Origin of the sequence: Blautia sp. MCC270 (assembly GCF_018785605.1) — a bacterium.
In the GTDB taxonomy this organism is placed as follows: domain Bacteria; phylum Bacillota; class Clostridia; order Lachnospirales; family Lachnospiraceae; genus Blautia_A; species Blautia_A fusiformis.
The window spans coordinates 1-53,545 of record NZ_WQQD01000014.1 but is presented as its reverse complement, the minus strand read 5'-3'; the positions used below and the strand labels follow the sequence as shown (position 1 = coordinate 53,545).

General features: G+C 44.2%; 40 protein-coding genes and 1 riboswitch. Of the genes, 2 read left to right on the top strand and 38 right to left on the bottom strand.

What is annotated here, in order from left to right; translation table 11 throughout:
• From GPK58_RS04895 to GPK58_RS04885, 3 genes are all read right to left on the bottom strand, one after another.
• On the bottom strand, nt 1–143 hold a 143-nt coding region (locus GPK58_RS04895; protein WP_192925833.1), incomplete at its 3' end, for a transposase.
• A gap of 307 nt (nt 144–450) precedes the next feature.
• Nucleotides 451–1,383: a serine hydrolase domain-containing protein gene (locus tag GPK58_RS04890; protein WP_165858209.1), complete on the bottom strand. Its 933-nt coding sequence runs from the start codon at nt 1,381–1,383 to the stop codon at nt 451–453.
• Nucleotides 1,384–1,388: 5 nt separating this feature from the next.
• Complete coding sequence (locus GPK58_RS04885; protein WP_173776170.1) at nt 1,389–2,735, bottom strand: APC family permease; 1,347 nt, start codon at nt 2,733–2,735, stop codon at nt 1,389–1,391.
• A 259-nt stretch (nt 2,736–2,994) separates the two neighbouring features.
• On the opposite strand from GPK58_RS04885, the gene GPK58_RS04880 reads away from it, so the two are divergent.
• On the top strand, nt 2,995–3,831 hold the full coding sequence (locus tag GPK58_RS04880) for a MurR/RpiR family transcriptional regulator (RefSeq protein WP_015526598.1): 837 nt from the start codon (nt 2,995–2,997) through the stop codon (nt 3,829–3,831).
• A 21-nt stretch (nt 3,832–3,852) separates the two neighbouring features.
• A complete protein-coding gene (locus GPK58_RS04875; protein ID WP_015526597.1) occupies nt 3,853–4,800 on the top strand; it encodes a serine hydrolase domain-containing protein in 948 nt (315 codons plus the stop codon).
• A gap of 153 nt (nt 4,801–4,953) precedes the next feature.
• On the opposite strand, the gene GPK58_RS04870 is transcribed toward GPK58_RS04875, so the two are convergent.
• From GPK58_RS04870 to GPK58_RS04700, 35 genes are all read right to left on the bottom strand, one after another.
• Nucleotides 4,954–6,012: an ABC transporter ATP-binding protein gene (locus GPK58_RS04870; protein WP_215638305.1), complete on the bottom strand. Its 1,059-nt coding sequence runs from the start codon at nt 6,010–6,012 to the stop codon at nt 4,954–4,956.
• A complete protein-coding gene (cysW, locus tag GPK58_RS04865; protein ID WP_215638304.1) occupies nt 6,002–6,838 on the bottom strand; it encodes a sulfate ABC transporter permease subunit CysW in 837 nt (278 codons plus the stop codon). The genes GPK58_RS04870 and cysW overlap by 11 nt, the downstream gene beginning before the upstream one ends.
• A complete protein-coding gene (gene cysT, locus GPK58_RS04860; RefSeq protein WP_059086488.1) occupies nt 6,838–7,677 on the bottom strand; it encodes a sulfate ABC transporter permease subunit CysT in 840 nt (279 codons plus the stop codon). The genes cysW and cysT overlap by 1 nt, the downstream gene beginning before the upstream one ends.
• A 151-nt stretch (nt 7,678–7,828) precedes the next feature.
• Nucleotides 7,829–8,854, bottom strand: a complete 1,026-nt coding sequence (locus GPK58_RS04855) for a sulfate ABC transporter substrate-binding protein (protein WP_252195772.1) — start codon at nt 8,852–8,854, stop codon at nt 7,829–7,831.
• Between the two features lie 256 nt (nt 8,855–9,110).
• Nucleotides 9,111–10,295 carry a LacI family DNA-binding transcriptional regulator gene (locus GPK58_RS04850; RefSeq protein WP_252195771.1) on the bottom strand — a complete coding sequence of 395 codons (1,185 nt, stop codon included), beginning with the start codon at nt 10,293–10,295 and terminating at the stop codon, nt 9,111–9,113.
• Between the two features lie 236 nt (nt 10,296–10,531).
• The gene (locus GPK58_RS04845; protein ID WP_215638303.1) at nt 10,532–10,942 is read right to left on the bottom strand and encodes a HEPN domain-containing protein; all 411 of its coding nucleotides are present in this window, start codon (nt 10,940–10,942) and stop codon (nt 10,532–10,534) included.
• The gene (locus GPK58_RS04840) at nt 10,929–11,270 is read right to left on the bottom strand and encodes a nucleotidyltransferase domain-containing protein (protein ID WP_015526591.1); all 342 of its coding nucleotides are present in this window, start codon (nt 11,268–11,270) and stop codon (nt 10,929–10,931) included. Before GPK58_RS04840 ends, GPK58_RS04845 begins: the two co-directional genes overlap by 14 nt.
• A gap of 244 nt (nt 11,271–11,514) precedes the next feature.
• The gene (locus tag GPK58_RS04835; protein WP_215638302.1) at nt 11,515–14,739 is read right to left on the bottom strand and encodes a leucine-rich repeat protein; all 3,225 of its coding nucleotides are present in this window, start codon (nt 14,737–14,739) and stop codon (nt 11,515–11,517) included.
• 531 nt (nt 14,740–15,270) lie between these two features.
• Complete coding sequence (locus GPK58_RS04830; RefSeq protein ID WP_215638301.1) at nt 15,271–16,077, bottom strand: hypothetical protein; 807 nt, start codon at nt 16,075–16,077, stop codon at nt 15,271–15,273.
• 2 nt (nt 16,078–16,079) lie between these two features.
• Nucleotides 16,080–16,622 carry a helix-turn-helix domain-containing protein gene (locus GPK58_RS04825; protein WP_015526587.1) on the bottom strand — a complete coding sequence of 181 codons (543 nt, stop codon included), beginning with the start codon at nt 16,620–16,622 and terminating at the stop codon, nt 16,080–16,082.
• 208 nt (nt 16,623–16,830) lie between these two features.
• A complete protein-coding gene (locus GPK58_RS04820) occupies nt 16,831–18,129 on the bottom strand; it encodes a leucine-rich repeat protein (RefSeq protein WP_215638300.1) in 1,299 nt (432 codons plus the stop codon).
• 95 nt (nt 18,130–18,224) lie between these two features.
• Nucleotides 18,225–19,547 carry an alpha-L-fucosidase gene (locus GPK58_RS04815; RefSeq protein WP_215638299.1) on the bottom strand — a complete coding sequence of 441 codons (1,323 nt, stop codon included), beginning with the start codon at nt 19,545–19,547 and terminating at the stop codon, nt 18,225–18,227.
• 67 nt (nt 19,548–19,614) lie between these two features.
• Nucleotides 19,615–21,081 carry an alpha-L-fucosidase gene (locus tag GPK58_RS04810; RefSeq protein ID WP_161209732.1) on the bottom strand — a complete coding sequence of 489 codons (1,467 nt, stop codon included), beginning with the start codon at nt 21,079–21,081 and terminating at the stop codon, nt 19,615–19,617.
• A 182-nt stretch (nt 21,082–21,263) separates the two neighbouring features.
• Nucleotides 21,264–21,977: a lysophospholipid acyltransferase family protein gene (locus tag GPK58_RS04805; protein WP_021651689.1), complete on the bottom strand. Its 714-nt coding sequence runs from the start codon at nt 21,975–21,977 to the stop codon at nt 21,264–21,266.
• Nucleotides 21,978–22,000: 23 nt separating this feature from the next.
• Nucleotides 22,001–22,630, bottom strand: a complete 630-nt coding sequence (locus GPK58_RS04800) for a hypothetical protein (RefSeq protein ID WP_021651690.1) — start codon at nt 22,628–22,630, stop codon at nt 22,001–22,003.
• A 15-nt stretch (nt 22,631–22,645) separates the two neighbouring features.
• Complete coding sequence (gyrA, locus tag GPK58_RS04795; protein ID WP_178818381.1) at nt 22,646–25,198, bottom strand: DNA gyrase subunit A; 2,553 nt, start codon at nt 25,196–25,198, stop codon at nt 22,646–22,648.
• A gap of 14 nt (nt 25,199–25,212) precedes the next feature.
• Nucleotides 25,213–27,138, bottom strand: a complete 1,926-nt coding sequence (gene gyrB / locus GPK58_RS04790) for a DNA topoisomerase (ATP-hydrolyzing) subunit B (protein ID WP_215638298.1) — start codon at nt 27,136–27,138, stop codon at nt 25,213–25,215.
• Nucleotides 27,139–27,624: 486 nt separating this feature from the next.
• Entirely contained in the window at nt 27,625–28,488 is an 864-nt protein-coding gene (gene rsmI / locus GPK58_RS04785) for a 16S rRNA (cytidine(1402)-2'-O)-methyltransferase (RefSeq protein WP_044962018.1), read from the bottom strand.
• An 862-nt stretch (nt 28,489–29,350) separates the two neighbouring features.
• Entirely contained in the window at nt 29,351–30,091 is a 741-nt protein-coding gene (locus GPK58_RS04780) for a tRNA1(Val) (adenine(37)-N6)-methyltransferase (RefSeq protein ID WP_059086497.1), read from the bottom strand.
• Nucleotides 30,081–30,974 carry a PSP1 domain-containing protein gene (locus tag GPK58_RS04775; RefSeq protein WP_021651243.1) on the bottom strand — a complete coding sequence of 298 codons (894 nt, stop codon included), beginning with the start codon at nt 30,972–30,974 and terminating at the stop codon, nt 30,081–30,083. The genes GPK58_RS04780 and GPK58_RS04775 overlap by 11 nt, the downstream gene beginning before the upstream one ends.
• 1 nt (nt 30,975) lies before the next feature.
• Entirely contained in the window at nt 30,976–31,965 is a 990-nt protein-coding gene (gene holB / locus GPK58_RS04770; protein ID WP_015526578.1) for a DNA polymerase III subunit delta', read from the bottom strand.
• Between the two features lie 101 nt (nt 31,966–32,066).
• Nucleotides 32,067–32,654, bottom strand: a complete 588-nt coding sequence (locus GPK58_RS04765) for a guanylate kinase (protein WP_015526577.1) — start codon at nt 32,652–32,654, stop codon at nt 32,067–32,069.
• A gap of 76 nt (nt 32,655–32,730) precedes the next feature.
• Nucleotides 32,731–34,170, bottom strand: coding sequence for an aminotransferase class I/II-fold pyridoxal phosphate-dependent enzyme (locus GPK58_RS04760; protein WP_015526576.1), 1,440 nt, complete (start codon nt 34,168–34,170; stop codon nt 32,731–32,733).
• Between the two features lie 66 nt (nt 34,171–34,236).
• Nucleotides 34,237–34,773: a Uma2 family endonuclease gene (locus GPK58_RS04755; protein ID WP_022426158.1), complete on the bottom strand. Its 537-nt coding sequence runs from the start codon at nt 34,771–34,773 to the stop codon at nt 34,237–34,239.
• Nucleotides 34,774–34,873: 100 nt separating this feature from the next.
• Nucleotides 34,874–35,563 (bottom strand): response regulator transcription factor, encoded by a 690-nt coding sequence (locus GPK58_RS04750; RefSeq protein WP_015526575.1) that lies wholly within the window; start codon nt 35,561–35,563, stop codon nt 34,874–34,876.
• The gene (locus GPK58_RS04745; RefSeq protein ID WP_114001972.1) at nt 35,556–36,713 is read right to left on the bottom strand and encodes a sensor histidine kinase; all 1,158 of its coding nucleotides are present in this window, start codon (nt 36,711–36,713) and stop codon (nt 35,556–35,558) included. Before GPK58_RS04745 ends, GPK58_RS04750 begins: the two co-directional genes overlap by 8 nt.
• Nucleotides 36,714–37,187: 474 nt before the next feature.
• The gene (gene metK, locus GPK58_RS04740; protein ID WP_015526574.1) at nt 37,188–38,375 is read right to left on the bottom strand and encodes a methionine adenosyltransferase; all 1,188 of its coding nucleotides are present in this window, start codon (nt 38,373–38,375) and stop codon (nt 37,188–37,190) included.
• An 86-nt stretch (nt 38,376–38,461) separates the two neighbouring features.
• A riboswitch (SAM riboswitch) is annotated at nt 38,462–38,563 on the bottom strand.
• A 187-nt stretch (nt 38,564–38,750) separates the two neighbouring features.
• Nucleotides 38,751–40,337 (bottom strand): pilin N-terminal domain-containing protein, encoded by a 1,587-nt coding sequence (locus tag GPK58_RS04735; RefSeq protein ID WP_215638297.1) that lies wholly within the window; start codon nt 40,335–40,337, stop codon nt 38,751–38,753.
• A complete protein-coding gene (locus GPK58_RS04730; protein ID WP_215638296.1) occupies nt 40,327–41,244 on the bottom strand; it encodes a class C sortase in 918 nt (305 codons plus the stop codon). Before GPK58_RS04730 ends, GPK58_RS04735 begins: the two co-directional genes overlap by 11 nt.
• Nucleotides 41,245–41,247: 3 nt before the next feature.
• Entirely contained in the window at nt 41,248–42,108 is an 861-nt protein-coding gene (locus GPK58_RS04725; protein ID WP_227752307.1) for a class C sortase, read from the bottom strand.
• Between the two features lie 141 nt (nt 42,109–42,249).
• The gene (locus tag GPK58_RS04720) at nt 42,250–43,704 is read right to left on the bottom strand and encodes a SpaH/EbpB family LPXTG-anchored major pilin (RefSeq protein WP_215638295.1); all 1,455 of its coding nucleotides are present in this window, start codon (nt 43,702–43,704) and stop codon (nt 42,250–42,252) included.
• Nucleotides 43,705–43,772: 68 nt separating this feature from the next.
• A complete protein-coding gene (locus GPK58_RS04715) occupies nt 43,773–49,814 on the bottom strand; it encodes a SpaA isopeptide-forming pilin-related protein (protein WP_215638294.1) in 6,042 nt (2,013 codons plus the stop codon).
• Between the two features lie 364 nt (nt 49,815–50,178).
• Nucleotides 50,179–51,096 carry a helix-turn-helix transcriptional regulator gene (locus GPK58_RS04710; RefSeq protein ID WP_330627203.1) on the bottom strand — a complete coding sequence of 306 codons (918 nt, stop codon included), beginning with the start codon at nt 51,094–51,096 and terminating at the stop codon, nt 50,179–50,181.
• 723 nt (nt 51,097–51,819) lie between these two features.
• Nucleotides 51,820–51,999, bottom strand: coding sequence for a hypothetical protein (locus tag GPK58_RS04705; RefSeq protein ID WP_215638292.1), 180 nt, complete (start codon nt 51,997–51,999; stop codon nt 51,820–51,822).
• Nucleotides 52,000–52,023: 24 nt separating this feature from the next.
• Complete coding sequence (locus tag GPK58_RS04700) at nt 52,024–52,935, bottom strand: Rpn family recombination-promoting nuclease/putative transposase (RefSeq protein WP_215638291.1); 912 nt, start codon at nt 52,933–52,935, stop codon at nt 52,024–52,026.
• Between the last annotated feature and the right edge of the window lie 610 nt (nt 52,936–53,545).

Below are 53,545 nucleotides of genomic sequence, written 5' to 3'. Positions count from 1 at the left end.
TTTGCAGCATACTCTGTGAGCAGCTCCTTCAGCCGGACGTCCACACCATTAATTAATACTTTTCGTCTATACTTTGGACAACATACTACATAGTATTTACAGGAATAGACGACATTGTTGTTTGATTTATATGTTGTGTTCATATTTGTATTATACTATAGTTCATTAGTTAATACAATTACTATTTTGTCCATATTCCATTACTTGCATAAATTCGATGGACGCGTCTTATATCCCCATAGTTGAAGCAGGGGGTTTTACGACGCATTGGATAAAATACTATATTCCAAAACGACACAAAAAAATCGCCGAACCCCAGTAAAATCAAAAGGTACAGCGATTTTTTTGTTTAGCAACTGTCAAAGACAGGAGTATAAAACGGTTTCTGACCAATGTCAAGCCAGAAAGATTTAAGCCCTCTTACACTGTCTGATTTGCCAGACAGAATTCTTATAATTCCGGAACCACTGTAGTCCATAGATGATTTCCTATTTTCTGGAAATCCCCCTCCAGAGACATTACAGTTACTACTGCATCCTTGTCAGGAAACGCCAGACAGAACTGACCATAATTTCCATCGGATCGATAGGAACCGGCTTCCGGATTCATTACAAACTGATATCCATATCCAAAACCGGAATAAAGATTTCCCGGACTTCCTGCCACTGAATTATCCACCAAATTGGACGTTGCCATCTTCATATACGACTCTGGCACCAGCTGTTTTCCATTATAATTTCCCTTGTGAAGAATCATCTGTCCATACCGGGTAAACTCATCAATATTCACATAAAGTCCATTAGCCGCATGCACATGCCCTTTCGGACACAAAGTCCAGTCTGGATTTCCAATTCCCAGCGGCTCAAAAAAGCGATTTCTCAAATATTCCAGAAGATTAACTCCCGCACGTTTTTCAATCGCGCAGCTGATCATATAAGTATTAAAATTGCTGTACAGCCATTCTGTTCCCGGTTTTTTTATCACTTTCGCATTCTCGAAGAAATATCGGATCCAGTCCGGAGTTGTGTAACGCTCCGGCCAGTCACAGAAAAACAGAGAGCTTTCCAAACCTGTAGTCATTGTCAGCATATTTTCCAGCGTTACATCCCCCAGATATCCTTCCGGATTCTCCGGTGCATATTCTGGAAAAATATCCACAATCTTCTCATCAAGTCGAATCAGCCCTTCATCAAGTGCGATTCCTGCCGCACAGGACACAACACCCTTGCAGGCAGACCAGGTGTTAAGGCGTGTCTTGACAGGCATTCTTTTATATTCTGCCGTTAACTGTCCTTCACGCCATATCTGCGCATACATAACATTGAGATTTTCTTTTAAAGTTTTGATAGCAAATTCATTGATCAGGTTCTGGTCTTTATTCATAAACATTAATCCTCCCACACACTTGTTTCCATCTTTACATCAGGACTTACACTTCTAAACCATCCGTAAGCCATGCATACTACAATGGCTATCAGACTGATGATTACTACCGGAAGTTTCAGGCTTCTGCAAGAATTGATAAAAATGCAGATATATGCAAACAGGCTCAAACAGCAGAGGAAATAATATTTTCCGTTAGAAATATGCATTGGTGATTTTTCCCATGCTTCTGCATGTTTTTTCGGAAGCTGGAAATAAGCATAAATCTGCAGAAATGCCAATGCTGATGCCAGAAGCATAATATTATTTACAACATCACTGATAGAAAAGTCCAGTAACACAGGTAATATTCCCATAAGATAAGTAAATGTCATCAGTTTCCAGTAAGCCCCTCTTCTGTTCTGAGCTGCCCATGATTTCGGAAGCCATCCATCTTTACAGGACTGTGCAACCGGAATACAGTTATTGGAAATTGTTGAATTAATGGATGAAGACAGTGCAAGTACCGGACCACCAATCATAAATACTGTGAAAAGTGCCGGATTTAAAATATTTTTTGCAACCAGGGTAAGCGGCTGTCCGGCTACCTGATCCAGAGGAAGCACACCACTTGCTACAATTGCAACACCGCCATATATAACCATCAGTGTCGGAATACAGTACAGAAGTGCCTTTGGAATATCTTTATGTGCCTCTTTTGCCTGTTTACCATAATTCATAATGCAGGAATATCCGTTTGTTGAATATACATACAGCATGATTGCGGAAAAGAATCCGGATGGACCATTGGAGAAAAAGTCTGGTGCTGTAAACTCAAACACCGGATTTTTCAGCTGGAGGCATCCCAGAACAATAAACAGACCAAGTGCAACAAACAGCAGGGTAACCAGAATTTTCTGTACCTTCGCCATTACATCCACACCACACAGATTGATGGCAAAGAACACACTCAGGGCTGCAATTCCAAACCATTTCGCATTAATCTGCGGCCACAGGGAATTTGCATACATACCAATTGCCACACCATAAGTCGCCAGATTGATCGTCTGTGGCAAAAATCCTACTGCATACATACCGGCAACTCGTTTGCCGGCCATATCTCCTACCAGAGAATAAAATCCTCCTCCAAGTTTCAGTGTAGATGTAATCCATGGAATTGGTGCAATCATCATAAATCCCCAGATACATGCAGCTACATATGCCAACCATGCTGACTGACCAGTCAAAAGAATTGCCGGTCCGATCAGTGTCAGAACACCCGATCCAATCGCCTGTCCTACACCGATTGTATAAAGATCACTTCGTTTCAGGTAACCTGTTTTTTCTTTTATTTCCTTTACTGTTGACGACATAAAAGCCCCCCTTTTTTATTGACTTTAATATTAATAGTGCAATTAATTCTTTTTCTGACGTCATATGAATTATTTAATGCTATATTAACATCTAGGTTTCAAGATTTCTATTGACAATATTATTAAAAATACACACTTTAATTTGTGCATTATTTACATCTTTTTTATGTTAAGAAGAATTTTTTACTCCATTATATTGTAATCAAACTTTACACCTGTTATAATTTATTATACTAATCGTACAGTACAGGAGGTTTTCATGAAAATAGAACAGTTGATCCGTGAAAAAGTATCTTTCCTTTCTGCCGGTCAGAAGAAAGTTGCCGAATATATATTACAACACCTTGATTCATTCAGTTATTCCACCCTTGCGAAACTCAGCAAGGAAATTTCCGTAAGCGAAACCACTATCATACGCCTTGCCTATTCCCTGGGATTTGAAAGTTTTTCTGAAATGCAGCGTACTGTACAGAATGATATTCTTTCCGTTCCTACGGTTATAAAAGACGATTCACTGCTGGATAGCGGAAATTTTTATCAAAACATCATTGCCAATGAACTCCATTCCATGGAAAGCTGGGCATCTCATCTGAATCAGGAAGATATGGATCAGATTGTTACCCATCTGAGCAATGCCAAAAAACGCCTCATTGTTGGTGCACGCTCTTCCTACAGTGCCGCTCTCTGGATGGGAACTCTGTTGAATCAGCTTCTTGGAAATACCAAGGTGGTTCACGAATTTTACGATTCCAATTTCGAATATCTCACAGAAGCATCCGAGGATACAGTTGTTCTTCTGATCTCTTTTGCCCGCTATACCAAATGGTCTCTGAAATATGCACAGATTGCCAAAAATCATGGTGCAAAGATACTCGCCATCACAGACAGCATTTCATCACCGGCATGGGCGCTGGCAGACCACGCTATCATTATAGAGATCAATCTCAATGAAATGGGATTTAACTCCTTCTCATGCCTCTATTGTCTGTTTGACAGTATTGTTGCAAAAATCCGCAAAACCAGGTGCAAATCCATCAGTACACGACTTCATGACCTAGAAGAACTTTATTCAGACTTTGATCTTTTTTACGAATAATAATTTCAGGGGGGGATTATCATGCAGGAAATTTTAGATATTTTTCTTGAGAAATCAAAGCAACATCATTCCAATATCATCTACGCACAGATATATAAAAATGATCTTCTAAAAGAAGAATTTAGACTTTTTCCGGTCAAAACCCGTTTAAATATATGGTCTATCAGCAAGCCTTTTGTTGCAATGGCCGCAGGTATCGCAGAACGTGAAGGACTGATCACTCTTGATGAATACATTTATCCTTGGTTTGAAAAATATTTCCCTTCCGACCCTTCTGAAAATCTGTACAAGATAAAGATCCGTGATCTTCTTACCATGTCATCCGGTCAGAAAGATCCGCTCTTTTTCTGCGATGGACCAGAGCGATACAGAGAAAAGGACTGGGTGAGATATTTCTTTCAGAATGATTCTTTTCCATATACACCCGGTACTCATTTTGTGTACAGCAATTTTTGTTCCTATATTTTATCTGTTCTTCTGGAAGAGAAATCCGGAACGGGTCTGCTGAATTATCTGCGATATCGTTTCTTTGAACCGGTTGGCATTCCGAATCCGGACTGGACCCTCTGCCCTCAGGGACATTGTATGGCAGCTAACGGACTGTATCTGACGATTGATGAATTGGCTCGTTTTGGACATCTGCTTCTGCATGAGGGTTCCCTGAACGGAAAACAGATCGTCCCAAAAAAATTCGTGATTGATGCCTGTCAGAAACATATCGATTCTTACAATCCACTGACGGAGCATCCGGATTACCAGAGCTATGGTTATGGATATTTCATATATATGGGACCTATGGAAGATACACTGATCCTGTCCGGCAATTACGGCCAATACTGCGTCGTTGATAAAAAACGTCAGATGGTATCCTGTGTCATGTCCCTGGATGGCAATGACCACAAAAAAATCCGTGATGACCTGGTGGATTCTCTTGCAGAATATTACGGTGTGAAAATTTCACATATATAAAAAAATGCCACTCCGCGGCCACATCATATGATATTCGCAATCCGCTCCGCTACTTGCTCATAAAAAAATGCCGCTCCCGCGGCCATATCATATGATATTCGCAATCCGCTAACGCTACTTGCTCATAAAAAAATGCCGCTCCGCGGCATTTTTTTATATCACTAACCAATCCTCAATCATAGCTGTATTATGTAGCAGTACTGCCTCATTTCCCTTCGTTACAAAAATCCTCTGCACAAACACATCCACAACTTCGCCTTCCCGGACGGGTTCTTCGTCAAGGCTTCTTCTGGCGCTGAGTGTGGTGTTTCCTACACGGACTTTCAGTTCCAGGCTGCTGCCGCGGAATGCGACTCGTTCTACGATGCCCTCTGTTGCGGAGCTTTTATATTTCTGCTCCTCGTTCTTCTTTGTCACTTTTACAAACTCCGGACGGACAATGGCTTTTTCGCCTCCCGGAACTTCCTCGAAGTGATTGAACACCTGGTAATCATCGATCACAGAAGTCTGCCCGAAAAATCCCGCCGTAAACGCAGTATCCGGATTCTGATAAACCTCCAGTGGAGTTCCCTTCTGCTCGATCCGTCCACGGTTGGTAATAATAATTTCATCCGCCACCTCAATAGCCTCATCCTGGTCATGGGTAACAAAAATACTGGTGATCCCCAGCTTCTCGATCATATCCTTCAGCCAGCTTCGAAGCTCCGTACGGATCTTTGCATCGATCGCCGCAAAAGGCTCATCCAGAAGGAGAAGCTGCGGATTCGGAGCCAGAGCCCGGGCAAAAGCAACTCGCTGTCTCTGACCACCGGACAGCTGACTCGGATATCTTTTCTCCAGGCCCTTCAGCCCGATCAGCTCTACCAGTTCCATAACCCTCTGCTTAATATACTTCTTGTCCGCCTTCTGCACCTTCAGGCCAAATGCAATATTATCATACACCGTCATATACCGGAAAAGAGCATAATTCTGGAACACAAATCCAATGCCTCGCGCGCTGGCAGGCACATCATTGACCACTCTTCCGTCGATGATGATCTCACCGCTGTCCGGCTGCTCCAGACCGGCGATCATACGGAGAATCGTAGTTTTTCCGCTTCCGCTGGGCCCCAGAAGACCGATCAGCTTCCCCTTTTCGATACCAAAGCTTACGTTATCAGATGCCTTGTAATCCCCATATGTTTTATTGATATTTTTTAACTCAACGTACATCGCCTTTTTCCCCCTTTCCTTTATGCTCCAGAACATTTCTTGCGATCAGAAGGACCACCGCCAGGATCACCAGGATCGAAGAAACCGCAAATGCCGGAACATACTGGAATTCGTTATAAAGAATTTCCACGTGAAGCGGAAGTGTATTTGTTTTTCCACGGAGATGTCCGGACAGTACGGACACAGCTCCAAACTCTCCCATGGCTCTGGCTGTACACAGCACAACACCATAAAGAAATGCCCACTTGATATGCGGAAATGTCACCTTGGTAAAAATCGTCCAGCCTTTTGCTCCCATCAGTGCTGCCGCCTCTTCCTCATCGGACCCTATGGATTCCAGAACCGGTATGATCTCTCTGGACACAAATGGAAATGTGACAAAGATCGTTGCCAGGACAATTCCAGGAACTGCAAACACGATCTGTATCCCTGCACTTTCAAGAACAGAATAAAGAGGACTCTGCTTTCCAAAAACTAGGATATAGATAAGACCTGCGATAACCGGTGATACTGTAACCGGAACATCGATCAAAGTGGTAAGGAGCTTTTTTCCCCGAAAATGAAATCTGGTCATTGCCCATGCCGCACACAGACCAAAGATCGTGTTGCATACAACAGCCGCAGCCGTCGCCTCAATGGTCAGCTCCAGCGCTTTCAGCGTGTACTCATCTGTCACCGCCTGCACATAGCACTGCCAGCCCTTGCTCAGCGCCTGGGTTACAACAACCACCAGAGGCAGTACCAGCATCACAAAAAGAAAGATCACGGAAATCCCGATAAGGATCCATTTCACCGGCCCGGAAGCCTGCTTCTTTTTTTCATCCATTATGCATCCCTCCCTCTGATACGTTTCGTATTTCTTGCCTGCACCAGATTCACACCAAACAGGATCAGGAATGATACTGCCAGTGTAACCAGTGCGATAGCTGTTGCGCTTTCATAGTCAAACTCCTGAAGCTTTGACATGATGATCAACGGCGTGATCTCTGTATAGTAAGGTTTGTTTCCTGCGATAAAAACAACACTTCCGTATTCTCCCAGGCAACGTCCGAAGGCAAGTCCCGCCCCGGAAAGCATTGCCGGCAGAAGCTCCGGAAGAATAACCCTGCGAAAAACGGTGAATGGCTTTGCACCCATGACACGAGCCGCCTCCTCATAGGAACCGTCCAGCTTCTCCAGAACCGGCTGAATGGCCCTGACTACAAAAGGGATTCCCACAAAGATCAATGCCACCGTGATACCGATTCTGGTATATGCGATCTTAATACCGAAATTTGCAAAAAAGCTTCCCACCAGACCTTTATCGGATGTCAGGGATGTCAGTGAGATACCGGCAACTGCAGTCGGCAGTGCGAAAGGCAGCTCGATCATTCCATCCATGATCCTTTTTCCCGGAAAATCATATCTTACCAGCACCCACGCAAGGACCAGGCCCATAATAGCATTGATCACTGTGGCCGCAAATGCGGTAATAAAGCTTACATAGAATCCGGACAAAACCCTCGGCCGTGTGATCACCTCAATAAATTCCCGAAAACCCAGCCGCGCCGAGTATACTGCCAGAGACGCAAGAGGGATCAGAACTACGATACTCAGCATCGCCAAAGTCACTCCCATTGTCAGTCCAAAGCCTGGTATCACACGTTTACTCTGTTGTTTCTTCATTTCTGTTTCCCCTCTTTTCTATTCTAAGTTTCTGGTCTGTTACAAATTCCCGGTCTGCTGCAAATCTCTGACTCTTCTACAATTCTCTAATCTGTTGCAAATCTCTGACTCTTCTACAACTCTCTGATCTGTTACAAAATCTCAGGCTCTTCTACTCTTCATAGATCTCATCAAACACTCCGCCGTCTGCGAAATGCTTTTTCTGAACTGCATCCCAGCCGCCGAAATCTTTGATCGTTGTCAGCTTCACCTTCAGGTTAAAAGTATCTGCATGCTTTTTCAGGATCGTCTGATCAACCGGCCTATAGTAATTCTCCGCGATCAGCTCCTGAGCTTCATCGGAATACAGATATTTCAGATATGCTTTCGCAGCTTCTGCATTATCATGCTTTTTCACATTTTCATCTACAACAGCAACGGATGGCTGTGCCAGGATACTGATGCCCGGCGTTACGATCTCGTAATCATCCGGATTATCCCTTACAGAAAGAAACGCTTCATTTTCCCAAGCGATCAGCACATCCCCCTGCCCGTTTTCCACGAAAGAGGTTGTGGCACCTCTTGCTCCGGAATCCAGAACCAAGACATTTTTGTAAAGCTTCTTGATAAAGGCTTTCATCTCTGTCTCGTTGCCGTTATATTTCTCATTGGCATAAGCCCAGGCTGCCATGTAATTCCAGCGGGCACCACCGGAGGTTTTCGGATTGGGAGTGATCACCCTCACACCATCCTTTGTCAGATCATCCCAATCTTGGATATTCTTCGGATTTCCCTTCCGAACAAGAAATACAATGGTGGAAGTATAAGGAGCACTGTCATCCGGATATTCATCGATCCAGCCCTTGTCGATCAGACCGGCATTCCGGATCGCATCGATATCATATTCCAGTGCAAGTGTCGCCACATCTGCAGGAAGTCCGTTGGAAATCTCAAGGGCTTGCTTTCCGGAACCGCCATGAGACTGGATCACATCCGCACTCTGACCTGTTTCCTCTTTCCAATATTTTGAAAAAATCTTATTATATGCTTCATAAAATTCTCTGGTCGGATCATAGGACACATTGATGATCTCCACATGATTTTTATCCTTTGTATTGTTTCCCGATACTGCAAAAGTTCCTGCCAGTATCACTGCTGCCAGTGTGATACAGACACCTGCGATGCGTTTTCTTTTCATGATCTGTGTACTCCTTTACAACCACATTTTTATTTAGAAATTTTTTTCCCAACAATGTAAATGCTTCATTTCGCTGTCAAATCATACCTGTTCTTTCCGTTTACTGTGGTTCTGTAATTTTTTTATTTGAATTGAATACATTAAACCATATTATTCCCATTAATTAAATAGGAATATCTGAAAACGTTTTCACGCAATACTCTGGTCATAGCGTAACCGCATCCTGTCTGTCACTATATCTGCGCATCCGCAACACTCAGATACAATAATCGCTCCACATACTGTCCTCCACACTGCTGCAGCTGTTCCGTATCATCAGTCTGCCTTCCAGCTCCATTCGCACAATACCGGAATGCCCGCCCTTCAGCCGGTCCAGCAGCAGGTATAATGCAAATTTTCCCATATCCTCCTTGGGCAGGCTCACCGTTGTCAGCATCGGTCTGGTAAACTGTGCCTCCTGTATATCATCGCTGGATATGATCGAAGGCATATAATACCGGTTCCGAAATTTATTCAGGCACTTCAGCATTCCGATCGCCGAAATATCATTGGCACAGTAGATTCCGGTTGGCATGTCGTCCGACTGAAAGAACTTTTCCATGGCCTCGTAGCCCTCGGCCTCAGTCTGCTTTGTTTCGATAACATACTCCGGTATCACATCCAGATCATGCTTCTTCAGTGTTTCCAGATACCCGTTATACCGGTCCTCGCTGTGGCACTGGCCAATATATCCGATATTTTTGTGCCCCAGGGAGATCAGATATTCCACTGCCGCTGCTGCGATCTTTTTCCCATCGCAAAGGACCTCATCCACTTCATAATTGGTAGAATTCCGGTTCACCGATACCACACTCTTATACTTCTTATTCAGCTTCTTCAAAGCCTCTTTATTACATCTGCCGATGATGATCAGTCCGTCCCTTTTCCCTTCCACCTCATCATACATTCCGTCGATCAGCCGGTCCAGATTCTCCCTTCGGCACTTCCGGTCATCGGAAAACACAGACATATACCATACTTTGGAAAGAATGCAGTTTTTATCATGGATCTCACTTTCGATCACCCGAAGGAGCTCCGCAAAAAACGGATCCGTTGTGGAAGAATCGGTTCTTGTCATCAGGATATTGATGTACCAGGTTTTCTCCTGCTTTGCGGAAACGCCTTTTTTCAGATTCCGGGCCGCCTCGTTGGGCACATAATTCATCCCGATAGCTGTCTTCCATATCTTGTCCCTGAGTCCGGAAACAGAACATTTATAATTGGGATTATTCAAAACTCTGGAAACCGTCGCCGGTGAAACCCCTGCCTTTTCTGCGATCTTCTTGATGGACATGTACCCGTCCCCTCCTTCTGAAAAAAGTCTGCCCGCTGCCAGTCCTGTAAGCTGCTCAACGTCATCTGTGTAACTCAGCATCATCAGTGTAACAGAACTTTTTATCATTCCTTATTTCATAGTAATTAAATATGTTTTATATGATAATAAGAGTTTTAAAAAAAGTCAATCTTATTTTGTGAAAACGTGTTCTTTTTTTGCCGCATCTTCCAGTAGACCACCCGGATTCTGCGCCTTGCCCATCTCATTTAGCATTACATTACCAAGCAAGGCGCACTACAAAAAAATACCTTACACAGAGTTACTGTGGAAGGTATTTTTTGCGATCATCACTTATTATTGTTCTATAATTTTCTTTTGATATATTCTTCTATCAATTCCAATAATTGTTTACCCGTTTCTATCTGTTCTTCTGCTTCTTCTCTTGTTGCAATATAAAAATCATCATAATCGCTGGCATGTCTGATTTCTTCTGCTTCTACGATTTTTCGTCCAAGTTTTCTGGGAAAAATCTCTGTTTTAATATAATTCTTATTGAAATTTGCTAATGCATCTTTATGATGTTTATATGCATTTCCATCTAGTGCATGTATTGCTGAAATTGCATGATAAATACCATAATATGCCCGATTATTAGCACCTCGAAATTCTTTTGCATTCAAAAGAATTTCCGCAGCTTTAATATCACTTTGGGCAGTTTCAATCCGATAAAAAATAAGATCTTTCTGCGTTCCTTTTTCATCAGGCTGCATCAAATAATTTTACCCCCTCTTTCTTTACATTTGCATAAAATGGATAAACATCAACCCAATTCAGAAAATGTTTTTCACTTTTTGCAATTGGCTTAATATCAAGATCATGATCCATATTAAAATCAAAAGTTTCTCCTGCCAATTCATGACGATACTGCTTAATATCTATATCAGACAGATCAAGGAGAATCATAATATCGATATCAGAATCTTCTCTATAATCTCCTCTGGCATATGAGCCGTATAAAATAACACTTTTCAAATGTTTCCCATATATTTTCTGTAATATTTTTGTGTATTGTTCCAACAATGTCTTCATCGATACCGGCATAATCCCGCCCCCTTCTATCTGATAAAACATCTTTATTCGATAACCACTATTTCTTCCATTTAATTATACGCTTTTATATCATTATTCCGCAATGAAATTTTTTCGACATAATTCTCCAGACATACAAAAGCAGACTGAGAACCTGATATATATTCTTATCAAGCTCCAGTCTGTTTTGCGTGCTCAAACATATAAGATATAACTATGAGTAAATAACAAATGCGGATTACTAATATCCTTTGAATTATTTAACCGTTACCTTACAGGTCAGTTTTTTAGAACCACTCTGAACGGTGATAGTTGCAGTTCCTTTTCTGATGCCTTTTACAACACCTTTGGATGTGACAGTTGCGATTTTTTTGTTGGATGATCTGTAAGTGACCTTCTCATCAGTATTTCTTGGTGTTGCAACGGCTTTGATGGTGAAGGTTTTTCCTCTGTTCACGGTCTTTGTTTTTGGTACACCGGTGAGTTTTATTGTTTTGACTTTTGGCATTACCTTGATGGTAACAACTGATTTTTTGCTTCCGGCTTTTACTGTGATCTTGGCAGTGCCTACCTGTTTTCCTGTGACAACACCTTTGGAATTTACAGTTGCGATGTTCTTGTTGGAAGTGCTGTATGTAACCTTATCCTGACTTGTAATCGGGTCAAGAACTGGTTTCAGAGTTACTGTTTTTCCTTTGTAGATGCGGGTGGATTTCAGGTTTGTGATGTAGCGGGTGGAAACTTTGCCTTTCTGGACGGTTACCATTACGGACGTGGATACTCCACTTTTCAACTTAATATCCACATATGTTTTTCCGGATTTACTTTTTGCAGTAAGTTTAAATGTACCATTTTTGCTGACACTGGACACTGTTACAAGATTTTTATTTCTTGCAGTCACACTCTTTACATAATCGCCTTTTGTAAAACCGGAAGCACGGACCGCTGTTGTAGACTGACCGTATTTCAGGGTGATCTGATCTACATTAACATGGAGCGTATACGTCATTCCTTCGCCCGACTGTATCTGACCACACCTCTTGCAAGTCCTGTCTTTCTGATAAAAGTCTGCTATATCTATCGGGCTGCTTTTCCCATTCTGATATCCATGAGCACTTGATGCAGCCTTATGTGATTTCCATTCTGACCATTCATGACCTGTTGTAGGGATGATCAGAACATTCGGATCAGAAATCTCCTTTTTTGCCTCTTTGTCCAGAAAACGCTTTCCGCATTTCATGCACTGATAGTATTCACGTCTGCCTGAGTTCCAGCAATTGGCAGCTAATCCCGGAACTAATTCCAGTTCATGGCCTGTTGCAGGATATACTACAGATTCTAATTCATTACCATCGTATGGATTATCATAATTTTTTCCACAAGATTCACAGTGCCAGTACTCCCTGTTTCCATCTTCGGTACAGGTTGCTTCTTTCCAGTCAACCCAGGTAAATTTATGTTCAAGTTTCTCGATTTTTGTCTCACCGGAAACTACAGTTCCTGCCTCATTGCTGAAATCTTTTCCGCATACATTGCAATGCCAGTATTCGATATTTCCCTCGTTTATACAAGTCGGCTCAACACTTGCATAATGAATTAACGGATCTGCGACATTATGGAATGCGAAGTTTTCTCCTGCTGCATAGGTTTCGGCTGTGGAACCTTTATGGCCTATGATCACAAGTGTACTATTCTTCTCAGTATCTGAATTGTAGCCGATCGCACGTTTCTCGATTTTTACAGAATTTCCCGGAATGTAAACACTTCTGAGCGCCTGGCAGCCTTTAAATGCATCGGTGTCAATCTTGGTTACATTTTCTGGTATGGTGATGTCTTTAAGTTTACTACAGTCTACAAATGTACCATATACAACATTTGTCAGTCCTTTTGATAAATGAATTGCTTCGAGACCATAACAGATTGAAAATGCATATTCCCCAATTTCTGTTACACTATCTGGAAGTTCCAGACTCTTAATACTACGACACCAAGTAAATGCATGCTCGCCTATCGTTTTCAGGTTCTTTGGCAATTTTATGCTTTCAAGATTGTCATCATCATTAAATGTACCGTCTTTGATTTCGGTGATACTGTCCGGAAGTTCAACAGTTTTTAGATTGTCATTACTTGCAAATGCATATTTTCCTATATCTGTTACGGATCCCGGAACTATCATCGTACTGTATTGACCACTTGAAAATGCACTATCTCCGATTGTTTTCAGACCATTTGGTAATTTGAATTCTGTTACACCAGTGTTCATAAATGCGCTAGCTTCAATCGTTATCACTCCAGCTGGCAGATTAATTTCCGTCAGTCTTCCACAGCCTGAAAAAGCCGCTTCTCCAATTTCTGTGACACCGTCTGGAATTACAATACTGTTCAATCTTCCGCACCCTGAAAACATAGAATTATTTATACGTTTAAGTCCGTATGGAAGTTTAACACTTCTCAAATCTGAACAACCGGAAAATACTCCTGTTCCTATATCTGTCAGATTATCCGGAATTTCAATAGCTGTTAGGCTACTGCAATTATAAAAAGTATTCGCTTCTATACTTTTCAGATTTTTGGAAAGTGTTACATTGCTGAGCTTCTCACAATTTCCAAATGCGTTCTCTCCTAAAGTTGTCAGGCTATCCGGCAAAACAATATTGCTTAAGCTGCTGCAGTTCTCAAACGCAGCCTTTCCAATTGATGTCACACTGTTGGGAATATTAATACTGCTCAGACTATTGCAATTATAGAACATACTTTCTTCAATAGTTGTAAGTCCCTCTGGTAATACAATATTATTCAGCTTTCCACATTGGCTAAATGCTCTCTGTTTTATTGATGTTACACTTTTAGGAATATTAATATTGCTCAGACTGCTGCAATACTGAAATGCACCTTCACCTATAGTCGTTACTCCATCCTTTAATACAACATCTTTCAGATTGCTGCATCCATAAAATGTCTCTCTTTCTATTGTTGACACACTCTTAGGAATATTAATACTGCTTAAACTATCGCAATTGCTGAATGCGCATTCTCCAATACTTGTCAGGTTTTCCGACAATATAATTGTACTTAAATTACTACAACCTGAAAATGTATAATTTCCCAAACTTGTTAAACTTTTTGGTAATGTAACACTGGTTAAATTCTTACAATCCTGAAATATACCATCCCATGACCCACAATTAAGAGAAGTAATTCCTTCTCCAATTTCTATGCTTTTAATCCTTTCATCATTTCTAAACTGCCAGGAAAATGCCACACCACTACCTTCAATCACAAGCCGTCCATCCCCATACAGCTTATAAGTAGCATTACTTCCACAGCTTCCACTGTCAACAACTTCCGAACTGTCGCCCGCACCAGCTATCACAGCTTCTCCATCTGAAAAACCATTTTCCACTTCTGCTTCCAGTTCTACATTCTCAGAGCTGTCTGCTTCTGTCTCTACATTCAGTTCCTCTGCACTGTCGTCAAACATCTCCAGATTACTGGCATCGTCAGCCTGCGCATTCTCATCGGATACTTCACTTTCAGTTTCTTCCTCGCCTTCTGCGTCTGACGCTGCAGCGACAGTTTCCTCACTTTCATCCGCTCCTGCAGTTTCATTTTCCGCTGCATCTACTGCAATTTCCGCTGTTGTCTCTGTCGCTGTATCTCCGTTTTCTGTTCCTGCTACTTCTGTTTCATCTGCCTGAAATTCCTCAGCCGCATACACAGACACAGTCTCCACCGGAGCCGCCGCTGTTGTCAGGATCATAGCCGCGGACAGCAGCCATGCAATGTTCTTTTTCTTCATAGATTTCCCCCATTTTCCAATTCATATTTATACCAAAATTATAAATTTCCCATCACATTTAATCAAGCTTTGTTTAGAATATTTTCGTCATATTTTGTCTGTTTACAGACATTTTTGAACGTTTTTTCTACTATGAAAACCCGGCAGCTCCACATGTGAAAACTTTTGTACCTGCTTTATTACCAAAATACCAAAAATACGACGTGCAGTTATTCAAAATAAATATCTGTACTTTCTTCTCCTGTTCATAATAATCTCAAATACTCTTTCTTTATATTCCTGCGGATAATAACTTTCCATATCCAATATTTCTTTTACGTCTTTTTTAGTAAATTCCAGACTTATCTGCTGACCATACAATTCTTCCGCAATCTCAATCTGCTCATCAAAATCTTCACACAGAGTTTTTGATCGTACCTCCTCTATCAGATTATTTATGTTTTCTTCCATCGGATAATCCATCTGTATATCTGATAGCAGTCCTGCACCATTATCAAATATTGGACATAAATGATATTTTTCTTCTGCATCCATTAAGACTCCAATATTATGCATATGCCGATCTTCATTCATAAAAAATGTATCAATTGCCAGGATCTTACTCATATACTTTCCAAAATCGCTAATTCCCGTAATGCGTTCCGTCTGATCTACTATAAATTCCAGTCTTTCCGAATGTTCTGGAATCGTGAATAATTTTTTATAAAGACTTTCATTATAAAATCCATAAAAAAGTCTTTCTAATGTAATAAGCTGCCATCCCTCAGGCAAAAAATTTTCACTTTTACATCCCAGATATTTTCTTCTCTTATAATTAATCTCTTCTGTTTTATATAAAACATACTCTTCCTGTTTCAGCGAAGATTTTTCCAGCAAACGTGAAACAACATATTCCACCAATCCCTCATATCCCATATAATCAGCTTTATACCATACATTGTTCCTGCACCATTTCAATTGGTTTCCTTTTGACGATTGTCTGTCATTTGTTTTGATATCCTGTTCAAAAAGCTGTACCATTTTTACCTCTCAATCCTGATCCAGAAATCATCCTCCGCCATTCTTCCTTCGGTCTTTTCTATGATCATAAACGGATCATAAAATGGCAGATTCAAATCTTCTAATACCAATTTTATTTTGTCTCGTTGTCTCGGGAAACAACGAGATTCCAGAAATTCCTCGTATTCTTCAAAGGTTGGTTTTTCATTTCGGCCAAATGCTTTTTTAATAAAATTGTTTGTATAATTATATATTTTTACTTTTCTGCCTCTCTCATCCACATCAATAATCGTACATATTTCACTCTTAAACATGTACCATAAGCGTATCGGATATTCTTTTTCCGGCACGCGGAGGTTTTCCTCTATCTGAGGATACTCGTTTAAAATATGAACTAATGTCGTAACCGGTCCTGTAATATCCCGATTTTCACTTTCCCATCTTTCTATTGTTTTCTGAGATACATTTACTAACTTTGCAAAATCTTTTTGTGTAAGCTTCAATTTCTTCCTTAAAATTCGTATATCTTCTGCCCGTATCGAATGTTTCACAGCATATCCTGTCATTTTAGATTCCCCCTTTCTTATTAATATACCCTTATTTTAAGGGTATAACAAGCTATTTTATTCCTCATTTTAAGGATTTTCTATATTTATAAAAACCCGGCAGCTGCACATGTGATAACTCTCCATGTTTCATCTGCCGGGCTTCTGTTTTTATTTTCTTTTGTATTCTTTCACTGTTATGGCTATTTTACGTACGCCTGCTTCATCGTTACTTCACCGTTATCTTACAGTTTAGTTTTTTCGCTCCGCTCTGCACGGTGATCACGGCCGTCCCTTTTCGGATTCCCTTTACAACACCTTTGGAATTTACCGTAGCGATCCTGCGATCCGAGGAACGGAAAAGAATCTTTTCGTCGCTGTAATACGGCACGGTCACTGCCTGGATCGTGTATGTTTTTCCACGAAGTATGGTTTTTGTTTTGGGCACGCCGGTCATCTTTGCAGTCCTTACTACGGCAATATTGTTCAAAAAACGGAACCCATTTTTCTTTGCGTAAGTCTGAGCAGTAGAACCCTTTTTTCCGGCAATGACAAAAGTTTTATTTTTTCCACTATTGAAATTATAGCCGATCGCTTCTTTTTCTATCACTGTTTTACTGTTGAGGATCGTAATCTTTTTCATTGCCAGGCAATCATAAAAAGCATGGCTTCTGATCTTTTTCACACTGGCAGGTACTGTAATATTCCCCAGTTTTCGACAATTACTGAATACACCGTTCCCGATCTCTGTAAGCTTCTTCGGCAACGACACCTTTCTGAGATCTGTACAAAAAGAAAACGCATCTTCCCCAATAACCGTAACACTGTCCGGAAAGCTTACTCCTGTCAAACCGCAATGCCGAAAGGCAGCTCTTTCTATCCTGGAAACGCCCTGTCCAAGCGTAACCTTTTTCAGCTTCATATCCGCCTCAAATAACGATTCCGGTAATATTTTCACACTTCCCGGAATGCTGACAGATTCCAGATTGTTACAGTAACTGAAAGCATATTCATCAATTTTTGTTACAGTTTTCGGTACATCCAGGCTCATAAGCTTACTCTGGTAAAAAGCATATGCACCAATGCTTTTCAGTCCATCAGGAAGCTTGATCCTGGTGATCGCAGTATCTCCAAATGCTCTTACTCCAATACTCCGCAGAGTTCCCGGCAACGAAATCCTCTTCATATTTCTGCAGTCTGAAAAGGTTCTGTCACCGATTCCCGTGATCCCAGATGCAACGGTTACTGTTTTTATCATTGCTGATCTGTATGAAAAATCATCGGTAACCTTAACCTCCCCTTTTCCCTGTATCTGCAGGTTTCCATTGGAGTACAACCGGTAAACAGCTTTGCTTCCACAGGAGCCCTTCGCAACAAGCTTTGCAGTGCTCTGCACACCTGCTGCCGATGCTTCCTGTGCATATTCAGCCGCATAACCAGTCTGTGCATGTACAGCCACAGAAGATACACAGGACCCTGTCAGGATCATTGCCGTTGATAACAGTATTGCGATTTTTTTCCCAAACATAAAAGCTCCCTCCCTGAGAATCGATCGGATATCCACGATTTTCTCCCATGCAGCAACAAAAGGACCGACATACATCCGGTCCTCCTGTTCATCATTTAGAATCTGTTGGTTAATCCAACCACATACATATCTTCTTTATATTCCGGGATCTTCACAAGAAGTCCCTCTGCAGTATCTTCAGTTTCTACCTTCACTGCCGGATCAAATGGTCTCAGCGCTCCGTGATAGCCCTTGATCAGGAATTCATTGGCACCTTCCTTCAGATGATCTGCAAACACATTCAGATTTCCGTCTTTCTGTGTATAATGGAGCTCGATTCCACTCTCAAGCAGCTCAGATTCACGGTCACTGCAGCGTGTTCCGTAAATACCGTCATGGTTTCCCTTCAGCCATGCACCCAGGATCTTCAGTCTTCTTACCTGCTCCTCCGGGATAGTTCCATCTGCCTTCGGGCCGATGTTCAAGAGAAGATTTCCGTTATTTGCCACTGTTCCGACAAGAAGTGAGATCAGATCCGGAACAGAGATCAGCTTGTCATCGCCTTCGTTGGCATTATAACCGAAGGATAAGCCCATTCCACGGCACATCTCCCATTTCTCATTTCTGTTTACAGAACCGGATTTATATTCCTTAGTAAGGAAATCGTGATAACGTCCGTTGAAACGGTCATTTACCACACCCTCCGGAACCTTATTGTAATAATGTGCAAAGAAATACGGCATCATCTCTTCACTCTGTGTCGGCCATCCGATATCATTCCAGAACACACTCGGTGCATAATCATCTACAAGCTCTTTCATCTGATTATAGGAATAATCTGCATATGCAAATGTCGGACTGGCTGTTCCAAACAGATCATCATCCTCAAAAATAGGATCGTTTGCATACTGCCAGTCGATCAGTCCGGAATAATACAGGCCCATGCGGATTCCTGCGTCACGGACAGCTTCTGTCAGCTCACCGGTGATATTTCTCTTCGGTCCCATTTCTACGGAATTGAAATGTGTATATTTACTTGGGAACAGGCAAAATCCGTCATGATGCTTGGTTGTCAGAACAACATACTCCGCACCTGCTTCTTTGAAGATCTCTGCCCACTGCTTCGGATCCCAGTTTTCAGCTTTCCACATAGGAATAAAATCTTCGTATTTGAAATCTTTTCCGTATTTTTCTATATGATGCTTATATGTAGGGCCTTTTCCAATGTTCAGAGAATTGTAATACCATTCTGCATACGGATTATCCGCAAACCATTCCTTGGAATCAACCTCTCCCAGCTCCCATGTATGCGGTGCAAATGCCGGCACGGAATAAATTCCCCAATGGATAAAAATTCCAAATTTACAATCCTCATACCATTTTGGAACTGTGTGTGCATTTACAGAGTTCCAGTTTCCTGTGAATCTTACATCTCCCATAATTAAAATACCTTATCCTTTCTGTCCTTTCAAAAAGACATTATAATTTACTTGCTTCCCCCAACAGCTATTCTACTGTGATCTTCAATACCACCGGCATATCTCCCGCCTCAATAACCCCTCTTCCGCAGGAAATATCCAGTTCTTTATTTCTCGCAAATGCCGGATGCAGATCTGTTCCGAGGATCTCAATATCCCGGATCGTGGATTTCAAAAGCTTCATATCATTGCCAAGAGCTTTGATATGGATCTCTCCATCCTCCGGCCAGTGCAGAACAGTCGCATAAATATGATTGCTCTTACTTGTAAAACGGATATCCTCAGAAGTAAAGTGCTTATCATAGGTATCCGTGAAATGTCCTTCCGGAACTACCGTCGGTCCCTCTCCGAATATCTTCCAGTATCTGGTTCCGTATATCGCCTCTCCGTTTACCTTCAGCCATTTTCCCATTTCTCTCAGGATATGTGCATCCTCTTCCGGAATTGTTCCATCCGGCTTCGGTCCGATATTAAGAAGAAGTGCACCATTTTTGCTGACTACATCGATCAGATCCAGCACTACATCGGAAGGCTTCTTATAATCATTTCCAATGGTATAGCCCCAGGAATTCTTAGCTACAGACGTATCATTCTGCCACAGATCCGGTGTGATATGGTCTAACTGACCTCTTTCCAGATCATTGACTGCGCTGCCGTAAACATATGCGTCAAATTTGGCATCAATGGCTGTTTCTTTTCCCCACTGTGCAGAACGGTTGTAATAATATGCTGCAAATTTACGAAGATACGGTTTCCATGCATATTGCTGGATCCACCAGTCAAAATACACAATGGATGGCTGATATTTATCCACGATCTCGCAGGTGCGGACAAGCCAGTCCTGCATATGCTCCTCTGTCGGAGGATTGTCATAAATATCACTCATATCTCTGGTGATTCCTGCTGCCGGCCCATAAAGATCCGCATATTCCGGATCATTGACATCAGCCTCCGGGATCTGACGACCTCCATTAAAGAACCAGTAATGCTCTGCTCTGTGAGAAGAAGCACCGAGAACCATTCCCTCTTTCTCAACCTCTATCTTCAGCTCTCCGAGAATATCTCTTTTCGGTCCCATCTCAGCAGCGTTCCAGCGACAAAGGTCACTGGCATACATCTGAAATCCATCGTGATGCTCCGCTACCGGAACTACGAACTTCGCCCCCGCCTCTTTAAATAAGGCCGCCCATTCCTTCGGATCAAACTTCTCAGCCTTAAACTGAGGAATAAAATCCTTGTAGCCGAATTTATCCAGAGTTCCGTATTTCTCTGTATGATGCAGGTTCTCCTTAGAGCCTTTCACATACATATTTCTGGGATACCATTCGTTTCCGAAAGCCGGAACACTGTAAACACCCCAGTGGATAAAAATTCCGAATTTATCTCTTGCATACCACTTCGGCGTAGGATGCTCACAGAGAGAATCCCAGGTATCCGTGTACGGTCCCTGTGCGATCACCTCATCGATCAGAGAAAGGTATTCTTCTTTTTTCATCTGTTCGTCCTCTTTACATCTTTTATTTATATTGTATGGATGTCTCTATGTTATCATCAAACCTTTTGGTTGTATATGCCCAACAATCCACAAATAAAACGTTTCGTTTTTATGCAAAACATACAACAAAAAAAAGGCCTTGATGATGTTTTTGTTCCAACTTCATCAAAGTCTTTTCTTTTTTACATAATATTTTCTTCGATCACCTTTTCGATCCGTCTCTTCACTTCTTCTGCGAGTTCTGTGGTATGCATATCTTTGTATTCCTCATAATACATCGGAGGAAGGATATGCACCTGTACGGTGATCCTCTCTGTAGAGCCGGTATCAAAAGCCTTAAAGGAATCGATCAGTGCAACCGGAACGATCGGGCATTTCGTCTTGGTGGCAGTCTTGAAGCTGCCGCCCTTGAACGGCCCCGGATGATTTCCGTTTTTACTTCTGGTTCCCTCCGGAAAGATCAGATAATTACGACCAGCCTTCACTTCCCGTATTACATTGACAATGACCTGCATGGACTGCTTCAGGTCTTCCCTGTCAATGATAAAGGCCTTCATACAGGCAAAAACCTGCTTCAGAAAAGGAATCTCTCCAACTTCCTTCTTGGCAACTACCGAAAAAGGAACCGGGCATGCCCGGATGATCGCCAGCACATCAAACAGTCCCTGGTGATTCGGAAAAAACATAAATCCCTTTTCTTTTGGGATATTTTCAGCTCCATGCACATCAATATGGATATTTCCGCCTTCAATGGCATGCTCATCTACCAGTCTCAGGAATGCGTATTTCTTCTCTTCCGGATAATCATCTGTATGCGCTGCATACCAGCAAAGCTTGATCCACCAGTAAGGAACAAAGACTATATTTCTGAGCACCATCAGCAAAATCCGCTTCATTCTTACATCCTCCCGCCTCTGCTTTATCCGTTCAGTTTCCCTGCGATCTTATCCTCGTATCCCGGATTCTTTTTCAGAAAAACCTCATAAGCCTTTGTATAATCTGTATAGGTTTTCGTAGTCATAAATTTCTGATAATCCTTGGCAGCCTGCTGGCTGATCTTATCTGAAATCTCAGAAGGCGCATACAGATAATACTTTTTGTCCTGGACCTTTACAAGATAGGTACTGATACATGGATATTCCTGCTCGTTCTCCAGAACAAGATTATAGCGGATATAAACATAAGAATAATTTTTGTTTTCAGAAATGGAGCCACAGCTGTCGATATTTACATCCTTTACTCCATGGGCCTGAAAATATTTTATCGTGGAGGAAATCTCTGTTTTCGCCTCATCCGATAACTTATCCGCACTGTAACAGCTCTGCATCTTTTTATTCTTGCCTGCTGCTGCCGCTTTGATGTAGCCTTCCACAACCCCCTCCGGAGTTCTGTGGCTGATCTTTCCGCAGCCCCTGGCCGCCAGAACGATCACCAGCAGGATCAGAATGATCCCCGCCAGTGTCGCAATGTGGACAAAATTCAGTTTTTTATTAGAGTATTTCAGCTTCTTTACTGATTTTTTTCTGCGTTTTTTCTTTGTCGTCGTCATGACTTATCCTCGACCTTATTCCTCTTCACTGCCTGTGACAGCTTCCTCTGCAGAGCCTTCTTCGTTATCGCCGGTTTCTCCGTCAGCTTTTTCGGTAGTTGTATCTGCTTCCGGATCTTTATCTCTTACCTTGGCGATACTTGCAACGGTTACACCCTCTGTAAGATTGATCATCTTCACACCGGAGGTGATCCTTCCAAGAACAGAGATATCCGCACACTGCAGACGGATAATGATACCCTCTGTAGTGATCATCATGATCTCGTTCTCTTCGTTGACAGCCTTGGCGCCAACAACATTTCCGGTCTTCTCGGTGATCTTGTAGCACTTCACACCCTTACCGCCACGGTTCTGGACAACGAACTCACTCATAGCTGTACGTTTGCCCATTCCGTTCTCGGAAACTACAAGCAGATAATCTCCCTGAGTGTTCAGCTGCATGGCAACAACTTCATCACCGTCAGTAAGATTCATACCTCTTACTCCCATGGACGCACGGCCTGTGCTGCGGACATCTGTTTCCTTAAAGCGGATACACTGTCCGTCCCTGGTCACAAGAATAATATCTTTATTATTATCAGTAGCCTTAACCTCGATCAGCTCGTCATCATCACGAAGAACGATTGCTGTAAGACCTGTCTTACGGACATTCTCGTAATCCTTGATCGGAGTTTTCTTCACAAGGCCTTTCTTTGTGGCCATCATCAGATAATGACCCTCTTCATATTTACGAAGCGGGATCACAGCTGTGATCTTTTCTCCCGGTGCAAGCTGCAGAAGATTGATGATCGCAGTTCCTCTGGCTGTACGACCAGCCTCCGGGATCTCATATACCTTCAGTCTGTATACACGTCCTGTATTAGTAAAGAACATGAGATAATGGTGCGTTGTCGTCATCAGAAGCTCTTCGATATAGTCATCCTCAATCGTCTGCATACCCTTGATTCCTCTGCCGCCACGGTTCTGGCTGCGGAAGTTGTCAACGGTCATACGCTTGATATAACCAAGCTTTGTCATTGCGATCACTGTATTTTCTCTCGGGATCAGATCCTCTGTAGAGATATCATATACATCGTATCCGATGGAAGTCTTTCTGTCATCGCCGTATTTCTCTGCAATGGCAAGGATCTCCTCACGGATCACCCGGAGAAGGAGCTTGCGGTCAGCAAGGATTGCCTGGAACTTGCGGATCTTCTCCATAAGCTCTGCATACTCAGCCTCCAGCTTCTCTCTTTCCAGACCTGTCAGTGCACGGAGACGCATATCCACGATTGCCTGTGCCTGCACATCTGTCAGCTCAAAACGTTCGATCAGCTCCTGCTTGGCGATCTGTACGTTGCGGGAACCACGGATGATGCGGATCACTTCGTCAATATTATCAAGTGCCTTCAGAAGACCCTCCAAAATATGGGCTCTCTCCTGTGCTTTATTAAGATCATACTGTGTTCTTCTACGAACTACATTCTCCTGATGCTCCAGATAGTACTCCAGCATCTCTTTCAGATTAAGAACCTTCGGTTCCATACTTCCATGATTTGGAACAAGAGAAAGCATGATCACACCAAAAGTATCCTGCAGCTGTGTATGCTTGTAAAGCAGATTCAGGATCACGTTGGCATTGGCATCCTTACGAAGATCAATACAGATTCGCATACCCTCACGGCTGGAATGGTCGTTCAGGTCTGTGATCCCGTCGATCTTTTTGTCACGGACAAGCTCTGCGATCTTCTCGATCAGACGTGCCTTGTTTACAAGGTACGGGAGCTCGGTAACCACGATACGGGATTTACCGTTTGGCAAAGTCTCGATATTCGTCACCGCACGGACACGGATCTTGCCACGTCCGGTACGGTAAGCTTCCTCGATTCCTCTCGTTCCGAGGATGGTCGCTCCTGTAGGGAAATCCGGTCCCTTTACGATCTCAAGAAGCTCCTCCATAGCTGTTTCTCTGTCTTCTTCTACAATGTTATCAATGATCTTAACAACTGCATTGATAGTTTCACGAAGGTTATGCGGCGGAATATTGGTTGCCATACCTACCGCAATACCTGTAGTACCGTTTACCAAAAGGTTCGGAAAACGTGCCGGAAGCACAACCGGCTCACGCTCTGTTTCATCAAAGTTCGGCTGAAAATCAACCGTATCCTTGTTGATGTCAGCAAGCATCTCCATGGATATCTTGCTGAGACGTGCCTCTGTATATCGCATGGCAGCCGCACCGTCACCATCCACGGAACCAAAGTTTCCATGTCCGTCAACCAGCGGATATCTTGTGGACCATTCCTGAGCCATATTGACCAGCGCACCATAGATGGAGCTGTCACCGTGCGGATGATATTTACCCATGGTATCACCGACAATACGCGCACATTTTCTGTGTGGCTTGTCAGGACCATTATTCAGCTCGATCATAGAGTACAGAACTCGGCGCTGTACCGGCTTCAGACCGTCTCTTACATCAGGCAAAGCTCGTGAGGCGATAACACTCATGGCATAGTCGATGTAAGATTCCTTCATCGTTTTTTCCAGATCCACTTCGTGGACTTTGTCAAAAATATTATCTTCCATTCTTCTTTATTCTCCTAGATATCAAGATTCTTAACGAATCTTGCATTTTCTTCGATAAATTCACGTCTTGGCTCTACCTTGTCTCCCATAAGAGTGGTAAATGTCAGATCGATCTCAGATGTGGCAGCTTCGTCCATGGTCACACGGAGAAGGATTCTCTTCTCAGGGTCCATAGTAGTCTCCCAGAGCTGCTCGGCATCCATCTCACCCAGACCTTTATAACGCTGGATCTTATTGTTTCCGTCACGTCCGATCTCGGTAAGGATATTGTTCAGCTCATCATCGTCATATGCATACCATACCTTTTTGTTCTTCTCCACTTTATAGAGAGGAGGCTGCGCCAGGTATACATATCCCTGCTTGATCAGCTCCGGCATGAAACGATACAGGAAGGTCAGAAGCAGTGTTGCGATATGTGCACCGTCAACATCGGCATCGGTCATAATGATGATCTTGTGATAACGAAGCTTGGAAATATCAAAATCCTCATGGATTCCGGTTCCGAAGGCAGTGATCATTGCCTTGATCTCTTTGTTTCCGTAAATCTTATCCAGACGTGCCTTCTCAACATTCAGGATCTTACCACGCAGTGGAAGGATCGCCTGTGTGGCACGGTTTCTCGCTGTCTTGGCAGAACCGCCCGCGGAATCTCCCTCTACGATATAGATCTCACAGTTCTCCGGATTCTTGTCAGAACAGTCTGCAAGCTTTCCAGGAAGTGACATACTGTCCAGTGCGGATTTTCTTCTTGTAAGGTCACGGGCCTTTCTGGCTGCCTCTCTGGCTCTCTGTGCAAGAACAGATTTCTCAACGGTAGCCTTGGCAACTGCAGGATTCTGCTCCAGGAAAATCTCCAGCTGTTTACTTACAACACTGTCTACCGCACCTCTGGCCTCACTGTTTCCAAGCTTCTGCTTGGTCTGACCCTCAAACTGCGGATTCTCGATCTTAACACTGACGATTGCAGTCAGGCCCTCACGGATATCATCACCGCTTAAGTTCGGCTCACTGTCCTTGAGAAGCTTGTTCTTACGTGCATAATCATTAAATGTATTGGTGATCGCATTACGGAAACCGGTAATGTGTGTACCGCCCTCCGGTGTATTGATATTGTTTACAAAGCCATAGGTGTTCTCTGTATAGGAATCATTATGCTGCAGCGCAACCTCTACAGACACGCCGTCCTTCTCACCCTCACAGTAAATGATCTCCGGGTAAAGAGCCTCCTTGCTTCTGTTCAGGTAGCTTACAAACTCACGGATACCACCCTCATAGTGGAATACCTTCTTGCGCTCCTGTCCCTCTCTCTTATCCTCCAGAACGATACGAAGACCCTTAGTCAGGAAAGCCATCTCACGAAGTCTCTGTTTCAGGATATCATAATCATAAACAGTCTCCTCAAAGATCTCCTTGTCCGGAAGGAAATAAACCTTCGTTCCTGAAAGCCCCGGATCACAGTCACCTACCACCTTCAGCGGGTACATAGTCTTGCCACGCTCATATCTCTGTTTGTATTCCTTACCCTCTCGGTAGATGGTAACCTCCAGCCATTCGGAAAGTGCATTTACAACAGATGCACCAACACCGTGAAGACCACCGGAAACCTTATATCCTCCACCGCCGAACTTACCGCCTGCGTGAAGAATGGTAAATACAACCTCAACTGCCGGAATACCAGCCTTATGATTGATACCAACCGGAATACCACGACCATTATCTGTAACTGTAATGGAATTATCCGGATTGATATCTACATGGATCTCCGTACAAAAACCAGCCAGTGCTTCATCGACTGCGTTATCCACGATCTCATATACGAGATGATGAAGTCCACGGCTGGAGGTACTTCCGATATACATTCCAGGCCTCTTACGTACGGCTTCCAGTCCTTCCAGGATCTGGATCTGATCCGCGCCGTATTCTGTATTCTCTGCGCCCATGTCATTCCTCCTGTTCTTGTCGTCCGGACGTGTTTGAAAATTCATTTCTGCAGAACCATAGCAGCTTCAGAAATCATTACATCAAATCCTGAACAAGATAAACTGATCTTTTAATTTCAGGAAATACTGTATTTTCATTTTGCAGAAAGCAATTCTCAAACCCGCTCCGGAAGTGTCATTTATACCTGTAAAATAAATATTTTTTACATACGAATACAGAGTTTATTATAGCACAAAAAAGCCTGTATTTCCACGCAAAATCATAGGAAATACAGGCAAAAAAGTATCTTATTAAATGCAATCTCAAAACACAGCACAATATGCTCTATACTGCAAGCAAATCATTTCGACAAAATCCGCACAGTACTTTTTATTACCACAATAAAAAAAGCCACATACGCTCCCAAAAATCCTTGGTCACAGTATGCAGCTTATTCAATCATCCACGATCACGTTACCTACGATCCGTACCACAATTACACCTGATCATTCAGCAGAACCTTCTCCATCCAGAAGCGCCTTATAAATATCCCGCTTGGAAACACCACGATCCTTGGCAGCAAGCTTCATGGCATCCTTCCTGGAATTCCCCTGCTGCTCATACATCGCCACATGCTCCGCAATGGAAATCTCCTCCCAGGAAGCACGCTTCTCCGCCTCCATCTCACTGCGGCTCCTGCCCTCGATCACAAGAACACATTCACCCAGCGGCTTCTCATCTTTATAAAAATCCATCAGATCATCGATCGTAGTCCGGAATGCCGTCTCATGCTTCTTGGTCAGCTCTCTGCAAAGAGTCATCCGGCGGTTGCCAAGCGCCTCTCTGAGCTCACCAAGAGTCCGTACAAGCCTGTGAGGTGCCTCATACAGGATAATAGTCCTGGTTTCACAGGAAAGCTCCTCCAGGATCGTTTTTCGTTCTTTCTTATCCGCCGGAAGAAAAGCCTCGAAAGCAAAACGCCTGGTATGCAGGCCTGACAAAGTCAGAGCAGTGATGCAGGCAGCAGGACCCGGAAGTGAAGTCACTTCAATTCCGGCTTCATAGCACATGGCGGCAAGCTCCTCCCCGGGATCTGAGATACCGGGAGTACCTGCATCTGTGATCAACGCAATGTTTGTACCCGCCAGCAGCTTTTCCACGAGGACATGGCCCTTATCGATCTTATTGTATTCGTGGTAGCTAGTCATGGGGGTTTTTATATCAAAATGATTCAGAAGTTTTATGCTGTTGCGGGTATCCTCCGCAGCGATTAAGTCCACTTCCCGAAGGGTTCTTAGTACTCGAAGGGTGATGTCTTCGAGGTTTCCTATGGGGGTGGCGCATAAGTATAGTTTTCCGTTTTGTTTCATAATTTGCCTCTTTTCTCGCTTGACCGCGGGGAGTTGTTTTGCTTAACCGCGGAGGATATTCCACTTGACCGTGGGGGTTATTCCGCTTGACCGCGGGGGGGTGTTTAAGTTTGGGAACTTTGAAAACCGCAAAGGGGCCGCAAAGCCGCGCCCCCTCTGCACACCCCTTGGGCTTTTTTTAAGTAGTGCAAGGGATTCGTTGTTCTTATTTGTTGACTTGTGTCTGTATGCTTCGGTACTCAGCGCGCTACGCTGGGCCGATGTTGTTTTATTTCTTCACTTTCTCAGTGATTCACTTTTGGCAAGGCGTCTGTATTCTTCGATACTCAGCGCACTACGCTGTGCCGATGTTGTTTTATTTCTTCTCTTTCTCTGTGGTTCACTTCTGGCAAGGTGTCTGTATTCTTCGATACTCAGTGCGCTACGCTATGCCGATGTTGTTTTATTTCTTCACTTTCTCTGCGGTTCACTTCCGGCAAGGCGTCTGTATGCTTCGCTACTCAGCGCGCTACGCGTTGCGATCTCTCGCTTTGAATCTCAGGCGAGGGGAGGCAGGCTGCTGGTGGTGACGTTAGCGGAGCCCCCGTCAGCGAGGTGAGGATAGCTGCTGCCACCGAGCGCACTGTTTGAGCGAAGCGAGTTTGCGCGAATGGCAGCAAACCGGCGCCGCAGCCGAGCAGGGGGCGCAGCGTGTCACCACCAGCAGCCTGCCTCCCCTCGCCGTCCCTTCACCAACCGAAGTACCACAACCACCACTACCTCCCAGCCATCCAGCGCAGCGCCGATGGCCCAAAACCTCCCGAGCAGCCACCCCAATCTCTCACAACCGGGGCAGCCACCCTAAGCCACAACATCACAACATTCACACCATCCGATACAACTCCAAAACATCCTCCGTATAAACCCCAGGCCGCTCATAAACCACCAGCGGCCGCTCAACCCGGATCCTGGAATTCCCGCCCTTACAAGCCTCGATCAACACCATATTCGGCTCCTTATCAATAAAAGGATACACCAGCTGCATCCTCTTAGGCTCCAGCTTATACTTCGTCAAAGTCGCCATCAGCTCCACAAGCCGAAACGGCCTGTGCACCAGAAAAAACCGCCCCCGGTCCTTCAGGACCCGGGCAGCCTGACAAGCCACATCATCAAACGAACACAAAATCTCATGCCTCGCGATCGCCTTCGGAAGATGCGGATTCGTCAACCCATGCTGCCCGATCATATACGGCGGATTACACGTCACCACATCAAAAGAAGCCGCCCCAAAAATCCCGGCAGCCTCCCTGATATCACCCTCAACGATCCGAACCCTGTCCTCAAGACCATTATACCTCACACTACGGTCAGCCATCTCCGCACACTCATGCTGGATCTCCAGCCCCGTGAAATGCTCCCCATCCGTACGATCAGAAAGCAAGATCGGAATGATCCCCGTACCGGTCCCCATATCCAGCGCAACCTCACCCCTCTTCACCCGGGCAAAACCAGACAACAGAACCGCATCCATCCCAAAGCAAAACTTCTTCGGATCCTGGATCACAAACAACCCATTCTGAAGATCATCCACACGCTCACCGCAATAAACCAGATCACTTCTCATTCGGCTTCGAATCTCCCTTTTTAACCTCTTTCTCCTCGTGGTCAGCAGAACCACCCTTACCCTTTTTTCTCTTAGGGCGGAACCTCAGATCACGGACCGGAAACTCCTGGATCTCCTTCTCGTCATTCACCTCAACCACGATCTTAACCATCTGCCGGAGAACATTCACACTCTGGACCGTACCCGAAACACCCTGCGGCGTCGTTACCATATCACCGATACCCGGAAGATTCCGGTTCAGCTCCTCATAAGTCTCCTGCTCATTCTTCAGACAGCACATCAGACGACCACAGACACCAGAAATCTTCGTCTGGTTCAGAGAAAGATTCTGCTCCTTCGCCATCTTGATGGAAACCGGCGCAAACTCCGAAAGATACGTATGACAGCAAAGCGTCCTTCCACAGATACCAATACCGCCAAGGATCTTCGTCTCATCACGGACACCGATCTGGCGAAGCTCGATCCTGGTCTTAAACACAGACGCCAGATCCTTAACCAGCTGCCGGAAATCAATACGGCCATCCGCTGTAAAATAAAACAGCACCTTGTTATTATCAAAGGTATACTCCGCATCGATCAGCTTCATATCAAGCCCATGCTCACGGATCTTCTTCTTACAGATCTTAAAAGCCTCTTTCTCCTTCTGGCGGTTCTCAGCCTCATGATCCTCGTCCTCCTTCGTTGCAACACGGAGAACCTCCTTCAGCGGATGGACCACCTCGTCCTCCTTCACGCTGCGCGGCTCCAGGACAACACGGCCATACTCCACACCACGGGCAGTCTCCACGATCACATGATCGCCGACCTTCACCTTATAATTCTTAGGATTAAAATAATAAATCTTACCAACGTTACGAAATCTGACTCCAACTACCTTTTCCATTCTATTTCTCCCTAATTGTCAGGAACAGGAGCTCCAGGGCAAGTTCGAGATTAACATTGGCACGGAGACGCACCTTCGTCTTCTCCAGTGCCTCAAGGATTTTTTCGATATTCTCATAAGAACGCTCGCTGGCCTGCTCTCTGATAAAATTAATCTCCTGTTTAAAAACCAGGTTGTCAATTTCCCTTGTTGCCTTAAACATCAGAACATCGCGGAACCAGAACTGGAAAATATCCAGATAATCATTGATATTATTCTTATCAGCAGTCAAAGTCTTGATCGCCTCTGTCAGCTCATAAACCTCCATGGAATTGGCATATTTCAAAATCTTCAGGGCATTGGCAGTCATATCCGCAAACTCCTGAGAAGTCGCAGCCTCCTTCGCCTTGCCGATACTGCCCTGCGCATAAGACGCATCGATCTCAGCCTGATAATCCGGCACCTGAAGATGCTCCATCAGATATTCCTTCACAAGACTGTCATCCACCACCTTCAGATCCAGACGCACACATCTGGAACGGATCGTAGGAAGAAGACTGTCGATATTGCTTGTCAGCAGCATGATCACCGCATATTCCGGCGGTTCCTCGATAGTTTTCAAAATGGCATTCTGCGCCTGCACTGTCATCATCTCCGCATCCGGAATGATATAGATCTTATACGGACTGCAGTACGGCTTGATATCCACATCACGCACAACCTGGTCACGCACCTCGTCAATGCTGATGCTTCCAGGCTTCTCATGAGTTACTGTAATGATATCCGGATGATTCTTGCCGATCACCTTCTTACAGGAATCACAAGTCATACACGGTTCAGACTCTCCCGATTCACACTGCAGCGCTGCCGCAAAAGTCCCCGCAAGAAGCTTCTTGCCGGATCCCGGTTCCCCTGTAAAAATATAAGAGTGGGATACCTTCCCTGTCTCTATCGCATTCTTCAAATGCCTGATTATATCGTCATGGCCGATGATGTCATGAAATCCTGCCATAAGAATCACCTCTTTCTGCCTTTTGTGCCCTCCGTTATACCCGGCGGACATCTTTCAACTAATTATAACATAATCTTCTGTATAAAAAAAACTATTTTTCCTTATTGTACAGATTTTATATAATTTACGATCTCCTTCACACATTCATCCAGATTATGATTCTCAAAACGCTTCCATATACCTGCTTTAAGAATATTTTCCTCGGAAAAATCATTCTGGTCTGCAAGAAAACGCCTGCACATCTCCTCGTACTTCGGCACCTCCTGGGTCTTCTCCCTGGCAAGCGCACGCTCCAGACGCTCTCCGTCTTCCACCTCTATATAAATAGGCCACATCACTTCATTGCCGTAATACTCCCGGAGCCTCACAAAAGACTCCAGTGTACCGATCCCCAGATAGCTGTCATTACCCACAGACACCTGCCCGTCATCCGCAGTAAAATATGTCCACGGCCCGTAAACCGTCTGATAAGTACGCGCCTCGATCAGCTTCCCGTTTCTTCGGAACTCCTTCAGTTTATTCTCATCTGCAAAAAAATATTCTCTTCCGTTCACCTCTCCATCTCGGATCGGACGGGTGGTATAGATCACAAGCCGCTTAAGCCCCAGCTCCTGATTCCCCTCCAGCTGTCTGTAAATACTGTCCTTACCGGAAGAGCTTTTTCCCATAATGTAAAAAATCTTTCCCATATGTCTCCTCTGCTGCATATGCGTTACTATACACGCTCTGATCCGTAATACACAGAGCCGTCTGCTGCCACGCACCTCACATCTCATTTCTCACAACACACACCGTCTCACTGGTCTGGTCGCTCAGGCCTTGGACCTCAAAGCCCTGTTCCAGGTATCTTCTCACATTTTTTACGAAATGTCCAGAAATCTGTTCCCCCGGAACGATCAGCGGGATCCCCGGCGGATAAAGATACGCAAACTCCCCGGACGTCCGTCCGATACACTCATCCAGCGGACACCGCTCACTCTCCGCATCCATAGCCTGGGAGATCCGCATGATCTGCTTCATTTTTCCGTTTTTCAAGGGCTCCTTCTCCACAGCCTCTTCTCTGTATTTTAACGATTCACGACGGTCGATCTCTTCAATAGCATCACAAAGCCGCTCAAAGCCCTCCGCCGTATCACCCACAGCCGCCAGCGCCAGCACATAATTCTCCGCCTCCATCTCCATTTCCAGATGAAACTCCCTCCGGAGGATCTGGTGCAGCTCCCGGCCGTTCAGCGAACTGTTCACAGTAGAAAGCAGTATCTTGGATCTGTCAAAATCAAAAACTCTCTGGCACTCACAGGCCTGCGGCGTCACCAGCCGGATATACTTACACTCGGAAAGACGCCTGCGTGCTTTTTCCAGATTCTCCGTAAACACACGGAACATCTCATCCCCCTCACGCTCCAGCTTATCCATGCACGCATCAATGCTGCTCATAAGAATATAAGAAGGACTGCTGCTCTGATAGATTCCCAGAAAACGCTTCAGTTTTTCCCGACTCACACGATCACTGCACAGGTGGATCACCCCCGTCTGGGTCAGACAGGGCAGCGTCTTATGCACACTGTTGATCACCACATCCGCACCAAGCTGCGCCGCAGACACCGGAAAATAATCCGAAAACCGAAAATGCGCCCCGTGAGCCTCATCCACGATCAGCGGCACACCATAGTGATGCGCGATCTCCGCGATCCTCGCCACATCCGACACGATCCCGTCATAAGTCGGCGAAGTGATCAGCACCGCCTGGATCTCCGGATTTTCCGCCAGATACATTTCCACACGGCCAGGTGAAATCCCTCCGTTTATCCCCAATTTCGGATCCTCATGTGGATAAATATACGTGACACTCAGCTCCCGCAGATAAATCGCATGGTAAACCGCCTTATGGCAGTTCCTTGCCACCAGGATCTGTCCCCCCTTATCCACAGCCGCAGACACCGCCGCCAGGATCGCCCCGGAGCTTCCATTAATACTATAAAAACTCTCCGGCACACCATAAAGCCGTGCAACATCCTCCTGCGCCCTTTTCAAAATATCCTCAGCATGATGCAGGTTATCAAACCCGTCAATCTCCGTAATATCACTCTCCACCGGAAAATCCCCCTCCACAGCCAGCGGATTCCTCTTATGCCCCGGCATATGAAACGGATAAAAATCACTCTTACCGTACGCTTCCAGTTTCTTGTATAATCTGTCTTCCATAGTTCGTCCTTTTCATCCTAAAAACAAGGAGGGGCTATCACCAGACGATATTCCCCTCCATTTTTATCACATCTCAGCAAAATCGATCCTCAGCTCCTCATAGATTCCCACCTTGATCGAATCCTGAAATGTATACTGCTCCGTATCCTCATTTTCAAAATCATACACCATTACCAGCTTCTTCACAGGATCCACGATCCAGTACTCTCTCACACCGGCAGTCCTGTATTTAAACAGCTTGGTATAATAATCCATACGCCTGCTCGCCGGAGAAACGATCTCGATGATCCAGTCCGGAGCCCCCTTACATCCCCTGTCATCCAGCTTATCCGGATCACAGATAACAGAAACATCCGGTTCCACATAAGTATTCGTCTTCTCATCCAGATACACCGCAAACGGTGCGGCAAACACCTCACATTTGCCCTTGTTAGAATCTATATAGTTACCTATCTTTCTGGACAAAATACTTGAAATCCTCTGATGCATCGTATTCGGCGGCGCCATATAATAAATATGTCCATCGATCAGTTCCGCTCTTTCACCCTCCGGCAAAGCATAAATATCCTCTATCGTATAAATTCTTTCCCTCAACAGCGGCATATCTCCACTCCTCTCAAAAGCACCCGGCAGATCATACACCATCATTCCGATCTGCACTCATACACCTGCAGCAGCTCCATCCGAAGCCTTCCCCACAGACTCACACCTTAAACCGGTACCCCACACCCCAGATCGTCTCAATATACTGAGGCTTGGCCGTATTAAACTCGATCTTTTCACGGATCTTCTTGATATGCACCGTAACCGTAGCGATATCACCCACAGACTCCATATCCCAGATCTCCCGGAAAAGCTCCTCCTTTGTAAAAACCCTGTTCGGATTCTCAGCCAGAAAGGTCAAAAGATCAAACTCCTTGGTAGTAAACGTCGTCTCCTCACCATTGACCCACACACGCCTGGCCGTCTTATCGATCTTAATACCACGGATCTCGATCACATCATTCTTATGCACATTGGAACCAACCAGCCGGTTATAACGCTCCATATGCGCCTTCACACGCGCAACCAGCTCACTTGGGCTGAACGGCTTGGTCATATAATCATCCGCGCCAAGACCCAGTCCGCGGATCTTATCGATATCATCCTTCTTGGCCGAAACCATAATGATCGGCGTATTCTTCTCCTCACGGACCTGCCGGCAGATATCAAAGCCATCCACCTCCGGAAGCATCAGATCCAGGATGATCAGATCAAACTCCTCCTTCATGGCACGTACAAGCCCCGTATCACCACGGTTCTCGATCTCCACCTCAAAACCCGAAAGCTCCAGATAATCCTTCTCCAGATCCGCGATCGCTTCCTCATCCTCTATAATTAAAATCCTACTCATTCAGCGGTACCTCCTGATATTTTCTGAGAACAAAATACATGATCGTTCCGATTCCCAGCCGGCTTGTGGCCCAGACCTTTCCACCATGATCCTCCATGATCTTCTTTACGATGGAAAGTCCGATACCGCTTCCTCCCTTGGAAGAATTTCTGGAAACATCGGTACGGTAAAAACGGTCAAAAATATACGGCAGATCCTTGGCGGCAATCCCCTTGCCGTTATCCTCGATCTCCACCTGGATAAAATCACCCACATCCTTCACACGAAGCTGGATGATCCCCCTTGGCTTCTCCATATACTTAATGGCATTACTCACGATATTATGGATCACACGGCGGATCTGCTCACCATCCGCAATAACCTGCACACCCTTCTCCACATAATTGGCATACACAAGCTCGATCCCCCTGGTCTCCATCTCAAGCCCAAGCTCCTCCGCACAATCCGAAAAATAATCCTCCACATTCAGCTTGCTGAACGTATACGGAATACGGTTGGTATCGATCTTGGAATAAAAGGTCAGCTCATTGATCAGATGATCCATCTCATTGGTCTTATTATAAATGGTACGCACATACCGGTCCATCTTCTCCGGCGTATCCGCCACACCATCCATGATTCCCTCCACATAACCCTTCACCGCAGTGATCGGCGTCTTCAGATCATGGGAAATATTGCTGATCAGCTCCTTATTCTCCTTATCCATCAGGATCTTCTCTTCCGTGGACTCCTTCAGACGCTTACGCATCTCCTCAAAATCCTGGCAAAGCTGGGAAAATTCATCATTCCCCTCAACCTCCAGCACAAAATCCAGATTCCCCTCCTTGATGTTCTTGGTAGCCTTCTTAAGCTTCACCAGCGGAACCGCAATGCTCCGATAGATCCACAGCCCTACGGACAATGCGGTAAAAACAAGGATGATCGTTGCGGTCAGGATCATATCCTTAGCCATCAGCTTCACCTGGCTGCTGGAAGACTGCGGCAGCGAAATATCATAGACCATCTGGCTGGAATCCGAAGCCTGGCTGCTGCTCTCCTGCACATGCTTCGCCTGCGTCTGGCTGAACCCGTACAGACTTGCGGAAAAAAGAAGCAGCGGCAGCAGGATGATCGCAACGAAGCCCACAATAATACGTGTTTTTAACTTCATCTGTATCTCCGTCCTTTATAAATTCACACATTCACATACACGTATTATAACATAAACTATATTCCCTATCTCTAAATTTTCTATAAAAAACCCCATCTTCCAGCATCAGTATTATTCCATTTTGTTCTAAACTATGCTATCATATTTTTGTTGTCCACCCGATACCCGGCAACGGGAGGAGGTGAGTTCTTTTGGAAATTATTATCTCTTTTCTTGTTTCCTGCATGGCAAACATAACTGCCTATTACGTTTGCAAATGGCTAGACGGCAACAAGTAGGACAACGCTAACCTAGTGGTTTCTTGTCCACTATAAAAAATTAGAAGAAGCCCCCGGTATTGGCACTACCGGGGGCTTCACTCTTTGTTCTTTTGGAACTATTACTATCTCTTTTGCCTAATGGCATTATATCATATGCATTTCTTAAAATCAATATTCCTGCCAAAAGGATATATAAATATTTTTTTTGACTCTCTTACAGATACTTCTTCAGAGTCTCAACCTTGTCCAGATGCTCCCATGGAAGATCAACATCTGTACGGCCAAAATGACCATAAGCAGCAGTCTGCTTGTAGATCGGACGGCGAAGGTCAAGCATCTTGATGATACCAGCCGGACGAAGATCAAAATTCTCACGAACGATCTCAACAAGCTTAGTCTCAGAAAGCTTACCTGTTCCGAAGGTATTCACACTGACAGAAGTCGGATGCGCAACACCGATCGCATAGGAAAGCTGGATCTCACACTTGTCAGCAAGACCGGCTGCAACAATGTTCTTTGCAACATAACGTGCAGCATAAGCAGCAGAACGGTCAACCTTTGTGCAGTCCTTACCGGAAAAAGCACCGCCGCCGTGACGTCCTGTTCCGCCGTAGGTATCAACGATGATCTTACGACCTGTCAGACCACTGTCACCGTGAGGTCCGCCGATAACAAAACGACCTGTCGGATTGATGAAATACTTCGTATCCGCATCAACCATATCAGCCGGAATGATCGCATCAAAAACATACTTCTTAATGTCCTCATGGATCTGCTCCTGAGTAACATCCGGATCATGCTGTGTAGAGCATACAACAGCATCGATTCTCTTCGGCTTGCCGGCCTCATCATACTCAACAGTAACCTGAGTCTTTCCATCCGGTCTTAAATATTTCAGAGTGCCGTCCTTACGAACCTTTGTCAGCTGCTGAGCAAGCTTGTGAGCCATGTTGATGGCATATGGCATATACTCCTCAGTCTCATTGGAAGCATAACCAAACTGAAGACCCTGGTCACCGGCACCGATGGAATCCAGCTCGTCCTCATTCATATCGTCCTCTTTCTGCTCAAGAGCCTTGTCAACACCCATAGCGATATCTGTGGACTGCTTGTCAAGTGATGTGATAACCGCACAGGTATCTGCATCAAAGCCATAATCCGCATTGTCATATCCGATCTCACGGATAGTATCGCGAACGATCTTCTGGATATCAACATTAGCCTTGGTTGTGATCTCGCCCATAACAAGTACAAGACCTGTTGTAGTAGCAGTCTCACATGCAACACGGCTCATCGGATCCTGTGCCATCATAGCATCAAGGATCGCATCGGAAATAGAGTCGCAGACCTTGTCAGGATGACCCTCAGTTACAGATTCAGATGTAAATAAAATTTTCTCCATGATCTTCTCCTTTTGTAATAAAACAATGGTTATATACATAAAAAACAGCCCGTACAATCCGGACTGTTTAAATTCTGTAAACAATCCTCTTATTGTTCGATTGCTCGCTCAGGTTGGCACCTTCCTGGGTTCTCCGGGGTTGCCGTGGCTTCACAGATCCTTTGTATCTCCACCACTCTGAATAAAAGGCTATCTTTTATGAAATTTACTGCAACACATACAATATACTTATCATACCAAAATGTCAAGAACAATTTTCGAGAAAAAATATCACCCGCTGCTTTTTCATCCCCAATACATAAATATTCAAAAAAAGAACCGGGCATCCACATCGCCCGGTTCTTCCATCGATCATCCTTCAGAATGATCCGTTATTTATTTTTTCTTCTTTCTCTTAACTCCATAAGCTGCACCACCGCCAACAATGATCGCTGCTGCAAGGATTCCAACCCATACGCCGATCGGTGTATCATCGCCGGTCTTTACAGAACGTCTTGCTGTACCGCTGGTATCGTTCGGAGCAGTTCCGCCCGCTGTACCATTATTCGGGATCGGAGTGATCCGATCATTTCCACCATGATTTGCTCCAGGTGTAGCAGTCGGAATCGGTGTCGGCTCGGAAGAAAGACTGTTAGTGATCTCCTTTGTTACAGTATATCGGTTATCATTATTCAGTGTAACCTCACCCTGACCGGTAACTGTATACTTAAAGGTATCATCATCAACCGGATTTCCATCCTTATCCGTCTCCAGAACAGTATAAGTAACACTGTTGATCTCCTGATCTGTTGGAAGATCCACCATTACCTGAACACTATCATTCTGTTTCAGAGTCACTACCTTCTCAAGCGTCAGCTCACCGTTACTTTCAGTGGAGAACAAACCTGCATAGAACGTATCATCCACAGTAGAAGCAACACCATCGATCATCACATTCTTCTTAATGTTGATATATCCGTTACGGCTGAATATATCGGAAATCTTTGTATAATAGTTATTTACATAAGCCGCTGCCTCAGCAGCACCACTATCTCCACCGATCACAACCTGATTGGACTTCTCTTCACTCTCACCATTCGGCTTCGTTACATTGTAGTAGTAAAGATTCTCATCATCCACCTTAATCTTCGTATTCTGCTGAAGAGGATTTCCATCCTCATCCAGCTCAAATACATAATAGGTGCCATCCGGAACATCCGTCCATGTAGCTGTACCACTGGAAGCATTCTGGATATGGATATCCTGTAAATAATCATCACGGAACGGGATCGTACCTTCCTGATCCGAAAAAACGCCAACCTTATAAGTTACATCCTCCTTCGTTTCCAGAGGAATCACATTCCCGTTATCATCAACATTATAGATCCTCTTCGTAACCTGGATCTGTGTATGCTTCTGGGGATTACTTACAGACTTCGGATAAGCCTGTACATCGTACATCCAGCCCTGCTCCTGATCTGCAAAAGGAACGGAGATCAGCATCGGTGAAACCATAACACTGCTGTTTCCATCTGTCTGCACCACCAGGTACATACCCTCAGCCAGATCAGCGAAAGTCATATTCCCCTCTGCATCAGAGGACTTGGACATACCCCACACATCCACGCTTCCGCTGACGATCATAGCCGCCAGCTTCTCTGCCGCTTCATACCAGCCATCAGCCGTCGTGATGGAATCAAAATCGATCTCTGCGGCAGCCAGTGCCTCATCCAACACGAAATGCACATTGCCATCAAAATTCACACTGCCAACCTTGTAGATCGTCAGCCCTACATCCGGCAGCGGAGTCTGGTTTCCCTCCTCATCCGCCTGCTGAACCGTCAACGTCAGATTACCTGTTTTTCCAGCTTCATAATCCCCAGCGAAAACCGGCTGCAAAACACTCGTGACCAGCATAGCCGTCAGCATCAGAACAGCCAGAAGGCTCCGGAATATTTTCCCTTGCTTTCTTCTATTTTTCATCGCTCTCTGCCTCCTCTTTCCTTTCTGAAAGCTGCTTCTTTTTCCGTTTTTTGTCCCTATAACGGACGATCAGATAAATCAGCAGGATCAGAACAACAAGCACTGCAGCGCCGCCGGCCAGAACCCTCTTCGGATCCACAACAGCAAGCTTCTGCGGTATCGTTTCGTCATTCTTTGTATCTTCCACCACATATTTCGTCCGCACTCCCCGGACAAGAAGCCTGTGGGTGTTAACTCCATAAGGGGTACACGTGATCAGAGTCACATGATCTTCACCCTCGATAATATCCAGGTCACTGGTCTCATCCGGAAGCACCGTCTTGATCTGATCCACCTTGTAGGCCAGATGCTTGCCAAGAATGTGCAGGATAAAAATATCTCCCTTTTCCATCTGATCCAGATCTGTAAAAAGCTTTGCGTTAGGAAGACCTCGATGCGCCGCCAGAACCGCATGGGTGCTCTTGCCTCCGATGGGAAGGCTGGTACCCTCCACATGACCGACACCCTTTTCCAGGACCGTTTTGCTCAGTCCGTGATAGATCGCCAGTCTGGCTTTGATCTTCGGGATCTCGATACTCCCCATCAGACCATCACCGTTCGGATCCAGAACCCTGTCATAAGGATGACTCAGCTCATAAGTATCCTCTTCCTCAAAAGCATCTACAATGGCATTCACCGGATGCTCGGCATTATACTCCTTCGCCTCTTTCCACAGCCTGTCATAGTCGTTGTCCGAAAGCTCCGTTACCGCTTCCTCGTACTTACTGACCAGCTGGGCATTTCGATACTGGTTCCACATATCACTGATCGTGGGATAAAGGAACACCCCCGCCCCCGCCAGAAACACCAGGCCGATAATGATGTTCAGGACAACATTACTCTTTTTCTTTTTTTTCTTTTTAGCCATAAATTATTTCCTGCGTCGTTTTTTGTTCTGAACAGAATTGATACCGGCAACCAGGATCACCGCGATCACAATTCCGATCACAACACAGAGAGCAAGCATCGGAAGCGTCGGATTGGTGATTCCGGTAACCTTCTTCTCTGTTTTCTGAACCGCCTTCGCAGCCTTCATCGGAACTCTGTGTCCCCTCACCAGAAGTCTGTGCGTATTCACCGCATAAGGCGTACACGTAACCAGCGTTACATAATCATCCCCATCCGTGATACCCAGAGACTCTGTCTGCTCCGGAAGAACGGTAAGAATCTGATCCACCTCGTAGGCAAGAGTCTTACCCAGCACATGCAGGTAAAAAACATCTCCCTCTTCCACAAGATTCAGATCTGTAAAAAGTTTCGCACTTGGAAGTCCTCTGTGTGCCGACAAAATACAATGGGTACTCTTGCCGCCAACCGGAAGACTGCTGCCGAACAAATGACCGGCGCCCTTCTCCAGAGACTCATCTGTCGTGTAATGATAGATTGGAATGCTCACATCGATCACAGGAATCTCCACATACCCCATCATTCCATCACCATTCAGGTTCAGAAGAGACTCATATGTACTGTCCGTCTGTCCATCCCTCACGGAAAAAGCATCCGGCACACTTTCCTGCTTGATCTGTTCGTTATACTCCTGAGCTGCCTTCCACATACTGTCAATCTTCTCCGAATTATCATCCGAAGAAACACTGCTGCTATAATTACTGATCAGCAGGCTGTCCCTGTACCGGTTCCAGGCATCACTGACCATTGGATACAGCAGTATGGACAACCCTATCAGAAACAGCAAACCAAGTCCAATATAATTTTTCTTCTTATTCTTTCTCATAGGTTTCTCCATACTGTTGTATTTACCACTCCCGGCCCCCGAAAGGGCCGGGCGGTAAAAGATTTACTACTTTATTTTAATACTTGCTTTGTCGTTGCTTATAAATAATTTTTGAATTGAATCGATCCGGCAATCAAACGATTACTCCTCAGATCCTTTTCTGCGGCTGATGAAGAAAGCACCAGCAGCGCCAGCCATAACTACAACACCGATGATAGTGAAGAGGTATGTTCCCATGCCACCTGTGGCTGGAAGGGAGTTGAGTTTGGTATCATTTAACTTATCACTATTTTTAATAATCGCTGTAGCTACACCCGTCTGAGTAAGCTCAATTGTTTTACCATCTGTATTGATAGAATATCCTGTTGGTGCTTTTGTTTCTTTAAAATGATAAGAACCAACGTCTAAACCTTCTACAACAATTTTACCTTCTCCATTAGTTATAACAGTGGTAGTTGCATCTTTTGCATCTGGAGCGTATCTATAATTTCCATTCTCCTGCTGTTTGAACTTTAATGGTGTAGTTGCATTATCTTTATATACTTCAAATTCAGCGCTTGCTAATACGTTATTTTCCTTATTATCACCATATTTCGTTAAAGTAATTTCTCCGGTAAATACCTTAACAGGAACATTGTTTGCGCCGTACTCTATATTTGCTACATGACTGCCTGCTTTGTTCTCTACGGTTAATGCGTTTACTTTCGCAGTATAAGTAACTGTGATTTTCTTTCCAGCATTTGGATTATCTTTAGACGCAACTAAGCTATTTAAATTGACAGTAAATTTTGTTGCATCTTTAGGATCTACAACGATGCTACCAACCTGATCATTTGTACCTTCCATTTTTACACTACTAACAGAATCAGTACCAGTTAAATAATAATCAGCACCAGTAATTTTATCAGTGATTGTAAATGTTCTGTTCTCTGTATTTGCTGCATCAATAAAAGGTACGTGTGCTTCAATTGTATAAGTTACAATATCTCCAATTGCTACTACATGATCTTCATCTGCTGTTGTTTTATCTACAGATGTTGAAGATTTTTTAGCAGCTACTTCTGTACTTGCTAACGCTGGATATGGCTCGCCAAATCCTACATAAGCAGTTGCTGTTTTATAAGTATAACCTTCTTCTTCTGCTTTAATTGCATAAATACCAGCTTTATTTACTTCAATTTTTGTTTTTGTCTTATCTGTTAATTCTGTGAATCCAGGAAGTCCTGCAACTTTACTTAATGCTAAGTCAATATCTGCTGCTGTTACAGTTGCTGCTGTTACGCCAGTCGGTAAAACAACAGTATCATTTTGAAACTGAATTAATCCCCAGATAACTTTCTGCTGTGCATCAGAGGAATCTGCAAGTTTTAATGCATCTGTAAAGCATTTTCCTGCTCCATTCATAAATGCCCAACCAGAAGTTGTGCTCTCATCCTTTTGAATGATCTGCATATACTCAACTTTTTGTGCATTTTCAAAATCTTTAAGTTTAATTACAACATTTGCATTTCCATCTGCAAATACTGCTGTGCACATGGACAGTACCATAACCGCTGCCACTAATAATGCACCAATCTTTTTAAATAAATTTTTCATAAGGTTTGCTCCTTTCTTTCTCTGCATTTTTCTTTTTCGCCCTTCATCGGCCATTTACAATTAATGTGTTACGATCTCTTTGCTTCTTCCTCCCTTCGTTTATTATTTATAAACAACAGGAGTGCAGTTGCAAGAATCGCTACACCACTGATTGTAAATCCATAGGTTCCCGGACCACCGGATTCTGGTAAGGAATATACCTTTGCATTTTCAATCTTATATCTCTCATCAGAATTCTTTACTATTACTGTTTTTCCGTCATTCTTTGTAACTGTAACTTCTCCGTTATTTTTAATGACGATTTTCCAAGGCTCAGTTACTAACGAATAGCCTGTAGCTGCTTTTGTTTCATTTAACAGATAATTACCTGGAAGCAATTTTTCAAATCCAAATGTTCCACCATTTTCAGATGTCACAGCTTTGACTTTGTCACCTTTAGTCCAGCTTTCATCCGCTTTATAAAGTGTAAACATTGCTCCATTAATCGTTATATTATTATCTGCCGCATCAACTTTTACAAAATCTACATTAGCCACAGTTTCTTTGTTAGTATAATCAACTTTACCAACACATCCTGGACCTGCATAATTTGCATAATCAACACTTCCAACGTTCAGTGCTTCAGCCTCTAATGCATTTTTGTTATCGTTGTCTGTACCAATTGTAAATTTGATATCTTTGATATCTTTACTCTTTTCAGATTTACAATTAGTTACCTTTGAATCATTACTTGCATCTAAAAACTGATAACCACTCAGGCTTACTTCCTGCACAATATACTCACCACGAGCCAACCCGGCAACAATGGCTTTTTCGGATTCATTATTCCCCATAGTGAACTTAGCGTCGGTATTCCCAGCTTTTACAGTCGCAGTTACTGTTTTTACAAGATTTGATTCATCTGCACTACCTTTATAAATATTAAAGGTAAATGTTCCCTCTTTCTTTGCAGCATCTTCAAGCTTCTTAGTAATCTGAATCTGACCTTTGATAATATGGATTGTATAAACTCCATATTCTTTACTTGGATAATTCTTAGTGTCGCTATTTATAGCGGTTACTGTGTGAGTCTTTCCACCAGCAATATGCCCACCTGTATTTTCTGTACTACCTGGCTTTGTGTCAACTGTCTCTGTCGGTTCACCAGCATTATACGTTACTTTTAGATAATATCTAGTAGGATCTTCTGTTGGATGATCCCCTGCCATACTCTCCAAATCAGTAAGTTTATCATTTCCAAATGTTTCATCTTTCGCCCAACTACAAGTAAGATCATCTCTAGTTACCCGTACTGGCTCCAGTTCTTTAGTCGTCTCATTATAGACATAGTTTTTGCTTTTCTGCAAAATAGAACTCAACATAGAATCTGGTAAATCAGCTGTCGGTGTTGGATCTCCTAAGAAAATAACCTTCTCAAGATTATCCACTGTCAGATCTGCTTTTACATTAACTGTTGGCTGTGGTAAAATTGCATCTCCATATCCTGTAGAAATCTTTGAATCCGGTGATACGTTGGTTGGAACATTGTTGCCACCGATGTAATCATCTTTGGCTTTTACTTTAATAGATTTACTCCAACAAGCATTGCCGGCTTCATTTTCCTTTTTATTAGGAATTGTCTGTCCTTCCCATTTAATACACTGATTTCCCTTAGCATCAAGATAAACTGTTCCGTCATTAACTTGGACTGTTTTTCCATCCTTTAACTGATCCGCTGTGATAGCCTTTCCATCTTTATCAAGAATTACAAATCTCGGATCAATTACATCTGTAATAGTAGCATTCTGAATAGCGGAAGGCTCAGTAACTGTGTTTTGGATTGTCTCAAAAATTTTAGCAAGCTCCTCCGCATTAGCCGCATTAAATGCACAACCTTCAGATGCAATTCCTGGATAATTTTTCGAATCATTTTTATCACCTGCCAGGAATTTTTGTCCTCTCTCACTTAATGCAAAACCTACCGTAAATACTTTGATACCTTTATCCTTTAAGCTCTTAGCGGCAGTTTCTGCCTTTTGCTGATACTTCTTATCCCACTTATCACTAGGACCTGTTGGTTCTCCATCGGTAAACAAGATTACATATTTAGGATTTTTAGCATTATTCAAGAGTTCCAATGCTTTATTTAATGCTGTATGTGGTGATGTTCCGTCAATTACAGACAACCGACTAACATTTTTTATCAAAGTATCCTTATTTTTATCAACATTTAACAATGTCTCTGTAGCATTTTTAACAGCTGTATTAAATGGCGCTAGTCCTATATTACTCTCAGATGAACTTGTAGCCGTATTTCTTATAAATTGATTTACTACTTCTTTTAACGCAGTTATTCTTGATGGCCACTCATATATATAAGCCCAATCAGAATCGTTAATCTCCTTCCAAGAACTATTATTATAATACATCCACTTATTACCTACATTAATCATTGGATACTTATTAACCCAACTATAGTAATAAATCTTATTTGGCTTCAATGAATTTCTAATATTATTATATTGTCCAACGCTAACGTACCTTGCATTCGTTTCTCCCGCTGTCTGTGTATAGCTCATGGAGCCAGAAACATCTAATGCCATTACTACATCCGCAATTCCACCTGTTGTTACTACGCTAGAACTTGTTGTTTTGGATGATGCTGTAATATTGATGTCATAAGTTCTCTTATCCCAGTCGTTTACAGTTGCAGTCTTACTGTAATCCATACTGGATTCAATAATCTCCTGCTGTGTATAATTCATGATATGATACAATGAATCACTTGTATCTTTTTCTATCTTTGTCTTGCCATCTGCTTTATAAAGAGTTGCCACTGCCTTCTTATCATCAGATAACGTAACCTTTACAATCCAAGATTCATTTGATGCTTCATATCCATCAGGTGCAAGGTCTTCTGTTAATGTATATGTCCCAAGTCCTAACCTTGTAAAATTAACACGTCCTGTTCCATCTGCTGATATAGCACTCTGTGATTCTTTGGTTTTTGAATTTACAAGAGTAAATTGAGCACCACTTAACGCTTTCTGATCCTTATTGACTTTTTTGAGATCAAGTTCTGCAACACTGGCAAGTACATTGGTAACCACTACCACTGGTCTACTGCCAACTGTAGCTTCCTTAGAAATAACATTTCCATTCTCATTTGTTGTCTCTTCACCATTGATTAAAACCCGATCATATCTGTCCTTTGATACACCAAGTTCTTGAACCTTATAATTCTTATTTTCCTCAAGTCCAGAGAAAATTGCCTTCTGACCAGGTTTCAACGTAAACACATTATCGTAGGGAACGCCATTTATTTCTTCACGATTGAACTCAACTTCGCTATCATCGCTTAAAGTACCTGCAGTATTTGATGGAACATACTCCCCTTTGTCATCCTGAAGAAGTAACTGAAATTTAAACTCTACATTTGCATACTTCTCCTTATCCGTATTACTCAACTGTTTTTCAACCGTAACCGACTTCTTCGGAACTGTTGGAAGATTGAACTTAAGCTTACAGTTGGAATCACCCTTACCTCTTTCGAGATAATAGAAATTGATTGTATGCGCTGTGTAATCTTTAAAAATACTCTTTCCGCTAACAAAATCTCCTTTTATATTTGCATCATTAAATAATTTTTTTAAATTTGTATTAATGTTACTACCAACTTTAACTGTACCATCAGCAAAATTAATAGAACCAAGCACTTCATTATGAATACCACCAATATCCAACACCAAAACGCCATCGATGTAAACCCATACATCATCATCTCCAGAAAACTCAAATACCATATTATTACCATTAATTTTTCCGTCTTTTGGCTGAATGAATTTAGCTGACATTGTCATACCAAAATGGAAATCTGGAGATTTTTCTGAAATTTGAGGAATACCCCAGTATTTATGATCACCTAATGTATTGAATGGAAAGAAACTTCCATGTTTCGAACCTTGTTGTAGGTCTATTGGATCTTTACTACTTCCTGGTACCTTATATACAGTAAACTCTTTTGTATTTTTATTAAACTGTGCAAAATTTTTAGTACTATCATATTCATAGTAACCATCTGCATCTTGTTTAAATAAGTAATTTGCATCAGAATAAAACTCCTTGCCCGTACCTTCCTTCGTTGAGAATAAATACGAACTACTCTCTTTTTTACCCTTATCTACTATCGGATATGAATCTTCTCCCAATCTCTTTTGCATAATGCCAAGAGAGAGATCAGATGGCCCTCTATACTTATTATAATCCTCGTTTCCTCCATCACTTCCATTACTAAACTTCAAAGAATGACCTTCATTTATTCCAGCAGTATCGTAATTAAACATATTGATAGTAATACCTCTTTTAGCACTATCAACAGTTTCCTCCACACCATAACTACTAGTTGTCTGTACAGAAGTGAAATCATCTGCCAACCATACAACTGAGAAAGTAGAAAAACTCTCTGTTTCAAAGTTTGCACTTTCAATCTCTCCATTGTCGGTTGTACTTACTTCAGCCTGTCCATCGTTGCTCATATTAACAACTTCTGTGACATTACCATTTGCATCCTCCACAAAATGTACCAGAGATACATTCATGTTTTCCTGTGCTGTATCTGTTTCAGCTACATCTTCTGGGATTTCTGCTTCTTTGTAGGCTATAGATACCCTGACACTTCCGTTCTGCGGTTCGATCTTAGTTCCATCGTCATTCAGAAAACTAATATCGTATGCAAGAAAACCTGCTACTGTATAACTCTCATTTTTTGCACCCTCGTGAAGCTGTTTCTCGATATCTGCATACTGGTCAGAACCTTTCTCGATCGGAGTCACAACAAACTGTGCACCTTCCGGAATAACGCCCTTCGCTGCTGTTGCAGTTACAACTACATTACCAACTTCCTGGGAATAAGAAACTTCTTCGCTTTCCAGAACATCCTCAGGCTCTTCTGCCTCATCACTGCTATCAACAACCTGTGCCATATCACTTCTTATGTAAGCCTCGGTTCCTTCCCAGGAAACCTTGTACCAGGTTGCTCCGTCCTCTGCTGTTACGGTATCCAGAAGTGTGAGCTGTGTTCCTGCGTTTACAGTTGCCAGAACCTCTGCCTCGACAGATGGACTGACACGAAGATTCGTATCGTCTCCCAGAACCTCGATCAGGCTTGTCTCACCATTCTCATCTGCTGCCGGAACCTCATCCGGGCTCGCAATATCCTCTGCCGGTTCTTCCACCACATCCGGATCCTCTGCCGGCGCTTCGGTAGGTTCAGCATCCGGATTCTCTGCTGCCGGTGTCTCAGCTGCATCCTGCTCAGGCTCGTCCGAAATATCCATTCCGTCCGTAAGCTCCTCTGATGCGATAGACACCTCGTCCCCATTACCGGAAACAGCTTCCGCCTCGACATCTGCTGTCTCAGGAGAATCCCACATAACGGCAAAAACAGCTGCGTTGCCAGTCTCAACCTGAAGTGTCTGGATCTGTTTGCCCTCGTTGACATTCAGAACCTTCAGATCTTCGTTGGCCTGTAAGGTGTTAACATCAGTATCACCGGTACTGCTGTTATAATGAAGCTTCTCAACGGTTACACTCGTGCTGGCTGCATCGGTAAGCTCCGGTGCTGCCGGTGTCTTGTACTCAAAAGTTACTCTGACTCTGCCGTTCGGCTCGACTCTGTTTCCGTCGCCATCAGCAAAATACACATCATACGCAAAAAAACCTCTCAGGCTGCTGCCCTTGTCTGTAGCTGCTGCTGAAAGCTTCTGAGAAACTGTATCATAAGATACGGATGAATTCTCGTTTACGCTGTCAGCCTTCAATGCTGTATTCTGCGGAAGAGCTCCGTCCTCCAGTGCCTCTGCTGTTACTTTAACAGAATCATTTTCATATGTAAGCGTCGATTGCTGCGCCTGTTCCGTTTCCTCCTGGTCAGCGCTGCTTACATCCGGTGTCGATTCTTCGGCCGCTGGTTCAGATGTAATTTCGCCATCTGTAAATATATCCTCCGTTCCATCTCCGAACGCCTCACTCGCGGAGATCGTATATGCACTCGGCATACAGGATACCATCAACGCCAAAGCCACCATAAATGCCAGGAGTTTTCTGATCTTATTATTCCTTAATTTTTTCATACCTTTCCCGCTTTCCTATGTGTGCATTAACGTGTACTGTATTTCTTATTACTTTACTTCTGTTTATATTCCTTTCTCTTAAAAAAGCTTCATGTTTTTAGCCGGTGAGTAAACAGGTTACACCTTTTCAATATTTTACCCTTATGTGATTGTAGTGTCAATATACCAGGCATTTTTGGTAAGGATATTGACATTATCAGATGCTATCGAGAATCAGTCTTCAACTCCTCCTTCTTAACTTACTCGTTTACTGGTTCTTTTCGTCTGATTTCTCCGATAAAATCTGACTATTCGTGATATTTATTATACAACACTACCAGTTGTTTTGTAAGGCCCGTTTTTTCAAAAAAAAGTGCCTCTGTCACTATTTTAACATGAATTTCTTCAGCTCATCCCGTTTCTTGACATTCAGCTTGCAAAAGATATCCGTAAGGTAATGCTTGACAGTATTAATGGAAATCCCCAGATGCTCTCCGATCTCCTTATTGGTCCATCCCCCACTTGCCAGCATGGCAATAGAAAACTCCATCGTCGACAGCTCCCCCGTAACCTTTCTCCGGTTTTCCGGATTATGAAGCGCCATCCAGCCCCTGCTGAAAGAAATCACCCCCTCCGTGATCCGCTGATACGCCTCCGGATCCCGGTTCCGGATACAAGCCTCGATCAGCCCCCGCAAAAGCCCATGATGCTCAATAAAAGGCTCCAGAAACCCATCCATCTTCGCCAGCTCCCAGCTCCGGAGCATCTCCTCCTGCGCCTCCTGCTTATGCTTTCGGTTGATCGCACACACCGCCATCATACAGTGGATATACGTCATACTGATCGGATACGACCTATCCGCCATAAACAAAGCAGCCTTCCCCATCCCATAAGCACTCCATATCTCCCCGTTAAGATAAGTATGGTGCGCCATCACATACGTGGCAAAAAGCCTCAGTCCCTCAGGAAGCATCCTGCTGTACTCCCCAAAAGCAGGCATCCCATCCGTAGGCAGATGAAGCAAAACCGCCCCCACATACCCCGCCAGAAGACAGGACGCATAAACATCCTTAGGAACCTTCTTCTTCATAGCAATCTTCACACAGGACTGGATCCCCTCCATCCCCCGCTTAGCCGCCGCCACATTCCCCAGCGTCAGATTAGAATACCCATACAAAATACACGCCGAAAGCTTCAGCTCAATAACCCTACTGGACAGATACCCCCTCGTGATCTCACAACACTCCTCCGCTTGCCCCGTAAAATAAAAAAGCTCAGCCCGCGCAATATTCCTCAAATCCACATTCACAAACCCCTCAACAACCTCCCGAGCCCTCCCAGGCTCAAAAGACGAATTCAAAAGCGGCAAAACCACATAATCACACATACACTCCACTCCCCTCCAAAACCCAGGCAGCCCCCAAAAGACCACCCTCAAAACCAAACCAACAAACCTCCGAAGCCCTCACACAAACCACATCAACACACATCCGAAGCCCATCACACACCCCTCATCAACACACATCCGAAGCTCATCTCTCAAGCCACATCAGCACACATCCGAAGCTCATCTCTCAAGTCCCACAAAACAGTCACCAAAACTCCGGATATCAATCAACCAGTCAACCAATCAGGCCAACCATCTTTTTCCATAATTATAATCCAAAATCCTCCAAAAATAAATTTAAATATTACACAAAAACACTACAATATATCCAAACCAACCTCTATTCCCCAATCCCCTCACGACAAACCGCAAAAAAACTCACCTCACCCACATCCAACGCAGCGCCGATGCCCCACCCCCTCCCGGCACATCACAAGGAAACTCAGCCCCTGCAGCCATCCAGCGCAGCGCTGATGGCCCACCACCTCCCGTCAGGCCACCACACCTCACACCCCCAAAAAACAGAACGGACAGGCTGCCCCGCTGGCAGCCTGTCCGTTCGTCCCTCCCTCCATTCATCCCACAAAAAAAGAGCCCCCAGGCCCAAACACCCAGGGACTCTCCCAAAACCAAACAATATCATCTACCCCTCCGCAGCTTCCTCAGTTCCCTCTCCAACCGATCCGCACGCGCCTTCTCCCTCAACATATTCGCCCTCTCTTCACTCCAACCCTGTTCAATCCCTTGAGCGATTCCTTGACTAATCTCCTGTTCGATTCCCTCATTAATCCACATCTGCTCAATCTCAAAACTCTTCATATACGCCACCATAACCTTTCCGCCTCAAACATCTCTTCTACCTCTCCGTAGCTTCCGCAGCTTCCTCAGTTCCCTCTCCAACCGATCCGCACGCGCCTTCTCCCTCAACGTATTCGCCCTCTCTTCACTCCGCCCCTGTTCAATCCCTTGAGTGATTCCTTGGCTAATTCCTTGGCTAATTCCCTGTTCAATCCCTTGGGCGATTCCTTGACTGATCCCCTGTTCAATCCCCTTATTAATCCACATCTGCTCAATCTCAAAACTCTTCATATACGCCACCGTAACCTTTCCATCCTCTTTAACAACCCTGACCATCTCCAGCAACTCCCTCAAAACATCATTTACCGCATTCACCTCCCTGGTATCCTCCATAAACCGAAGCAACGCCACCAGCTCCTCAGGTACACCCGCGCCATCCCCCTTCGTATTCAGAAAAACCGTCCTCAGCCCATCATCATACTCCATCTCCGGAATCTCCTCACACATATTCCGGATCGTATACACCATCCTACCCCGATCAAACGGATCATACGAACAGACAAAAATAACAAAAACCCTCTTAAGCTTCCCGAAACCCTCACCCTTCTTCAAACATCGGCTATCAATGATCGCATGATAAAACCTCACCCGCTTCGGCAGATCCTTCAGACTCACAACATCACCATTATTATCCGGCTCAATATCAAAAACAGAAGGATCCGCCAAAACATCCATCAGCTCCTCCTCAGCCAGAACATCAAGCCGCGCCCCGCGAAAACCCTCATCCCGGCCACCAAAAGCCCTCTGCGCAACAACCCGCAGCCTCCCGATCTCACGCCCCAGCACCACCTGCAGCAGCAACCTGCAAAACCTCTCACCAATACCAGGAAACGTCATCACCGCGTTAAACAAAAAATCATCCAGAAGATTCATATCCTCAAGCCGCTTCCTCTGCATAAGCTTCCTCCTTTCACTATGATGGCAAAAGAAAAAACCTCACACAACCAACCGGCTCCTCCCCGCCATATTTATACAACCAACCATATGGGGATCAGATAGCCGAACGGCCCAGAATGTTCCCAGATATGTACCTTCAGTATAACCACCCCACCATCAAAAGTCAACAAAAACCCTTCGACAAAAACCGCCAAAACCTCATTCCACTGCATCCACCACAGCGCCGATGCCACACTCCCCCCACAACGCATCCACCACAGCGCCGATGCCCATCCCCTCCCGGCACACCACAAGGAAACTCAGCCCCTGCAACCATCCAACGCAGCGCTGATAGCCCACACCCTCCCAGCACACCACAAGGAAACTCAGCCCCTGCAGCCATCCAGCGCAGCGCTGATGGCCCACCACCCTCCGGCACACCACCACACCTCACACCCCCAAAAACCAGAACGGACAGACTGCCAGCGGGACGGCTGCATGGTCGGGACCCGGTGCGTCGGAGTAAGCCGCTGGTCATACTTGGCGCCTGGGGCTTCTGACGGGAAGGTACTCTGCGGCCACAAGCCGCAGAGTAAGCCCCATCTGTCTGAGCCAGGTACGCATCAGCGTA

Excerpts from the sequence above, each read along its gene's own strand:
- GPK58_RS04890 (WP_165858209.1), bottom strand. The coding sequence starts at position 1,383 with ATGAATAAAGACCAGAACCTGATCAATGAATTTGCTATCAAAACTTTA.
- GPK58_RS04885 (WP_173776170.1), bottom strand. The coding sequence starts at position 2,735 with ATGTCGTCAACAGTAAAGGAAATAAAAGAAAAAACAGGTTACCTGAAA.
- GPK58_RS04880 (WP_015526598.1), top strand. The coding sequence starts at position 2,995 with ATGAAAATAGAACAGTTGATCCGTGAAAAAGTATCTTTCCTTTCTGCC.
- GPK58_RS04875 (WP_015526597.1), top strand. The coding sequence starts at position 3,853 with ATGCAGGAAATTTTAGATATTTTTCTTGAGAAATCAAAGCAACATCAT.
- GPK58_RS04870 (WP_215638305.1), bottom strand. The coding sequence starts at position 6,012 with ATGTACGTTGAGTTAAAAAATATCAATAAAACATATGGGGATTACAAG.
- cysW (WP_215638304.1), bottom strand. The coding sequence starts at position 6,838 with ATGGATGAAAAAAAGAAGCAGGCTTCCGGGCCGGTGAAATGGATCCTT.
- cysT (WP_059086488.1), bottom strand. The coding sequence starts at position 7,677 with ATGAAGAAACAACAGAGTAAACGTGTGATACCAGGCTTTGGACTGACA.
- GPK58_RS04855 (WP_252195772.1), bottom strand. The coding sequence starts at position 8,854 with ATGAAAAGAAAACGCATCGCAGGTGTCTGTATCACACTGGCAGCAGTG.
- GPK58_RS04850 (WP_252195771.1), bottom strand. The coding sequence starts at position 10,295 with ATGATAAAAAGTTCTGTTACACTGATGATGCTGAGTTACACAGATGAC.
- GPK58_RS04840 (WP_015526591.1), bottom strand. The coding sequence starts at position 11,270 with ATGCCGGTATCGATGAAGACATTGTTGGAACAATACACAAAAATATTA.
- GPK58_RS04835 (WP_215638302.1), bottom strand. The coding sequence starts at position 14,739 with ATGTTTGACGACAGTGCAGAGGAACTGAATGTAGAGACAGAAGCAGAC.
- GPK58_RS04830 (WP_215638301.1), bottom strand. The coding sequence starts at position 16,077 with ATGGTACAGCTTTTTGAACAGGATATCAAAACAAATGACAGACAATCG.
- GPK58_RS04825 (WP_015526587.1), bottom strand. The coding sequence starts at position 16,622 with ATGACAGGATATGCTGTGAAACATTCGATACGGGCAGAAGATATACGA.
- GPK58_RS04820 (WP_215638300.1), bottom strand. The coding sequence starts at position 18,129 with ATGTTTGGGAAAAAAATCGCAATACTGTTATCAACGGCAATGATCCTG.
- GPK58_RS04815 (WP_215638299.1), bottom strand. The coding sequence starts at position 19,547 with ATGGGAGATGTAAGATTCACAGGAAACTGGAACTCTGTAAATGCACAC.
- GPK58_RS04810 (WP_161209732.1), bottom strand. The coding sequence starts at position 21,081 with ATGAAAAAAGAAGAATACCTTTCTCTGATCGATGAGGTGATCGCACAG.
- GPK58_RS04805 (WP_021651689.1), bottom strand. The coding sequence starts at position 21,977 with ATGAAGCGGATTTTGCTGATGGTGCTCAGAAATATAGTCTTTGTTCCT.
- GPK58_RS04800 (WP_021651690.1), bottom strand. The coding sequence starts at position 22,630 with ATGACGACGACAAAGAAAAAACGCAGAAAAAAATCAGTAAAGAAGCTG.
- gyrA (WP_178818381.1), bottom strand. The coding sequence starts at position 25,198 with ATGGAAGATAATATTTTTGACAAAGTCCACGAAGTGGATCTGGAAAAA.
- gyrB (WP_215638298.1), bottom strand. The coding sequence starts at position 27,138 with ATGGGCGCAGAGAATACAGAATACGGCGCGGATCAGATCCAGATCCTG.
- rsmI (WP_044962018.1), bottom strand. The coding sequence starts at position 28,488 with ATGAAACAAAACGGAAAACTATACTTATGCGCCACCCCCATAGGAAAC.
- GPK58_RS04780 (WP_059086497.1), bottom strand. The coding sequence starts at position 30,091 with ATGAGAAGTGATCTGGTTTATTGCGGTGAGCGTGTGGATGATCTTCAG.
- GPK58_RS04775 (WP_021651243.1), bottom strand. The coding sequence starts at position 30,974 with ATGGAAAAGGTAGTTGGAGTCAGATTTCGTAACGTTGGTAAGATTTAT.
- holB (WP_015526578.1), bottom strand. The coding sequence starts at position 31,965 with ATGGCAGGATTTCATGACATCATCGGCCATGACGATATAATCAGGCAT.
- GPK58_RS04765 (WP_015526577.1), bottom strand. The coding sequence starts at position 32,654 with ATGGGAAAGATTTTTTACATTATGGGAAAAAGCTCTTCCGGTAAGGAC.
- GPK58_RS04760 (WP_015526576.1), bottom strand. The coding sequence starts at position 34,170 with ATGGAAGACAGATTATACAAGAAACTGGAAGCGTACGGTAAGAGTGAT.
- GPK58_RS04755 (WP_022426158.1), bottom strand. The coding sequence starts at position 34,773 with ATGCCGCTGTTGAGGGAAAGAATTTATACGATAGAGGATATTTATGCT.
- GPK58_RS04750 (WP_015526575.1), bottom strand. The coding sequence starts at position 35,563 with ATGAGTAGGATTTTAATTATAGAGGATGAGGAAGCGATCGCGGATCTG.
- GPK58_RS04745 (WP_114001972.1), bottom strand. The coding sequence starts at position 36,713 with ATGAAGTTAAAAACACGTATTATTGTGGGCTTCGTTGCGATCATCCTG.
- metK (WP_015526574.1), bottom strand. The coding sequence starts at position 38,375 with ATGGAGAAAATTTTATTTACATCTGAATCTGTAACTGAGGGTCATCCT.
- GPK58_RS04735 (WP_215638297.1), bottom strand. The coding sequence starts at position 40,337 with ATGAAAAATAGAAGAAAGCAAGGGAAAATATTCCGGAGCCTTCTGGCT.
- GPK58_RS04730 (WP_215638296.1), bottom strand. The coding sequence starts at position 41,244 with ATGGCTAAAAAGAAAAAAAAGAAAAAGAGTAATGTTGTCCTGAACATC.
- GPK58_RS04725 (WP_227752307.1), bottom strand. The coding sequence starts at position 42,108 with ATGAGAAAGAATAAGAAGAAAAATTATATTGGACTTGGTTTGCTGTTT.
- GPK58_RS04720 (WP_215638295.1), bottom strand. The coding sequence starts at position 43,704 with ATGAAAAATTTATTTAAAAAGATTGGTGCATTATTAGTGGCAGCGGTT.
- GPK58_RS04715 (WP_215638294.1), bottom strand. The coding sequence starts at position 49,814 with ATGAAAAAATTAAGGAATAATAAGATCAGAAAACTCCTGGCATTTATG.
- GPK58_RS04705 (WP_215638292.1), bottom strand. The coding sequence starts at position 51,999 with ATGAAGAGTTTTGAGATTGAGCAGATGTGGATTAATGAGGGAATCGAA.
- GPK58_RS04700 (WP_215638291.1), bottom strand. The coding sequence starts at position 52,935 with ATGCAGAGGAAGCGGCTTGAGGATATGAATCTTCTGGATGATTTTTTG.